Below are 57,671 nucleotides of genomic sequence, written 5' to 3' on the forward strand. Positions count from 1 at the left end.
TGCCAGGGAGGCACTGATATGTCGGGCGCGCAGGCAATCAAGGGATCTGGCGAGATGCGTCGGGATGATACCCGCACGTCGTCGAGCAGAAGCCCGGACAAGCTTCCCCCTCTCAGTTCACGGCCACTTCCCGGAACTGCGCTCTGCATGGCTCTCGTCGGCCTCGCCATGGTTCTCGGCGGCGGCGGCACGGTCAATCCGCAGACAGAAATGGTGCTTCAGGTGCTCACCGCCCTGATCCTCATTCCGCTTGTCGCCAGCTCAAGCTGGCAGCGCGGCCTCGGGCCCGTGCAGGTGCCAGCTATGCTCCTTGCCGGCCTTGTCCTGGTGATTCCGATCCTCCAGCTCGTTCCGCTGCCCCCGTCGACATGGCAGGCGCTTCCCGGCCGCGCGATCGAAGCCCAGTCGCTCGCGCTCATTCAGGCTGACAAGTCGTGGATGCCGCTGACGATGTCTCCGGCGCGCACATTTGCCTCGCTGCTCGCAACACTATGTCCGGTACTGCTGATGCTGCAGGTAAGCCGCCTTTCCCTGCGCGGTCGCAACTGGCTGTGCAGCGTGATTGTCGGGGTTGGCGTCCTTTCTCTCGCCATCGGCGTGCTGCAGCTGTCGCGAACTGCCGGGCTCGAGTGGTCGCTCTACAACCAGTTCAGCGAGGGCTTCCTTGTCGGTTTTCAGGCCAACCGGAACGCGCAGGCGGACATCCTGCTCGCCGCCATGCTGGCGACGGGCGTATTGGCGACTGCGCGGCTGGGCGACGGCCGCAATCACGGGTTGACCTGGACCGTGCTCGTGCTGGTCCTCATCGGCCTCCTCGTCGGCCAATTCATGACCGGCTCGCGCACGGGCATTGCGCTGTCGACGATTGCCCTTGCCTTCATCCTGCTCATGCTGTGGCCAATGCTGCGCAAACGCTCGACTATGCTCTACGGACTTGCCGGCTCACTTGGCGTCCTGGTTGTCAGCGGTGGGCTGCTGCTGCAATTGCAGTCCGTCCAGAAAGTGGTGGCAAGGTTTTCACTTGTCCGTGAGGCCCGCTGGGACCTTTGGGCCGATACCTGGTACGCGATTGGCCAGGTTTGGCCCTTTGGCAGCGGCATCGGCACCATTGTTCCGATGCTGGAAGCTGCCGAGCGGCTTGAAGTCGTCGATACCACCCGGCCAGTTCGCGCGCATAACGATTGGCTCGAATGGGTGCTTGAAGCCGGGCTTCCGGGGATGATCGTCCTTGGCGTGATCCTGCTGATTGTCGGCTATCTGATCGTGCGAGCCGTCATGTCGGCGCGCAAGTCGGATGCGTCTGCATCGCGGCGTGCTCAGGTGCTGTTTGCAATCGGGTTCCTGCTGATTGAAGCACTTCACGCGGTTGTGGACTATCCCATGCGCAGCATGTCGCTTGCTGCGCTTACCGCAGTTGCGGTAGCGATGCTGCTCGAACCTGCTGCAGCGCAGCGTAGTCGGCAATGATGCGCAGGATTCTCGCGCCCTCATCGGATGTTGCGCTGGGCCAAGTATGCTGGCATCGTTTCAAGTGTTCAGATCTCGTTCTCGCCAAGGGGCATAGGTAATTGTGAAGAAATCCGCGGCCATCTTCATGCTGCTGGCCAGTGCAAGCCTTTCAGCCTGCTCGTCGCAGCTCTATGACGCACTTCCCGCGAGGGATGCGGCCTATGCGCTTATCCCGGCGATCGACAAGGCAGTCGCTCCGACCCAATACCTGATCAACCCGGGCGACGTCGTGTCGCTCTCGGTGTTTGGTGAGCCTGATCTGACATTCCAGAGGCTGCCGGTCGACGATGCGGGGTTCATTCAGGTTCCGCTGGCGGGGCCGGTTCATGTTGCAACATTGACGCCGGCGCAGGCCTCGACCCTGATTGCAACAAAGCTCGGAACGCGGTTCCTGCGCGATCCCGAAGTGACCCTCAACGTCATCGAACAGCCGGGCCAGACCGTCACGGTCGAAGGTCAGGTGATGCGGGCAGGTAGCTATCCGGTTGACAATCAAACCACCCTGCTCGGCGCGATCGCACTGGCGCAGAGCCCGACGCGGATCGCGAAGCTCGATCAGGTCGTGGTCTTCCGGACGCTCAACAACCAACGCATGGCGGCCCGGTTCGACGTTGCCCGCATTCGTGCGGGTCAGGATCCGGATCCCCAGATTCTGGGCGGCGACGTGGTCGTCGTAGGCTTCTCGCAGGCAAAGTCGATCTATCGCGACTTCCTGCAGGCGGCCCCCATCTTCAACGTTTTCACTCGATTCTAACCTCGGCGGTATCGTGCAGCAGATCACCCCAGTTTCCGGCCAGACCGAAACAGTCCTCGCTCCCGAGCAGATCGCTGCCAATGGCGGCTATGGCGCTTACAGGGAGTCCGATGCCTACCTCGATGGCGAACCTTCCTTCAACATCCGCGAACTCATCGCCATCATCAGGGCAAACCTGCTCATCATCGGCATCATTGTCGCTGCGATGCTGGCGTTGGCTGTTGTCGTGACGATGCTGCAAACACCGCGCTATACTTCGGTAACGACGTTGCAGATCAATGATCAGTCTGCGCAGATCCTCGGGAAGCAGGACGACACGACGCAGGATCCGATCGTCAATTCAACCGATACCGACCGCTTCCTGCGCACCCAGGTCGATATTCTGAAGAGCAGGGCGCTTGCCGAGCGCGTGGCGCAGAAATTGCGCCTGGTCGGCAACGCCAAGTTCTATGATGCCATGGGTGTGCGCCAGCCGACCGGTGACCTGACACGCGCCGAGCTTGACGATCTCACGATCCGTACGATCGAGCAGGCTCGCGATGTGGATCTGCCGCGCAACACGCGTCTGGCCACGGTCAGCTTCATCAGCACCCAGCCCGAAATGGCAGCCCAGATCGCCAATGCGTTCGCCTCGGAATTCATCCAGACCAACCTGCAGCGGCGTTTCGACAGCTCGACTTATGCGCGCGAGTTCATTTCCGGGCAGCTTTCCGAAGCGCGCGCGAAGCTCGAGCGTTCGGAGCGTGATCTCAACGCCTACGCCCGTCAGGCCGGCCTCATTCGCGATCGCGATGCCAACAACGTGATGAGCCAGGGCGGCCGCGTCGGCAGCTCGGTAACCACCACCAGTCTGCTCGAACTCAATTCCGCCGCCAACCAGGCGCAGGCGGCCCGCATCGCTGCGGAAGGCCGCTGGCACCTCATGAACAGCGGAAGCGCGCTCAATTCGCCTGACGTGTTGGCCAACCCGGCAATTGCGTCCCTTCTGGCCGAACGTGCTCGGAACATGGCCGATCTCGAACGGCAGCGCGCAAACCACCTTGAAGATTATCCGGCTGTCCAGCAGCTCAAGGCGCAAGTCGGCGTGATCGATGCGCAGATCCAGAATGTTGCGCGCAGCATCCGCGCCTCGGTCAAGCAGCAGTTTGACGCCGCCGTGGAGGCAGAGCGGAGCCTCAAGCAGCAGGTCGCCGAGCTCAAGAGCTCCTCGCTCGCTGAACAGGACCAGCTGGTCCAGTACCGCCTGCTCGAACGCGAGGCAGACACGAACCGTACCGTCTATGAAGGTCTGCTGCAGCGTTACAAGGAACTCAACGCAGCGGCAGGCATCAGCGCGAGCAACATCACGATCATCGATCCGGCGATCGCGCCGATCCGCCCGAGCTCGCCGAACCTCCTGCGCAACCTGCTGATCTCGCTCGTTCTCGGGTTCGGTTTTGCGGCCGTCTTCATCTACCTGCGGACCCAACTTGATGACTCGGTCAAGGTGCCGGAAGACGTCGAAGGCAAGCTGCAGATGGCGCTCCTCGGCGTCATCCCGCTTGCTGCGGACAGTGACATCGATGTGGCCATGGAGGACCCCAAGTCCCCCATCAGCGAAGGGTACAACTCGCTTCGCAGCGCCCTGCTGTACTCCACAGCGACGGGCCTTCCGAAGACGATGCTGGTCACCAGCTCGCAGCCATCGGAAGGCAAGTCGACCACCAGCATCGCGATCGCGCGGGGCATGGCGCGGCTTGGGCGCAGCGTCGTGCTGCTTGACCTCGACTTGCGCCGTCCGCCTCTGCATCGCGCCATCCCGATGCTCAACGCAGAAAACAGCTGCGGTGTTTCGAGCATCCTGACCAGCCAGAGCACGGTCGATGAGGCCCTGCGCGATACCGATCTCGATACCCTCAAGGTGATCACCTCCGGCCCGATCCCGCCGAGCCCGACCGAACTGCTGAGTTCCAGCCGCATGACGCAGCTGCTCGAGGAACTCACCGCACGCTTCGATCTCGTCCTGCTCGACAGCCCGCCGGTGCTCGGTCTCGCCGACTCCCCGCTCATGGCCGCACTGGTGGACGGAGTGGTGATCGTCATTCAGTCCGATCGCAGCCGCCGCGGATCGCTCAAGGCCTCGCTGCGCCGCCTGCGCAACATGCGGACGAATGTCTTGGGTGCGGTGCTGACGAAGTTCGATCCGACCGACATGGGGAACCGTTACTCGGAGTACTACGGCTACAACTACTACCAGTACAGCAACACCTCGGCGAACTGATCGATGCCGGATGCGAGTGCCCTGAGCGTAGCCGGGCGGATCCGCAGGGCTGTCATGGTGCTGGGCCTCATGGGCCTGGCAATTGCAGCCCTGCTGAGCGGCACGGACCGCGAAAGCCGGGAGTTTCCCAACTCGCCCAGCTACGTCGGCTGGCCCTACGACACCGGTGCAGCCCGTGCGAAGGCCATTCTGGCGTTCGTCCAGCGCGGTCCGCAAAGGGCCATCGGCTATGCTCGCCGGGCCGTGATTTCCGATCCAATTTCCGCGCAGGCAATCTCGATCCTGGGGCAGGCGCAACTCTATTCGCAGCATCTTGCCGAAGCACACGCCGCCTTCCGGGTTTCGGGACAGCTCGGCTGGCGCGATTCGATGACCCAGATCTACTGGTTGGATCAGGCGCTGCAGGATGGGGACTACAAAGTAGCAGCCGAGCGGCTCGATGCTCTGCTGAGACAGGCACCAACCGACGAGAACCGCGATCGCTTCATCACAGCGGTCGCATCGACGCCTGAAGGGCGGGCCGCACTGGCCGACCGCCTGAAGTTGACGCCGATCTGGGCCCGCGAGATGGTCAGCGATGTGAACGGCCTGCCCGCCGATCAGATCCAGCAGCGGGTCGATATCATGCGGGTCGCAGGCAAGGGCGTTTGGGATTGCGGCGCGACGGAAAACATCACCCAGTCGCTCATAAAGTTGAACCAGCTTGATGTCGCGCAGGAAGTCTGGCGCCTCAATTGTGAAACCTCGAGCTCACTCGTCTATGACGGGAGCTTCGAGCAGTTCGATACGATGAAGCCCACGACGGGCTTTGACTGGCAGCTTTCCAACCGCGGCGACGCCGCCATTGCGCTGCTCGATGACGGCGCCGGCCGTCGCAGTCTTGCGCTTGAAGTGACGGCGGCCGTTACGCTTCCGATCATTCGCCAGCTGGTCGTGCTCAAGCCCGGCCGCTATCGTCTGACCTGGCAAACGCCGCAAACCGCTTCGGCGCAGGCTGCCGGGCTCAGCGTTTCGCTTGCCTGCAAGCCCGATCTGAGCACGGCGGTGTCGGGGAAACCCGTAGACGGCAAGCCGGGCATGTGGAGCGCGGACTTCATGGTCGATGCCGAATGTCCGGCAAGGCAACTTGTATTCTGGTTGGCCCCGAAGGCACCCATCCGTCTTGACGATGTGAGCCTTGTTGCCGCCAAGCCCTAAGCTAGCAACTAATTTTCATGAAAGGCGCAGTGCCATGTCCAATATTGTGGATCTATGCAAACGGGTCGCTCTAATTCCCCTTACAGCGGTGACTGAGAACCCGAACTACAAGTATCAGAAGATCGCGCTCGCCCTCAAGAATACGGATGATTTCCCAGCCATTGCTGCTGAGTTCCAGATTCCGGAAACCCTGCTGCGCGAGCAGTTCGATGCTGGATTTGATATCCCCTCGTACAGGTTCAAGCGCGATGGGGCGTTCTTCAAGTGGCTCGTGGACAACAAGGCGACGTTCAAGGGAATGTCGTGGCTCGATGTCGGTGCCGATTTCGGCTGCGTCAGCGCCTACATCTCCGCCATCATCGAATCCACTGACATGAAGCTGTGCGATATCGCCATCCGGCCCAAGCACAATTTCGAGATCCGGCAGTTTGACGGCAAAAGCCTCGATTACGAAGACAAGAGCTTCGACATCGTGCTGTTCTCGTTCGTCCTCCACCACGCGTCGTCGAGCACAATCCAGCTGCTGAAGGATGCCAGGCGCATCAGCCGCAAGCACATGTTTGTGCTTGAGGACCCCAAGGAGACCGCGCAGGACGATATTTGGGGCTATTACCACGACAAGAGCGGTGTTTTCCGCAGCTTGAAGGAATGGCGCTCCCTGTTTGACCTGCTGGGCTTTGATATCGCTGCGGAGCAGGCGCTCAGCCCGGAAGTTCACAGCCGCCACTTCTTCCACCTTGTCCGCAGAGACGACAGCTGAGGCTGCTCTAGGCTGTCTCGCTCGCAGTAGCGCGTCTGCTTGCGGCGAGGCGGCGATTGATCAACACAAAGTAGAACAACACAACCAGTGTATTGATATTATTTGAGAATACACCTGCGGCGATAACCCAGTCAAAACCATGCATCGTGCCAATCGGTACGAGGATGAGCGCACTGATCAACGCGCAGGTCTGACCGACAGTGAGTATGGAGGTGGTCCCGCGCGAGATCAGCACGACGTTGCAGCCGTAGCGGACCGCCTCCATCGTGAACCCCAAGGTCGCGAGCGCGATCGTGAGCTGATCGATGGAGTTTGCCGGTTCGCCGAACGCCAGGCGGGTCAGCGTCTCGCCGCCGAGGATCATCGCCAACGCATAACTCGCCGAGCAGGTTCCGATCAGCGCCATCGTTTGCAGGGCAATCGGCCACGCCCGATTCCGCAGTTCGGCATGCGACTTTGCCGCGGTGCGCGGAATAATGATCGACATTAGCACCATGGCCAGCTGCGAGGGCGGAACTGTCAGGGTCATGATGACCCGCAGCGTACCACTCGCGGCAACGCCCATGATGGCCCCGACAAGGACAACGGGTCCGAAGTTCCCGATCCACGACATGGCGTTCGATACCAGCAGCCAGCGCCCGGTTCGCCAAAGGCGCTTGCGCGCCCAGCGGACCAGCTGCCGGGTCGGTTGGGACAGCGGCACGGCGCGTTGCTGAGCAAACAGAACGAGCGCCGCCAGACTGTTTGCCATCGCCACAACCAGCATGGCGTGGGCCGGATTGCGGCTCTTGAAGACATAGATCAGCAACAGGACGCCGGTAGCGGTCGACAACGCGTTGACGATCGCGGCGGCTGCAGCTTCCTTGCGCAAGCCCGAGAGGTAGTAGAGCCGCCGCGCTGCGTTCTGTGCGCGCAGTCCGACGAACGCGAGCCCAGTCGCCGGGATCAGCATCGGCTCGGGCGCGCCGAGCCAGGCCGCAGCAGGCCATGCGAGCACCAGCGGCGTCAGGATCAGTAGCGAGTAGCCGAAGGACAGGCTCAGGAACGTCCCCCGGAACGCAGGCTGGGAACTGCTCGGAAGGCGCCGGGCCGAAGCTGGCACCGCATCGCCGAACAGGCCCATGCTCGATGTTTCAAGAAATTGCAGCAACACCCACGCGATGCTGAGCCAGCCGAACGCGCGTGCGCCCAGCCAGTGCCCCATGATGGCCGTAAACGTGAGATTGACGAGGGTAAGAACAATCTGTTCGATCACCCCGAAAACAACTGGCCCGAACCATCTGGACAGAACCTGCGCACCGCGCTGGCGAAGCTGGGCAATCACCTCAGGGCGTTTCCTCGTGCCTGCACTCGGCGATCGTTCGGTCGATTGCGACCGCCCGGCCGGCGGTCCACCTTCAACCCTGCGGGCTGCAAAGCATACTTCGCAGACAGGAACGAGAGAAGAAACAGCGTGGTTGTATTCGGCACCACGATCGGCACTTCGTTCAGCGAGGAAACAAGGCAGTAGGTAAAGACGCCCAGAGGAACGAGAGCATAGGAGACGCTGCCGTCGGTCACGGCCCGCACTGCATAGCGACCGGCGAAGTAGAACGCTGCAGCGTAGGTCGCACCGCCGATCAGGCCGAACTCGATGAGGGCCTGAAGGAACCCGCTCTCGAAGTTCTGATAGCGCGAGTACCACAGCCCGGTTCCGGCGTTCAGCGCCTCGCCCAGCGAGTTGTCGGTGCCGTTGAACGCCTCGCCATAGCCATAACCGAAGATCGGCTGCGCCCTGAAATAGCTGTACCAGGATTCGTATAGATAGGTGCGGCCGGTGAAGGTATCGTCGCGGTTGAACAGTTCCAGCCAGGTGTCGGGGAATACGACGAGTGCGACGATGACAGCGGCCACCACCACGCCGACCAGCCCGGCAATCGCCGGAGCGCGCTGATAGGTCACCCCGACGAACATGACCGCCACGCTCAGTGCTCCCGACAGGATCGGGCTGACCGCACCGCTGAGCAGCAGCGCCACCATGAAAATGCCGAGGCGAACGAACAGCCCAGCAGTCCACTTGCCGCCGGGCGACAGGGCCATGCCCACACCGATGACGATGGCCTGCACGAAGAATGTCGCCGCGAGGTTCTTGTGCGGGAAAATGCCCGCATACGGGGTTGTGCCCAGGAGGGTGTTGCGCTGCAGACGGTCGTACACGACAGCAAAGTCGGCGTTGGCGAGCAGCGGATAGAGCAGCAGGTGTACGACGGTGAGGACCACCGCGAGGCTGAAAAAGATACTGAGCACGCGGTCGCTGCTGAAGCGGTCGGCGGCCCAGCCGCCAAACAGAATGGTCAGAACGAGGCTCACCAGTTTCACGATGCTGGAAATCTCGACGCCGTTGGTGACGTAGGCAGCGACCGAGGTCAGGGTCAGGATTCCGCCAAAGATCCACGTTTTCGGGATGGCCAATGGTTTGATCAAAGCAATCGCGCCGATCAACACAACGTAGAGTGTCAGCCAGATCGCGACATAAGCCTGTGATTCCGATGCCTTGCCGACGTTGTTGACATCGGAAAGGTCGACGAAGACCAGATAGAAGGCATTGCTGACCATCGCCAGATAGACGGTGAAGAACGCCAGAGGGAACTGCGAAAGCAGACTTCGCCGCATCAGACCATTCCTCTCAACGCAGTCAGGATCTCGGCAGCCGACGACAGCGCACGGGCATTCGCCAGTTCTTTCACTCGGCCCGGATCGCGCGATTGGGCGATCACCATCCCGCCGGGAGCCTCGGACAGCGCGAGAGCCATCAGCAGGCTCACGGCGCCGCGTGGCTCGGTGCAGTGGATGGACGTCCGGTCGGTCACCTCTGCGGCAAAGGCCGGATGGGCCTCAAGAATCGATCGCAGTTGCGGCAGGTTGTGCACGACACCATGCCGGTTCGTCGCCATTTCAGGCGAAGCTGCGAGATGCTGGCCATCCAGTCGCCAGACGCCCTGTGCCATGGCCAGCGGTGCGGACAACGGCCAAGACATGGCCTGAAGGCTCTCGGTGCGCGATCCGACGCCGGCGACACCAATCTTTCCCTCCCGCTGAAATTCAGACAGCAGCTCGAGCAGTTCCGGAGACAGATCGCTGGCCAATGCCTCGTGCAGCAGGAGCACATCGATATGCTCCCGGCCCAGTGCGCGGAGGCTCTCCTCGACCGATGCACGGACAAAACCGGTGCCAAACTGCCCCCGAGGCGCGGCTGCGCGCATCTTGTTGCCAAGCTTGCGGCGCAATCCTGGAACCGCCGCCAGCCCGACACGCGCGGTGCTCCGCACAAGTTGCCCAAGGCGCCCGGGCCGACTGCCCCGACCGATGCCGACTTTCGTCGTGACGGTCGCAGCGCTGCCGAATTCCTTGATGGCACGGCCCAGAAACTGCTCAGCCTCACCAAACCCGTAGGAGGGCGCTACGTCGAAGTGGCGAATGCCGGCGTCCCATGCGGCTGTGAGCAGTTTGCGTGATGGGGTCCAGCCGGTCGAGCCGCCAAGGCCGCCACAGCCGAAGGCGATACGGGTCGTCCGCCGGCCATTGGCGAGCACGATCTCATCCATGCGCGGCTCGCAGCTTCTGGTTCAGGCGCAAGGCCAGCGCGATCGCGGTGAACGTGCAGTTCACGAAGCCGGAGGTCGGAAATACAGCGGCGCCGGCGACGTAGACATCATCCGTGCCAAAGACCTTCAGATCCGGATTAACCACCCCCGTAGCCGGGTCCGCACCGATTCGCGCGCCGCCCATCTGGTGGTTGGTGTCGTCGCCTTCCTCCAGCAGGGCCGCGTCACGGGCCGTGACCCGGGCATCGAGATCGACCGTTGCAATGCCTTCGCGGGCCAGCAGATCGCGGATGTTCTCGGCACAGGCGGCAACGGTCTCGATTTCCCGGCCATCAACCGCCCAATTCAGCGAAAGGACCGGCAGCCCCAGGGCATCGCGTTCGTCCCCGCGGGTGATCTCGGATTGCGTCACCGGCACCTGTTCGGTCGTCACGCGCAGCTGGATCGCCGCGTTGCGCGGATGAAACGCCCGGTTGGAGCGCAGATAGCGCACCACCATCGGCAAGGCGACACGCGCTACGCCAATGAAATGGCGCGGCAGCTCGCGCCAGTTTGCCGGCAGCTTCCCCCGCCGCAGACTGCGCATGAAGTGCCTGAGATTCTCGGCATTTTCCTTGTAGGAAGTCGAGAAGATGAACGCACCGCATGCCTGCAGCAGCCCATCCTTGCGCTGCACGGCCTCGCTGAGCTTCAGCTTGGGATTGTATTTGTATCCGCCGAGAAAGACGTTCTCGAACAGGCTGTCAAAGCGCTTGCGATCAGCAACCCTGACAGTGCCGACAATCACGTCGATATGGTCATAGTAGCCGCGCCCCAGCCAGGGGTTGGCGTTCCATGGCGCCGCTTCCCCGCCGACATAAGGCTGCTGCAGCATTCGAACGATCTCGAACGTGCCGCAAGCCAGAACGAATGCCCGCGCACGCACGCGCACTTCCTTGCCGCCGAGCGTCCGGACGACAGCCTCGTGCCGCCCATCCGGCAGCGGTGCAAATCCTACGAAGTTCGCATGGAGCAGCACGGTGGCGAGCGGTGAGGCGATGTCCTGCGCAAAATGGACGGCAAGGCTCGGTTCCTTGAGCCAGCGTGTGAAGAAGTAATCGAGCCCCGGGTCGTCCGCCAGTTGCGCCCCTGCCTTGGCACAGACCCCCGAATCGTCGGAAATCGCCGCATCCATGCCGAGCAGCGTGTTCGCGGCGTCGTACCACGGATCCACGTCTGCGCGGGTGAAAGGCCAGCCCAGCCCGTCGCACTGCGCACGCGGCTCGAACACGATGGGATCGAAGCGGCCGAGCTGGCCGCCCCAGAAATGCGTTGTGCCGCCAAGCAGGCGGAACCGGCCGATATGGACGCCCTCGTGCAGCTTCCCGGTGGACCGGGCGGAGCGCACGATATCCTGAGAGCGATTCTCGAGCCCCGCACCGCCCGCCTCGATCAGCAGCGTCCGTTCGCCGCGCCGGACGCGGTCGGCCAGCATCGACAGGCCGACCGCCCCGCCGCCGATGATCACGACATCTTCTTCCAGCGGTCCTTCGACCTGGGAATCTTCGAGATCAAGCAGCATAGGGGGGCGGTATCACAGGCATGGAAGGGGAGAAAGCCTCGTGCGGTGCCGTCAAAGGCAGGTTAAGGATGCTTGTGCGATGCACCATCGCCGGGACCACAAGCCAATCGAGGGAAGCGCTGTGATTTATCGCCATATGTTGCTTGTGACCGCCGTTCTGTTCCTGGCAAGCCCAGCCGTCGCTGAAGAATCCCATGTCTACGTCCGATCCGATGGCGATGCCTCGGGTGATGGGCGCAGCCCGCAAACTGCCGTTTCCTCGCTTGCCCGCGCGCGTGATATCGCGCGCCAGCTGCCCAGCCCCCGCACCGTTCACCTCGACGGGAGGTTCGTCATGAACGGTCCGCTCGAACTCGGGCCGGCAGACTCGGGTACGTCGTGGCTCGGCGGCCCGGACGCGGCTCTCACCGGGCAGGGCAAGGTTCCCTATGCGATCCATGGATCGAGCGTTCGGGACGCTTCCTTCACCGGTTTCGCGATCAGCGATTTCGCCAAGCAGGGGATCAACCTGGTCGATCCCGCGCGGGTCACCATTTCGGGTCTGGCAGTTTCGCGGATCACCTCTGATGCCTGGAGCCAGGGCGGCATCTTCGTATCCGGCAACATCAAGGACCTTGCGATCACCGGCAATACCGTGAGCGATACCGGCTACATCGGCATCGGCGTCTTCTCGAACTATGGACAATCCGGTGTGCGCATCAGGATTGCCGACAACCGGGTCGAGCACACCTGCAAGAAAGTTGCCGACTGCGGCGCGATCTACCTCGGTGGGCGCGGCACCAACAGCGGCTCGCAGATCACCGGGAACATCATCAACGACTTCGGCCCGCAAAGCTCGAAGGGACGCGGCATCTATCTCGACGATTGGGAGTCCAACGTCACGGTCACGAACAATTGCGTCGCTGGGCCGGGTCTCTTCGGCATGCACATTCACGGCGGGCGCAACAACAAGATCACCGGTAACTGGATCGACGCCCGCGGCCTGCGCGCGGCGCTCCTGAACCAGGCAAACTCGCACCAGCCCAAGCGCGACATGCTTGGCAATGTCTTTGCCGACAATACGATCCAACTCGACCCGGCGGTCCCCAATCTGCTCGAAGAACGTCAGTCGCGCGCCACGCAGATGGTCCGGATGTCCGGCAATCGCATTATCGATCAGGCTTCGCCGGGCAGGTGCCCGTTCTGAGCGACGATGCCGCAGGAGATCGCCAGGGATCGCGTGCGCCCCTCGCATCGGATCAGGTCCCGAGGGCCTTGAACACACCTGCGGCAAAACGCTGCGCCATCTGCTCGATGGAATAGCGATCGGCCATGGCACGAGCTTCGTCCGCCATGGCCGATCGTCTTGCCGGATCGAGCAGCAGATCGGCCACCGCATCACCATAGGCCTGAGAATTCTGCCAATCCGCAACCAGCAGTCCGTTCACGCCCGGCTCGAGATAGGCGATCTCCGGGCTATGCCACGGAAACGCGGTTGTCGCGATCGGCAGGCCGGTGACGCCGGCATCGAGGATGGCAAGGCCCATCAGGCCGGGCATGAGGAAGACATGCCCCACGCACATCAGATCGACCTTTTCCTGCCCGAAGCGCGGTCCCATCACGTGCATCCATGGCCGCGTCCGGGCGAGCTCTTCGGTCAACGGCAAATCGGAACCACCGCCGATAACCACGAACTCGAAGTCCGGCACGCGCGAGCGGATAAGGTCCGCCGCCTCGACCAGAAAGCCCATGCGCTTGTCAGGGTAGATGCTGCCGATGAACACACCGATCGGACCGGGACCGATGCCGAACTGCCGGCGCAAAGCTTCAAGCCGGCCCTCGTCCGCCGCCGCCACCTGCTGGCGCAGTTCCGTGGTATCGACCGCATTGTTGAAGACGGTAATCCGTTCGCTGGGATAGCCCAGTGATTCAACGTGGCGGCGTGTCTCATCAGTATAGGCGAACCACCAATCCGCCTTCGTTGCCCAGAACTGCTTGAAGCGCTCCCCGGCACCATCCGGATTGCGCGACTGGAAATTGCGGCCGTGCCCGAAATAGGCGACCTTGTTTCCGCGCAGGCGAGACAAGGCGAGCAGGCCGTAGTTCACCAGCAGCTTGTTCTCCTGCTGGACGATGGCGAGATCATAGCCGCTCGCCTCCAGAAGGACGTGCTGGTATTCCTGACCGGAAAACCGTGTGAGCGGCACGCACCGCCCCCACTCGATGTCCACAGTATCGTTCTTGAAGCGGTCACGCTTGCCGAGGTGCGAGTAGTAGACAACGTAGTCCACGCCCGCTTCACGCAGGATCTCCCGCAAGCGCTCATGAAACGGCCGCCGATAGTGGTACGACGGCGGATAGATGAAGCAGACGCGTTTCAAGTTTGCTGTCCCCTGAACCGATGCCTCAGGCACTCACCTGCGGTGATGCTGCGGCCGGTGCGTTACCGCGCCCGAACTGCGCATCGTACTTGTTGATCAGGTCAACCGTGTTTCTGATGTTGCCCGCCGAAGAAGCGCCGAAAAGCAGCGCTTCGATGTTCTTCTGCTCGCAGACATATTCGACCGCCTCCGCCGCCGGGATCGCGCCGGAAGCGAAGATCGACATCGCGATCGGGCGGAACTTGCGCTCGGCGATGGTCTTCTCGTAGTTGTCGAGGCCGCCCGCCGTCCGGAATGCGATCTTGTTGATGTTCGCGCAGATGATCGGGTTCTCGATCCCGATCCCTTCGAGCACATCGAGCAGTCGCGGCAGGTTCATCGTGATGAAGCCCGGCTCCGCGTTGTACTTCGCCTTCACGTGATCCGCGAACATGCGGAAAGCATCATAGGCGCCGAGGCCGAGAATGAGGTCGGTCACGACGTTCTGGATGAAAATGATCGGCGTGCTGAGGCCGTGGAACATCTGCATCTCGGCATCGATCAGCATGCCCGCGAGGCTTTCCATGTCCATGCGCGCGAGCGAGAGGCCGCCCTTGAGCAGCGAGCCGATCTTGCTTTCGCCGGGCAGCAGCTTGGAAAGCGCTCCGGTCATCCCGTATTCGGTCACCGCGTTGGCGTATTTGTGCGCGTAGGGCATGCAGGGGTAGAACTGGAAACCGGGGTAGCGGTCCGGATTGGCGCGGAAGTGATCGCACACCTCGCCAACACGCTCGTGCGTGGTACACATGAACACCCGGATGCCCGCGTCATAGGCATTGTCGAGCGTCTTGATGATCTCGCGAATGTCCTGAAAACGCATGGCCTGCGCACGCGCCTTTTCCTCGGACATGTGGTTCACGCCGAAGAACTGGTTATCGCCGAAGAGAATTCTTTCCATTGCTCGTCTTCCCCTGGACCGGCTTACTGCGACTTGCCGAAAAGGCGGGCGAGGCCGGTCCGTGGCCGCGCTCTGGTCTGCGTTGAAGCGGCGACCATCTCTCCATCGTCGATCCGGATTGCATCGCGCGTCGCAGCCGCACGGATCGCATCGACGGTCATGTCCGCCTCGACCGCCGTGGCGAACGTGCTGCGCGTGGCCTTGTCACCGGCAGCGACGTGCCGTGCGAAATGCTCGATCTGGGCGGAGTATTCTTCGCCGCGCAGATAGTAATCCACCGGCTCGGTCAACTCGGTCGTGTAGCGCACGTTCCAGCCCTGGTTGAGGCCGAGATCGGGCCGGGGTTCACGCATGTAGACCTGCACTTCCTGGCGGTCCGCGATGATCTTCCCCTTCGTGCCGTAGAGCGTGAGCTTGGTCGACATCTTGCGATACGATTCGTCGCTCCAGTTGACCTGCAGCGTCGCGGTCATGCCGTCATCATACCCCATCAGGGCATAGACTTCGTCGTCGACTTCCTCGGAGAAGACTGAGCCCAGCGATGCCGAAAGCACGGTGTCGGGCCGGCCGACGCAGTAGTTGAGCAGATCGAGCGCGTGTGTCGCGTAGTCATAAAGCGCGCCGCCGCCCGTCTGCTTGCTGCCGCGCCACGAGCCCGTCTTGGGGCGCAGCACGACGGGACCGTAAGCTTCGGCCGTCACGTGGTGGATGCGGCCGAGGATGCCCGCATCGACAAGCGACTTCACGTGCACGAACGAGCCCACAAACCGATAGTGATACCCCACCTGGTTCACGATACCCGCCGCTTCGGCTGCCTCGGCGAGCGCGATGCCGTCCGCGGTTTCCAGTACGAAGGGCTTCTCGCAGAAGATGGCGAGACCCTTGGCGATCGCCGCTTCCACCATGGGAACGTGCGCCTTGGGCGGCGTTGCGATCACGACCGCATCGAGCGGCTCCTTCGCGAGCATCTCGGCGTAGTCGGAATAGCTGCGCGCCTTGGTATAGCGCCCCATCACCGACGCCACGAGCGGCGTGGAATCACACGTTGCGACGAGCTCGATGCCCGACGTCGAATTCAGGATGGCCTGATGGGATATGCCCATCTTGCCCAATCCTATACCAGTGCAACGCGAACCATCCGGATTCCCCTTCTGCAATCTCGATTCCCGGCCCGCACGAAGGGGCCAAACCATCAGCCGCGGCGCTGCTTGCCGCCGCCGCCGGACACCCTGCCCGCAGTGCCGCGCACCATCGCACCGAGCATCCACACGCCTGACCACCAGTAACGCTTGGCGCGCAGCTTGGGCTGCACGATCAGGCGGAACAGCCACTCGAGCCCCAGCTTGCGCAGGATCAGCGGCGCCCACGGCACGCGGCCGGAGTGGTAATCGAACGACGCGCCGACACCCACCATCCACGGCACGCCGGCCTCATCCTTGATATCGGCGATCATCGCTTCCTGCTTGATCAGCCCCAGTCCGACCCAGACGATGTCCGCCTCGGATTCGCGGATCTGACGGATCATCTCGCTGCGCTCTTCGGCCGTCAGCGGCCGGAAGGGCGGCTCGTAGATCCCGCAGACGATGAGCCCGGGAAACTGTTCGCCAAGCCGCCGCCCCATTTCCTCTGCAGACCCATCGCGTCCGCCGAGATAGAAATGGCGCCATCCCCGCGTCGCACCGTATTCCGACGCGTCAAGCTGCAGGATCGGCCCGTTGTAGCGACTGATCGAATCGCCCGCAGCCTTGGCTGCGGCGATGACCCCGACCCCGTCGCACAGCGAGTAGTCCGAGCCGCGGATGAACTTCCCGTGGCTCGCCAATCTGCGCGCATGATAGAGGGATTCGGTATTGGTGATCGAAATGTAGTGGCCCGGTGAACGCTCGCGGATGGCCTTGTCCATCGCTGCGAGAATCTCCTCGTGAGGATCCACGTCGATCGGAAAGCCGTCAACGTCGACACGGTACTGGGGAGTGCTCGAACCCATGTTTAGTCCTCAGACCCGGATTTCGGCCGGGGCATCACCCTCGACATGCGCCAGATACCAGCGGTATGTCTCGGCCAGCCCCTGCTGCAACGATACGCGTGGCTTCCAGCCCATTGCGCTGAGGCGGCCGGAGTCCATCAGCTTGCGCATCGTGCCGTCCGGCTTGGTGGTATCGTAAGCGATCCGGCCACGAAAACCGGTCACTTCGGCGATCATTGCAGCGAGTTCGGCGATCGAAACGTCCTCGCCATAGCCGACATTGATGTGGCTCAGCATGGGCTGGGTATTGGCCGCATAGATGTCGTCCGGCAGATCCAGCACGAACAGCGAGGCTTCCGCCATATCGTCGACATGGAGGAACTCGCGCCGCGGCGTACCCGTGCCCCAGATCACCACTTCTTCCAGCCCCTGCCGGGCCGCTTCATGAAAGCGGCGGATCAGCGCCGGCATCACGTGCGAGTTTTCCGGATGGAAGTTGTCGCCGGGACCATAGAGGTTGGTCGGCATCACGCTGCGATAGTCGGTGCCGTGCTGGCGGTTGTAGCTTTCGCAGAGCTTGATCCCGGCAATCTTGGCGATCGCATAGGGCTCGTTGGTGGCTTCGAGCACGTCGGTCAGCAGCGCTTCCTCGCGCATCGGCTGGGCGACGGCGCGGGGGTAGATGCACGATGAGCCGAGGAACAGCAGCTTGCTGATCCCGGCCGCAAAAGCCTGATGGACCACGTTGCACTCGATCATCAGGTTTTCGTAGATGAAGTCGGCAGGATAGGTGTTGTTGGCATAGATGCCGCCCACCTTGGCCGCTGCCAGAACCACGGCATCGATCTTCTCGTCCTGGAAGAAGTCGCGCACATCGGCCTGACTCGTGAGATCGAGCTCGGCGTGGGTGCGTGTCACGACTTCGGCACCGCGCTCGGTCAGCTTGCGGCTGATTGCGCCGCCGACCATGCCGCGGTGTCCAGCAACATAGACCCGCATGTCAGGATTCCAGCGAAACGGGCAATTCAAACCCGTGCCGCTTGAGAAGCGAGTGGCGCTGCGCGGTCTTGAGGTCTTCGGCGATCATCTCGCGGCACATTTCCTGCACGCTGATTTCCGGCACCCAGCCCAGCTGCTGCTTGGCCTTGGAGGGGTCACCCAGCAGGGTTTCGACTTCGGCCGGACGGAAGTAGCGCGGATCGATGCGCACAACGACATCGCCGGGCGATACGGACGGTGCAAGATCACCGCTGACCGCCTCGACAATCCCGACCTCGTCGATCCCGCTGCCTTCGAAGCGCAGCGTGATGCCAAGGTGCCCGGCCGACCAGGTGATGAACTCGCGCACGGAGTACTGCACGCCGGTTGCAATAACGTAGTCCTGCGGATCGTCCTGCTGCAGCATGAGCCACTGCATACGAACATAGTCCTTGGCATGCCCCCAGTCGCGCAGCGCATCGATGTTGCCCATGAAGAGGCAGCTTTCGAGACCTTCGGCGATGTTGCACAGCCCGCGCGTGATCTTGCGGGTCACGAATGTCTCGCCGCGGCGCGGGCTCTCGTGATTGAACAGGATGCCGTTGCACGCATACATCCCATAGGCCTCGCGGTAATTCACCGTGATCCAGTAGGCGTACATCTTGGCCACCGCATAGGGGCTGCGCGGATGGAACGGCGTGGTCTCGCGCTGCGGGATCTCCTGCACCAGACCATAGAGCTCCGAGGTCGAAGCCTGATAGAAGCGCGTCTTCTTCTCGAGACCCAGGAAGCGCAGCGCCTCCAGCAGTCTCAGCGTACCGATCGCGTCGACGTCAGCGGTGTATTCCGGCGCTTCAAAGCTCACCGCCACGTGGCTCTGCGCGCCGAGATTGTAGATCTCGTCGGGCTGCACATCGTGGATGATGCGGGTGAGATTCGAGGTATCGGTGAGGTCACCGTAATGGAGCTTCATGTCCGGCGAAGGCGCATGAGGATCCTGATAGATGTGGTCGATGCGCTGCGTGTTGAACAGCGAAGCACGGCGCTTGATGCCGTGAACTTCATAGCCCTTCTCGAGTAGCAACTCGGCCAGATAGGAACCATCCTGCCCGGTTACGCCCGTGATCAACGCTACCTTCTTGCCAGTCAATTGCTGCTCCCCAAACAAGTCATCGCACATCAGGTCGGTGAGATTCCGCTTCGCGGCAGTTCATTCATGCTGCAACGCAGCTACCGCGTCCGGGTCAGCTGGCACACCTTGCGGGAAAGCCTGAGCGAACCGAGGCCGAAAACATCCATATCGTACGCTTCCCGCGCAAAAAGCAGTCGTCCCCGCTAACGAACGAGAACTGTCAGATCACTATGCATTGGAGTATATCTAAGCTTTCCCCGCTATAGTCAACCAGCGCATGCCGCGGTGCATCAAATTAATACAGCACCTGCACAATTGAACCAATCCGGTGCGAAGTCGGCTTCGGCCAGCCGCTGCCAACCGAAGCTCCGCCACCTAGGTTTGTTCGAATCGGCTCCCGGACCCGGCCCGTTTCGCGGATCCGGAAGCCCGGCTGGTTCAGGTGATCACGCCCTTGTTGGTAACGCGCCAGTTGGTGTTCAGCTGATCGAACGCCACCCTGCAGGAACCATTTTGCGCTAGGGTGACAAGGGTGTTCGAACCCTGCTTGACCAGCAGATTGAAGGCGCCGCCAGCGGGCCGGAAAATTTCGAACTCATCGCCATCATCGGCATCGATGGTTTCCAGCGTCAGCGTGCGGTCCGCCGTCAGGGCTGTCGAGAATCGCTGGAACATGCGGTCGCGGCCCGCGCGGATCGAAGCATCGGCATCACCGCGGGATGCCACGCCCTTGTATTGCCCCGGCACGGAGAGATCCTTGATCGTGACAGTGCCGCCCGATGAAAGGTTGGCGAAGGGCTTCACGCTGTGCTCGGGCCGGGCATCATCGACCCACACCCCGGCATAGCTGAACGCCACCGCACCGCTCGCGATGGAGGTAAAGGCATAGGCGCTGTTGGCGATCGCGCCGCCGCCGGTGATCTCGATCCCGTGATTGCGTGCCTTCACAACGGCCCCGTCGATCAGGTTGAAGCCATTCAGCGTCGCCATGGCGATCTTGCCGCCGTCGAAGACCAGCGACGTCGAAACGTTCATCGACGAAGGGCCGCGGACCGTCGTATTGATGTACTCGGTCATGCAGCCGGAATTGCCCGATGCGTTGCCGGGCCAGCCGGCACTGCTCGTGCTCATGTCCACTTCCGAGTTGTGCAACGATACGAAGTTCCAGCCGGCTCCGCTGTAGACCATGTTGTGCACCAGCGAATTGCGGATATTCACCTTGTGCGTGCCCGATCCGCTGAAGGCCGTGCCGGCGAACGAAATGAGCGAGTTGCCTGCATTGGGCGCACCGACAAGCGTGCTGCGATGGCGGAAATTGGTGATCTCGAGCCGGCTGTTGCGCGCGGCCACAACGCTGTAGCGCACCCCCACCTGCAGGTCGGTTTCCAGGCCGTCGATCGTGACATTGGTGCCGCGCACCTGCACGGCGCAGTTGAGTCCGCTGCTTGGCTGGCCCGGATCCTCATTGTGGGTGCCGTACGCCTTGATGTTCTCGAAGCGCACCTGGTCGCTGTGGGTATGGGTGTCCCAGGTGGCCGCGCTGCACGAGATGCCTTCGCCGGTCACCGCAATGCGCCTGACCACGCCGCCGCTGAAAGTCAGGGGCTGCGTCAATCCGGTCGCCGTCCCGACAATGATGTCCGAATAGGCATGGCGGACGTTGCGCGCATGCACCTCGATCTTGCAGTCCGTCGTCGCTGCAGCAGCGCACACGCCATAGCCGAACGAGTTGTTGGCCTCATCATCCCGCAGATCGCGAACTTTGGCGCGCACCCGCCCGCCCATGCAGGAAAGCAGCATCACGCCGCGCGAGGAATTGCTGTCGATCCGCACGTCGATATCCGGGCCCACATAGCCTTCCACGCGAACGAGGTCGCGCGTGGTGCTCTGCTCGCCCTTGATGTTGAGGTTGAGGACGCACAGGTTGTCGCCAAGCTTGGCCACGAACCCGGCGGCGCTGTAGAGGTTCCATTCGCCGAGAACCCGGTCGAGAAAGACCGTGTTTCCGCCCGACTTGGCCAGCACCATCGCGATTTCGGCAAGGTTGGTGTAGTTCGTCGTGCTCACGCCATTGAAATACGCGAACGTGTTGTTCACGCTGTCAGAGAGATAGACGTGATCCCCCGCCGCAAGGGCTGCGTATGTCGCCGCGTCCACCGTTAGCGCGGTCACGAAGCTGCCGGTCGACGCTGGCCATTGCGCCAGCGCAGGGGCCGCCGTCCACGATCCGACAGCGGTAAAGCTGTTGCGCGCGCGAAAGCCGTTTGCACTGCCCATGAAATTGATCAGCGCGTCGTCCGCGCACGAGATGGCGCAGTATCCGTTGATCGTCGACCAACCGGTGATGTTGATGCTGCGGTCGATCAGCAGCGGGCGGCGGAGGCTGTTCATCTGCGCGATCGCGTTCGCAAGACCGGCTGTCTCATTGGGAAGAATGGTGCCGCCCAGCATGCTGGTGAGCCGGATCGGATTGGGATCGCCCGTTCTGACGAAAGCGGCGGTAGCGATGGATCGGCTGATCATGTCCGTGGGCATTTGCGGCTCCTCTGGCGGGCGCTGGCGCGCAGCGCGCGCGGGTCGTTCCGGCATGACGCGGCCCGCCGGCGCGCGCAGCGGCGCGCCGGTCGGTTCAATGCCGGTTCGATGTTGGCTTGGTGGATCAAAAGATGCGCGGGGCCGGTGCCCCGGCAGGGATGCTACTGCGCGAGGCGGTACGTGACCGTTCCGGATTGCAGCGCGACATCGAGATAAAGGCCGGCTGCGGCCTCGGCCTCCTCCCAGACGGGTTCGCACACGTTGGCCGAGTATTGCCCCCAGGTGCGGCCACCCATCGTCACCGGCAGGCGCGTTGTTCCCCCGTCGACGGAGCGCAGCAGAGACACGGTCCCAGTCCAGGATCCGGACAGCGAGAGCACGACCGGTTGGCCGGCAGCCGGAGCGAATGGCCCGAAAGTGGCACTGGAGGAAGTTGTTCCGCCGAGCGGCGCGGGCTTGTTGGCCACCACCGGGGTTACCGGCAGCGGAGAGCCATTGGCGACAATCTGCGCGCCGCTTGCACCATCGGAGAAGCTCACCGCGAAGGTTGGGGTATATCCGGCGGGCGAAATGACATCGTTGGGCATCGGCGACTCCAGATTGTGCATTGGACAGATCGGGAGATAACCTATTTGGTACATTATTGCAAGTCTGTTAACCATTGCGTATTACTACCCCGCACCGTAGCCTGCCCCTGGCGCGTTTTTCCGCACCCGGATTCCGGTCCCGAACAAGGGTCGAACAAGGGTATGCAGCTGAGTGGCAAAGCCAGACGCCTTCACCACTTCAGAGAAAGCCTACCGCTGCAGAGCGCTCCTGGATTGCGGTCGCAAGCCAAACGGACGCGGTCCTGCCCGTTCGCCACAGTGGTTCGTGCTGGTGGGACAATCCAACGAGCTCTTCGCAATCGCAAAAGCGAATCCGGGCCCGATATGGCATGCTGCGTCAAGCCGAACGAACAGCAGCCAAGCTTTGGTCAGACCCGTTGCCGGCTTTACTTCGGAACGCTGAAGCTTCCGCTCACCCGGCCACCCGAACGCGCAGGCTCGCCCGACGCGGCAGCCGACATGCCGCCGGACGAGCGTCCGTCGATATTCGAGATACCCGTATTGAGGTCGATCACCAGCCGCCCGCCATTCAGCGTATCGGAACCGCGCCGCAGCGCGACGTTGCCGGCCATCGTGATGATCTTGGCGTTGAAATCGTAGACCGCGACATCGCCGCTTGCACGTTCATTGCCGCGCGTCACCACAACGCCGCCAGCCGCGTCGATCCGCTGGATCTGCAGGCTGCCCGCGTCGGTATAAGCCACCGTGGTGCGCGCCGCGCGCATTGTGAGACCCGCCTGCGTGATATCGACGTTGCCCGAAAGCACGACCCGGTTCTGCTTGTCCTGCAACTCGATCCGGTCGGCCGCATAGTTCACCGGCGCCTTGCTGTTGTGCGCGGCAATCGCCTGCGCGCCAAGGTGCTGGGCGCCAGCCGCCAACGCGGCGCTTGCCGCAAAACCGATCGCAAGTGATCGCAGGGGCCTTCCGGCCTTCAAGGCTTCGATCAGCGTAGTCATGGCATTTTCAGCTTGCCGGGCTCCATCGTCAGGCGGGCGTGGCCATCGAGCGTGATCGTCCGCGCTTCAAGGTCGGCGCTTATCCTGTCGGCAGAGAAAGTGCCAGCAGGAATGCGCCCCTCGGCGCGCCCCTGGCTGACGAGGCGGCGCTTGGCGATGTCGATATCGGCCCCGGCGGTCACCATGCGATACCCGTCGGAGGTCTCGAAATTGACCGGCGAGGGCACGTCGATCTTCTGCTTGGCAAAGTCATAGACGCCTTCGCCCGTCGTCAGGCTCGCCGGTCCATCGTTCAGCATGACCCGCGCGGTGATGTCGCGCATCTCGACTTCGTCGCGCTTCTCCGAATGCTGGACAGCGCTGCCCGCCGTGACCGAGAAGTTCCGCCCCGAATCGTCCTGCCCCCGGTACATCGCGCTCACCACGCGCAGGCGGTCGTTCACCATCGCCACCTTGTTGCGATCGAGGAGGAAGCTGATTTCCCCGCGCGGCGAGAATGGCGCGATCACCAGCACCGCAAGCAGCGCGCCAATCACCGCGGGCAAGCCTACCGCCAACGCCCGCACCATGCGGTCGTGAAAGCCGCCGGGCGCCGCAACCACCTGGCGGCGCCCTCGCAGGTTGTCCGCCCCTTGCGTCATCGTGCCGGGTGTCCGGTCAGCGTCACCTGCAAGCCCTCACTCGTGGCTGAAAATGTCGCGGTCGGCCCAGCCGGCGATGTCGAGCAAGGCCCGTGTCGGCAGGAACTCGAAGCAGGCCTGCGCCACGTCGGTACGACTTTCGCGGGCCAACCGGTCGACAAGGATGCCATGCATTGCATGAAGATAGCGCACGTCGGACGCAGCATAATCCTGCTGCGCATCACTCAGGCTGGGCGCGCCCCAGTCGCTCGACTGCTGCTGCTTGGAGATTTCCTTGCCCAGCAATTCGCGCACCAGTTCCTTCAGGCCATGCCGGTCGGTGTAGGTGCGCACCAGCTTGGAGGCGATCTTGGTGCAGAACACCGGCGTCGCCATCACCTTGAGGTAGTAGTGGATCGCGGCCAGATCGAAGCGGGCGAAGTGAAACAGCTTCAGCCGCGCCGGATCGGCGAGCACGGCGCGCAGATTGGGCGCAGCATAGTCGCTGCCCGCAGCAAACCGCACGAGATGTTCGTCGCCGTGCCCATCGGAAATCTGCAGCAGGCAGAGCCGATCGCGCGTGGTAATGAGCCCCATCGTTTCGGTATCGACAGCGACCGGTCCGGGCGCGAGCACACCCTCGGGCAGGTCTTCTTCATGAAAGTGAACAGCCATTCGCTCCGCTTAGGCTTTCGGGGCGGTGGCGGCAAGCGCGGGAATCGGCCCCAGGCCCGGTGCTACACTCGTCCGACGCTGCTGTAGTGCCATCCGGCGGCGCGCACCTCGCTCGGGTCATAGACGTTGCGCAGATCGACCAGCACGCGGCTGTTCACAAGCTGCCCCACGCGCTCGAGGTCGATGCCGCGGAACGCGTCCCACTCCGTAACGAGCACAACGGCATCTGCGCCGGTCACCGCCTCATAGGCATTCTTGGCCATGGTCACTTCGGGCATCAGCGGCGCTGCTGCGTCCATCCCTTCCGGATCGTGGGCAACGATTTCCGCACCGACATCGAGCAGCGCCTGCACGATCGCGATCGAGGGTGCATCGCGCATGTCATCCGTGTTGGGCTTGAAAGTCAGGCCCAGCAGCGCAATCCGCTTGCCGCGGGCTTCACCAACGCCAGCTTCGGTCATCGCCTCGATCACCTTGCGGCCCATCGCCCGCTTGCGGCTATCGTTGGTGCGCACCACCGCCTCGACGATCCGGACCGGGCTCGCATAGTCTTCCGCCGTCTTGAGCAGTGCCAGCGTGTCCTTGGGGAAGCAGCTGCCGCCATAGCCCGGCCCGGCATGGAGAAACTTGGAGCCGATGCGATTGTCGAGCCCGATCCCGCGCGCAACATCCTGCACGTCGGCGCCCACTTTCTCGCACAAGTCCGCCATCTCGTTGATGAAGGTGATCTTGGTCGCGAGAAACGCGTTGGCGGCGTACTTGATGAGCTCCGAACTCCGGCGACCGGTGAACAGCAGCGGCGCCTTGTTGAGGAACAACGGGCGATAAACCTCGCTCATCACGCCGCGCTCCCATTCTTCCTCGGCGCCGACCACGATGCGATCGGGGCGCTTGAAATCGCCGATCGCGGCGCCTTCACGCAGGAACTCGGGGTTGGAGACCACGGCGAACTTGGCATCCGGCGCGCGCTCGCGAATGATTCGCTCAACCTCGTCACCCGTGCCGACCGGGACGGTCGACTTGGTGACAATGACTGCCGGATTGGTCAGGCTATCGGCGATTTCCTGCGCCACCGCATAGACGTAGGAAAGATCGGCATGACCATCGCCGCGCCGCGAGGGCGTGCCCACTGCAATGAAGATCGCCTGCGCACCGGCGATCGAGGAAGGCAGATCGGTCGAGAACGACAGGCGTCCGGCCTGCACGTTGGTGCCGACGAGTTCGGCAAGTCCCGGCTCGTAGATCGGCATCACGCCGGCATCCAGCCGCGCGATCTTGCCGGCATCCTTGTCGATGCAGACCACGTCATGGCCGAAATCGGCGAAGCAGGCACCCGAAACCAGTCCGACGTAGCCGGAGCCCACCATTGCGATCTTCATAACGGAATCCCCACGCGCACAACCAAAGATACGTAGGGGCGGATAGCAAGGTGAGCGCCCCCCTTGCAAATGGTATTCCCGCACTGCAGCAAAACGGCTAGGCCGTGCCTGTCATGACAGCCGAAGCAATCCCGGAAACCTGGCGTCCTGCGCTTGCAGAAATCCTCGCCAGCCACCCCTTGCGGACCCTCGGCGGTTTTTTGCGTGCGGAAGAGGCTGCGGGAAAACTGATCTACCCGCCTGCCGGCACGCGCCTTGCTGCGCTTGCACTGACACCGCTGCCGCAGGTCCGTGTCGTGATTCTGGGGCAGGATCCATACCACGGCCCCGGTCAGGCACACGGCCTTGCCTTTTCGGTCAGGCCCGGTGTGCCCGTGCCGCCAAGCCTGCTCAACATCTTCAAGGAGCAACAAGCCGATCTCGGCCTGCCTCGCCCTGCCCACGGCTATCTCGAAAGCTGGGCAAAGGGAGGAGTCCTTCTCCTCAACACGGTGCTCACCGTCGAAGCCGGTCAGGCCGGTTCGCACCAGGGCAAGGGCTGGGAAGCGTTTACCGATGCGGCCATCCGCGCTGTCGCCCAGCGTCCGTCACCGTGCGTCTACCTCCTGTGGGGCAGCCACGCCCGCGCGAAGGCCGCGCTGATCCGCGAAACAAGCGGCGGCCCGCACCTCATTCTGGAAGCCCCGCACCCCAGCCCGCTCTCCGCGCATCGCGGCTTCCTCGGCTGCCGCCATTTCAGCCGGGCGAATGCCTTTCTCGAAGAGCAGGGTTGCGGGGCGATAGACTGGCGATTGCCGGGCTAGGGTCAGGACCTAGAGCCAGCCGATCCGCCGGAACCGCAACAGCAGGCCGCCGCAGATCGTGAGGATGAGCCCCCAGACCATCGGATAGCCCCAACGCCAGTGGAGTTCGGGCAGGTAGTCGAAGTTCATCCCATAGATGCCGGCAATGGCTGTCGGCACGGCAAGAATTGCAGCCCAGGCGGCAAGCTGGCGGGTGATCACGCCCTGGCGGTGCTGTTCGAGCAGCCCGGCCGTCTCCACCGCCGCCGCCAGCGTTTCCTTCAGGCTATCCATCCGCGCCATCGCCCGGCGCACATGATCGAGCACGTCGCGAAACCAGATCCGCGCCGAAGGGTCGATCACCGGCAGGTCCGCCTCGGCGAGGCGCTGGGTGAGCTCCTCCATCGGCCCGATGATCCGCTCGAACCGCCTCAGTTCGCGGCGCAGGCGGAAGATGCGGCGGATCGTGGTCGGATCGGGGAACTGGTCGATCGCCGCTTCCTCGATGCTGTGCGCCACGTCCTCGAACTGGTCGGCGATCGGCAGATACCCATCGACGATGAAATCAAGCACGGCGTGGAGAACATAATCCGCGCCTTCGGCAAGGTGTTCGGTATCGGCTTCCAGCGCGCGGCGCAGATCGGCATGCGCACGTGCAGACCCTATCCGCACGGTCACGATGAACTGCGCGCCCAGGAAAATCGCGGTCTGCCCGTAGGTGATCGTGTCCCCGCCCCGATCCATCATCGCGGTGCGCGCGACGACGAACAACTGCTGGCCATAGATATCGACCTTGGGCAGCTGGCGCGGGTTGAGCGCATCCTCGATCGCCAAGGGATGAAGCCCGAACTGGCGCGCAACGCGCTCCATCTCCTCGAGCGTCGGATCGCACAGCCCGATCCAGTCGAAGCACCCGCGCGGCAACACCGCTTCGGCCAGCGGCACGCCCGTCAGTGCAAGATCGGCGGGATCCGGCCTCCCCTCGGTATAGCGGCGCGCGGCGATGATCGGCATGGCTTCCCTTCTGTCGCGCTCGCCGCCGGAGTGCAATCGCTGCATTTAATCGCGCATTGAAACATGCTGGCAATCATTCCCCTGACTGCTATCATGTATGTCAATAACTGTGGAGGATAGCATGGGTTTCGAGGACACGCGGCGCTCCGGGCAGCCGGATATCGACGTCGCGATCATCGGTGCAGGGCTTTCCGGCATCGGCATGGCCGCACACATGCAGATGCTCTGCCCCGATCGCAGCTACGCCCTGTTCGAACGCCGCCCGCAGCTCGGCGGCACCTGGGACCTCTTCCGCTACCCCGGCGTCCGCTCTGACAGCGACATGCACACGCTGGGCTTCATCTTCGAGCCCTGGAAGCACGAGAAGTCGATCGCCGATGGCCCATCGATCCTCGACTATCTCAACCGCATCGTCGATGAGCGGGCGATCCGCCAGCATATCCGGTTCGAGACCAAGGTCGTCTCCGCCAACTGGGAAAGCAGCCACGCCTGCTGGGTGATCACCACCGAAGCCGCCGACGGCCAGCGCAGCCGCACCACCGCGCGGTTCCTCTACCTCGGCTCGGGCTATTACGACTACGACACGCCCTATGATCCCGCGATCCCGGGGCGCGAGGACTTTGCCGGCACGATCATCCACCCGCAGTTCTGGCCGGAAAACATCGACTATACCGGCAAGCGCGTCGTCGTGATCGGTTCGGGCGCAACCGCCGTCACCATCGTGCCCGCGATGGCCCAGAAGGCCGCGCACGTCACCATGCTCCAGCGCACGCCCACCTGGTATGCCATCCGCCCGGCGCGCGATGCCATCGCAAACACGCTGCGCAAGTTCCTGCCCGAAAAGCTCGCCTACAAGATCACGCGCTTCAAGAACGTCACGATGCAGAACATGGTGTTCAAGCGCGCCCGCAACGAACCGCAGAAGGTCAAGGACTTCCTGACGAAGAAGCTGCAGGAAGCGCTCGGGCCCAAGTACGATCCGGCCACCTTCACCCCGCCCTATAATCCGTGGGAGCAGCGCCTGTGCCTCGTGCCCGATGGCGATCTGTTCCATGCGATGAAGGCGGGCAAGGCCGAGATCGTCACCGACCATATCGAACGCATCGACGCTGGCGGCATCCAGCTCAAGTCCGGCAAGCGGCTTGATTGCGACGTGATCGTCACTGCCACCGGTCTCGCCCTCGCCATGGCCGGCAAGATCGCGCTCGGCATGGACGGCCAGCCGGTGCGGATGAACGAGCGCTGGTACTACAAGGGCTGCATGTATTCGAACCTGCCCAATCTCGCGCAAGTCTTCGGCTACCTCAACGCCTCCTGGACCCTGCGTGCGGACATCGACTCCGACTTCGTGTGCCGCCTGCTCAACCACATGAAGAAAGTGGGCGCAGACAGCGCGACCCCGGTGCTGACCGACGAAAGCGCGCTCGAAGCGGACACCCCGCTCGATCTCTCCTCGGGCTACATCCAGCGCGGCCTCGCGATCCAGCCGAAGAACGCAAAGGCGATGCCGTGGCGGCTCAATCAGGACTATCTGTTCGACCGCAAGTACCTGAAGGAAAACCCACTCGACGACGGCATCATGCGCTTCGGGAAGGCCACTGGCGCTGTGGCGGCGAAGGCTGGCGAGGTGGTCGAACCGGCGGAGTAACTTCGCCGCTACCCTTCGTCATTCCCGCGAAGGCGGGAATGACGAGTGTTTGGGGACATTGCGCGCCGTAGGCTACGCAATCCCCTCAAAGCCCCATTGCGCGCTCATTCGTTTGCGCTATCGCTCACCCCATGACCCAAACCTCCCGCATCTGGACCGCCGCGCTCATTGTCGTGGGCGATGAGATCCTTTCCGGCCGCACGCATGACAAGAACATCGCGCAAGTCGCGACGTGGCTGGGGGTGCAGGGCATCCGCCTGCGCGAAGTGCGCGTTGTCCCGGATGACATGGCGGCGATCATCGAGGCGGTGAATGCGCTCCGGGCGCGCAACGATTACCTCTTCACCACGGGCGGCATCGGGCCGACGCATGATGACATCACCGTCGATGCCGTGGCCGAGGCGCTGGGCGTACCGGTGGTGATCCACCCCGAGGCGGAGGCGATGCTCACCCGCTATTACGAGACGCGCGGCGGCATCAATCCGGCGCGGCTGCGCATGGCGCGGGTGCCGGAAGGCGCTGACCTCATCCCCAACCGGCTTTCGGGCGCGCCGGGGATTCAGGTTGGCAACGTGTTCCTGATGGCGGGTGTGCCGGGGATTACCGCACAGATGCTCGACGGGCTGACGGGCACGCTGGAAGGCGGTCTGCCGCTGCTTTCCGCGACGATCGGCTGCTGGGTGGCCGAGAGCGAAGTGGCGGACCTGCTGCGCGAGACCGAGAAGACGCACGAGGGCTGCCAGATCGGCAGCTACCCTTTCTTCCGCGAAGGCAAGGTCGGCGCCAACTTCGTGATCCGTTCGACCGATCAGGCTGAGCTCGATGCCTGCGCGCAGGTCTTGGTTGATGGACTGGCGGCGATTGGCCGCGCCTCGGTGCCGGGGGGCATCTGATCCTCCGGCGTGCAATGGCAGCGGGTCTCGCGTTCGTGCTTGCCGCCTGCTCGCCAACGCTCGCACGCTTCGAGCGCACACTGGCAGCCAATGACAGCGCGACGGCCGCCCTCCGCCAATGGTGCGAGGCGCAGCGGATTGCAGCGCCGGCCGAGATCGTGGCGGATACCGAGAAGGACGCCAAGGAAGCTGCCAATCCGGCGATCCGCGCGGCGCTGGGCGTCGGCGCCGACGAGCCGCTGGCATTTCGCCATGTGCGGCTGCGCTGCGGCGGAGCGGTGCTTTCGGACGCGAAGAATTGGTATGTCCCCGCGCGGCTCACCCCGGCGATGAACTCCGCGCTGGAAACGACGCGCACGCCCTTCGGCACGGTGGTGCGCCCGCTGGGGTTCCGGCGCGAACGGCTGGCCAGCCAGCACGGGCGCGCCAAGGAATGCCCGGCGGGGACAGTACTTTCACACAAGGCCGTGCTGCGGGTGGCAAACGGGCGCGCGATCAGCCTGGTGATCGAATGCTACACGCGGGCAAATCTGGCGAAGGAGGCTTTCTGATGCGGGTTCTGCTTACCGGCTCCTCCGGCTGGCTGGGCCGCTTCCTCGCTCCGGCACTGCGGGCTGCGGGGCACACGGTGACAGGCCTTGATGCTGTGCCCGGGCCGGAAACACATGTCGTCGGCACGATTGCCAGCCGCGCGGTGGTGGACCGGGCGATGAGGCTGGGGATCGACGCGGTGGTGCATGCGGCGGCGCTGCACAAGCCGGACATCGCGCGGTATCCGGCGCAGACCTTTGTCGATGTGAATGTGACTGGCACGCTCAACCTGCTCGAGGCGGCACGCGCGGCGGGCCATGACCGGTTCGTGATGACCTCGACCACCTCGCTGATGATCAGTGAGGCGATACGGCGCGAGGAAGCGCCCGAGGCGGTGTGGCTGGACGAGCAGACCGGGCCGCTGGCGCCGCGCAACATCTACGGCGTGACCAAGCTGGCGGCGGAGGGGCTGTGCCGGCTCCATGCCGCGGAACAGGGGCTGGCCTGCGTGGTCTTGCGCACCTCGCGGTTTTTCCCGGAGGATGACGATACGCACAAGCGGCCATCGGGCGAGAATCTGAAGTCGATCGAGTTCCTGCACCGCCGGCTGACGGTGGAGGATGCGGCGGCCGCGCATGTCATGGCGCTGGAGAAGGCACCCGATGTCGGCTTCGGGCTCTATCTGGTGAGCGCGCCGCCGCCATTTGCGCAGGCGGATGCGGCGGCCTTGAAGCAGGACGCGGCGGCGCTGATCCGGGAGCGCTTTTCCGATGCGGAGGCGCTGTTTGCGGCGCGGGGGTGGCAGCTGCCGCAGAGCCTTGGGCGGGTCTATGATCCCGGCCTCGCCGAGCGGGAGCTGGGCTGGCGCGCGCGCACCGATTTTGCGGCGGTGCTGGCGGCGCTGCGCGAAGGCGCGCCGCTGCCCTTCGCGCATGATCCGGCCTATACCTCGCCGCTGGCGAAGGGGCGCTAAGGCAGTCCCCTCTCCCAGCCATCTCCCCTGAGCCGAAGGCCACCGAAGGTAATGGGAGAGGGCTTTGGAAACGCAACGGGCCGGGAAGGTTTCCCCTCCCGGCCCTTTGTATTCAAGCCATGTGGCTGGATCAGCCGCCGTGGACTTCCGCGACGTCGACCTTGAGGCCGGGGCCCATCGACGAGGACAGACCGACCTTGCGCAGGTACTTGCCCTTGGCGCCCGAGGGCTTGGCCTTCACGATGGCATCGACGAACGCATCGAAGTTGGCGCGCAGCTGCTCGTTCGAGAAGCTCATCTTGCCGATGCCGCCATGGATGATGCCCGCCTTTTCGACGCGGAACTCGATCTGGCCAGCCTTCGCCGCCTTGACCGCGTCCGCAACGTTCGGGGTGACGGTGCCGAGCTTCGGGTTCGGCATCAGGCCCTTGGGGCCCAGCACCTTGCCGAGGCGGCCGACGATGCCCATCATGTCGGGCGTCGCGATCACGCGGCCGTAGTCGAGGTTGCCGTTCTGCATGTCCTCGAGCAGGTCTTCGGCGCCGACGCGGTCAGCACCGGCGGCGAGCGCCGCTTCGGCCTTGTCGCCGCGCGCGAACACGGCAACCTTGACGTCCTTGCCGGTGCCCGAGGGCAGCGTGACCATGCCGCGGACCATCTGGTCAGCGTGGCGCGGATCGACGCCGAGGTTGAGCGCGACTTCGATGCTCTCGTCGAACTTGGTGCGCTTGAGGTCCTTGAGGAGCTGGATCGCCTCATCAACCTTGTAGAGCTTCTGGTTGTCGCCCAGCTTTTCCGCGAGGGCCTTCTTGTTCTTGGTCACCTTCATCGGATCAGCCCTCCACAACCTGCAGGCCCATGGCGCGAGCCGAGCCTTCGATGATCTTGATCGCAGCGTCCACGTCGTTGGCGTTGAGATCCTTCATCTTGATTTCGGCGACTTCGCCGAGCTGCGCACGGGTGATCTTGCCCGCAGAGACCTTGCCGGGCTCCTTCGAGCCGGACTTGAGGCCCAGCACCTTCTTGATGAGGAAGGTGGCCGGCGGAGTCTTCGTCACGAAGGTGAACGACTTGTCCGAATAGACCGTGATGATCGTGGGCAGCGGGGTGCCCTTCTCGACCTCTTGAGTCGCTGCGTTGAATTCCTTGCAGAAACCCATGATGTTGACACCGCGCTGACCGAGCGCGGGCCCGATCGGCGGCGAGGGCTTGGCTTCGCCAGCCTTCACCTGCAGTTTGATATACCCGTCAATCTTCTTGGCCACGGAGGCCTCCTTTCGTCCTGTTGGGGCCAGCTGGCCCCGCAGAGTGAGCGGTCAGACGGGCGCAAGCGCGCCCTCCCGCACGGAATCAGGCGAAGGGCAAGCCTTCACCGCAAGAGCGCGCCATTAGCGGGCAAGGGCCGCTTTGGCAATGGGGGAGGAAGGGGCTGCGCAGTTCGCAGCCCCAACCCGCATCAGACAAACAGGAAGTCTGCCAACTGGATAGACGTCGGCGCGGTCAGAGTGCCGAGATCAGCGATTTGGAACACGTCAGAGCTGGTCGTGTAGCTCGCATCAAGTGCGTGGTAGAGCACGGTGTGGTTCGCGCTGTCCTTGCCCACGATGAACACCCCTTCGCCGACACTGCCGCCTGCCGCCGCGATCAGATAGTTCTGGACATCACCGACGCCGTCGAACACGCCGCCGGTGTAGATGATCAGGTCCTTGCCGGTGATATCGGTGGCAGTGGATCCGGTGGCGAGGCGCTGATCAAACAAGGCGCCGTTGAAGTCGAACGCGCTTGCCGCGAAGCGCAGATCGTCAGCGGAAGCGAGGAAGTCGGTGATGGTGTCAGTGTAACCGTCGCGCGTTTGCCATCCGAACACGTCCGAACCCGCACCACCAGTCAGCGTATCTGCCCCCTGGCTGCCGATGATCAGGTTGTTGCCGCTGCTGCCGGTCGCATTGAGGCCATAGAAACTAGCGCTCCAGTCAAGGTTCTCGAAGTTCTTGACCGTCGCCGTGTCCCCGATGCTCTGGTCTGCCACTTGGGACAGATCAATCTGGTCAACGACGCCTTCGCTGTAGGTATAGACCAGCGTGTCGCTGTCAGCCCCGCCGTCGAGTGTCGTGCTGTAAAGGCGGTAGCCATAGTCGATCCGGTCGTTGCCGGCATCGCCAAAGGCTTGCGTGGCATCGGACCAATAGCTCTCGTTGGCTGATTTCAGCGTGTCATTGCCGCCATTGCCGTGAATAACGCTGGCATAGTTGACACCGATGATCGTCTCGTTGCCACCAGCTCCGTTAACGGCAACGGTATCGAGAAGATCCATGTAACTCCAGCCGGCTGCCGACAGATTGACCGTCGTGCCTGACGCCACGTTGATGATGAATGCCTCGGCAGTCGTGCCGTAGTAGCCCCCGTTGGCATAGAAGGTGCCAATCCCGGCCGCCTGCGCACCGGTGAGGGTGATAGTCATGCCCTGTTCGAGATAGTTGCCCTGCGCATCCTGCGCATTGGCATTGAGGGTCTCGATGTTCTGCACCGTACCGACGCTGAAGTCCGTCGTCCCGCGGACGAAGAGCTGGTCGTAGTCGCCTTGCCCGTTGATCGTTTCGCCCGCGACGAAATCGCCGGAATTGATGTAGAAATTGTCCTGCCCGATGCCACCGATCAAGGTATCGGCCCCGCCGTTGCCGATGATCTCCGCACCGGCAGCCCCAGCGGTGAGCGTATCGGCAGCACTGCCGCCATAGATGTTGCTGCGAACATCGGCACGGCCGCTCACAGTCACTGCAGCAGTCGCACCGGATGCATCGACATGCTCGAACCCACTGACCGAGACCGTATCGCCGCTGGTCTGGTCGGCATTGTTGAGGAACATCGTCGCCGCACCGAACACCTTCAGCGTATCGGTATCCGCCCCGCCCTTGATGCTGCTCGCGGTGCTGCGATAAGTGATCAGGTCGTCGCCGGCCCGGCCGTCGATGACGTCGAGCCCGGCACCGCCGTCAATGATATCGCCGACCGAGCTGCCGAGGATGGTGTTCGCCGCGCTGCTGCCAGTGGCTGTGAGGCCATAGAAGCTGGTGCTCCAGTCAAGGTTCTCGAAGTTCCTGACCGTGACGGCATCGCCGATGGTCTGGTCCGTCGCCGAAGTGAGGTCGATCAGATCGGCGTTGCCGGCGGCGTAGCTGTAAACCAGTGTGTCGCTATCGGCTCCGCCGTCGAGCGTAGTGCTCAAATAGGGGTAGCCATAGTCGATGCGATCATTGCCGGAATCGCCGAACACTTGCGTGCCGTCATACCAGTAGCCGTAGGACGGCGCTGTCTTGATCGTGTCGTTGCCGCCGTTGCCGTGGATGACACTGACGAAGGTCGGCCCGGTAATCGTCTCGTTCCCACCTGCGCCGTTGATGGCGAGGGTATCGGTTGCGTCGAATTGGTAAAAGGTGATGGCTGACAGATCGACGGTCGTACCCGATGCCACGTTGACGATGAATGTTTCGGTCGTGCCGTTATAGAAGCCGTTCGCGTAGATGTACTGGAACCCGGCCGCCTGCGCGCCGGTGAGCGTCACTGTCACCCCCTGATTGAGCAGATTGCCGTTGGCGTCGGCCGCAATGGCAAGAAGCGTTTCGACGTTCGAGATCGTGCCGCCTGAAAGGTTCATCGTCGCGCGGACAAACAACTGGTCGTAATCGCCGCTGCCAGCCCCATTGATCGATTCGCCTGCGGCAAAATCACCGGCATTCAGGTAGAAGTAGTCGTTCCCAGCCCCACCGACCAGCGTGTCAGCCCCGCCATTGCCGGTGATATCCGCACCGAAAGCGCCTGCGGTCAGCGTGTCAGCCGCGCTGCCGCCAATCAGCACGCTGCGCAGATCGTTGCGCCCGATCGCCGTGAACGACACCGCCGATGCCGATCCATCGACGTTCTCGAACCCGCTGACCACAGCGGTATCACCGCTGGACTGATCACCGTTGTTGAGGTTGATCGTCGCCGCGCCAACAACCCGCAGGGTATCGGTATCGGCGCCGCCGTTGATGGTGCTGGCCGTACCGCGATAGGTTATGATGTCGTCCTGATTGCCACCCGTCACCACATCGAGGCCAGCCCCGCCGTCGATCCAGTCACTGCCATCGCCGCCCGCGATCACGTCGGCACCCGAGCCGCCGATGAGACGGTTGTCGTAAGAGTCACCCGTCAGGCTCACGCCGGCCACCAGCGCCGAGGCATTGACGTTCTGGAATCCCGAGACAAAGACGGCGTCGCCCGATGTCTGGTCGGCATTGCCCAGATTGACCGTTGCGGCAGCCGCCAGAACCAGCGTGTCGTTCTGCACCGCATCGTAGGTAAAGCCCTCGTAGTAGGCATTCACCTCGACCTCGGTGCCGCGATACGTGATCGTATCCGCGCCATCGTTGCCAAAGACACTGTCGGCACCGCCATTGCCATCGAGCACGTCGTCGGAATACGACCCGTTGATCACGTTGGCGCCGCTGCTGCCCTTCACGATGCCCCCGGTGAAGCCGGAGCTGCTGTAGCCGGTGTTCGGATCGTAGGCCTGCAACAGGTTGACGTTCTCGAAGCCGGTCGTGTTGGCGGTGTCACCAAGGCTCTGATCCACCTGGCTCAGATCGAAGCTGCCGCCGCTCACCGAAATCAGCGTATCGTTGTCGGCCCCGCCGGACACCACGGCATCACCTGCATGCCACACGATGCTGTCGTTGCCCGCGCCGCCGTTCGAGGTGTTGGAACCACCGAAGGCTTCGATGAAATCGTTGCCGCCGTTGCCGTTGATCGTATCGTTGCCGCTGCCGCCAAAGAGGCTGTCATCCTGCGCGTTGCCATTCGCGGTCTGCCCGCCAGCGCCGAGATTGAGATAGTAGCGGTTGGTCGCAGTCTGGCCGTTGATCGTCAGGCCCGCCGTATCGTTGGCCACGAAGTAGATCGTGTAGCCGCCACCCGTGATCGTATCGACAAAGTTGACGACCTCGAACCCGGTGACCGCCGCGCTCATCACGACCGAACTGCCGTAGTAGTTATCGATCTCGATCGTATCGGTGCCCGTGCCGCCCGAAAGCGATGCAGGCGCATTGAAGAAGCCGCTGAGCACCTTGAGCGTATCGTTGCCCGCGCCGAGCGTGCCGCTGAGCTTGCCTGCAGCCGGACCGGCGTAGACGCCGAAGCCGGAATCATAGGCGCTGAGGGTCATCGTATCGTTGCCATCGCCGAGATTGACCTGCACCGCACTGTCCGCGTTCGCAACGCGGGAAATATTGAGCGTATCGACGCCCGTGCCCGCAGTGATCGAAATGCTCGTTCCCTGCGCGGTGCTGATGATGTCGTCGTCGAGCAGGATCGTGTGGTCGGCGTTGTCGGTCGTCACCGCCTCGATCTGCTGAATGTTGATGCCCGCAAGATCGATCGTGCCCGCACCCGTGATTGCCAGCGTATCGATTGCTGCACCCGTGCCACCGTTCACCGTATCGCCTGCGTCGAGCGCGGAGGCGGCAAACCGGAAGGTATCCGCGCCCGAGCCGCCGAACAGGGTGTCGTTGCCGGTGCCGGCCGTCAGATCGAGCCGGTTGGTCGCGGTGACGACATCGCCGCCGTTGATGAGGTCGTCGCCGCTTCCGCCGATGACCGCCACTGTCGTTGCCGTGGCGGAGGAAACCATCGCATCGGTGAGGTTGAAGGTGTTGGTCCCGCCCGCCAGCTGGACCGTTTCGATCCCGGAGACATTCGTCAGCGCTGAGGCGGCGATCGTACCAGCCGAGGTCAGCAGCAGCGTATCGGTCCCGGTGCCGCCCTGGACAGTATCGCCCGCCAGATCGGCTGCGGCAAAGCGGAACGAATCCGCGCCGGTGCCGCCCTTGAGCACATCGAGGCCCGCACCCGAGCGCAAGTCGACCGCGTTCGCGCCGGTGACGGCCGAAGCGTCGATCGTGTCATTACCGTTGCCGCCGGTGACGGTGATCTTCGCGCCCGTCACCCCGGTGAAGTTGCCATTGACCAGCGTCAGGCCGTTAGTACCCGCCGCAAGATTGATCGTTTCAACGCCGCTAAGGTTTGCCAGGGCGTTTGACGCCAGCACGCCAGCAGTGGTGAAGATGAGGAAGTCGCCGCCAAGGCCGCCAATGATCGTATCGCCGGCAAGATCCGCCGAGGCAAACGTGAACAGATCCGCCCCTGCGCCGCCCTTCAGCACATCGACCCCAGCGCCTGAGCGGATATCCACCGCGTTCGTGCCGGTCAGGCCGGAGGCATCGATCGTATCGTTGCCGCTGTTGCCGAACACTGTGATCCTGGTGCCCGATGCCACCCCGGTGAAGTTGCCATCGACCATGGTCAGGCCATTGGTGCCTGCCACCAGCTGGATGATCTCGACCCCGGTCATGTTCGCGAGCGCGGTAGCGCCCAGCGCGCCGGCCGTGCTCAACGCAAGGAAATCGGTGCCAAGGCCGCCGCTGATCGTATCGCCTGCCAGCTCGTTCGCAGAAAAGCGGAACGTATCCGACCCCGCGCCGCCCTTCAGCACATCGACGCCGAGGCCGGCCTTGATATCGACGGCATTGGCGCCGGTGAGGGCCGAGCCGTCGATCGTGTCGTTGCCGGTACCGCCGTTGACGACGATCTTCGCGCCCGACACACCGGTGTAGTTGCTGTTGGCCAGCGTGATCGAATTGGTGCCGTTGGCGAGGGTGATGGTTTCGACCGAAGTCAGACCGGCTAGCGCGTTGGCGGCAAGCACGCCTGCGCTGGTCATCTGCAACAAGTCGGCACCGCCATTGCCGGTGATCGTGTCGAGCGAGTCGAGATTCGCCGCCGCAAACTGGAACGAGTCGGCCCCGGCGCCGCCCTTCAGCACATCCGTTCCCGCGCCTGCACGAAGATCGGCTGCATTGGTGCCGGTGAGGCCCGAGGCATCGAGCGTATCGTTGCCGCTGGTGCCGTTGATGATGATGCGCCCGGTCGCCACGCCAGTGTAGTTGGCATTGACCAGCGTGATGCTGTTGGTACCCGCAGCGAGGTTGATCGACTCGACGCCGTTCATGTTGGCCAGCGCGGTTGCCCCCAGCACACCGGCGGTGGACAGGATCAGGATATCGTTGCCAAGGCCGCCGGTGATCGTATCGCCAGCGAGATCGGCAGCGGCAAAGCCGAAGAGATCGTTGCCGCTGCTGCCCTTGAGCACGTCACTGCCAGCACCGGCGCGCAAGTCGGCCCCGGTCCCCAAGGTGAGACCCGAGGCATCGAGGGTGTCGTTGCCGCTGTTGCCGTTGACGGTGATGCGGCCGACGGTGAGCCCGGTGGCATTGGCGTTGACCAGCGTGATGCCATTGGTGCCTGCGGCGAGATTGATCGCCTCCACGCCGCTCATGCCAGACAGCGCGTTGGCTGCCAGCACGCCTGCTGTTGTCAGGACGAGAAAATCGGTGCCGAGGCCGCCGGTGATCGTATCGCCTGCGAGGTCCGCCGCGGCGAAATTGAACAGATCGCTGCCTGCACCGCCCTTGAGCACATCCGAACCCGCGCCTGCGCGGAAATCAACGCCGTTCGCGCCGGTCAGCCCTGCGGCGTCGATCGTGTCGTTGCCGCTGGTGCCGAAGACGGTGATCTTGCCGCTGACGCCGGTGTAGTTGCCGTCGGCGAGCGTCAGGCCGTTGGTGCCGGCGGTGAGTTGGACGATCTCGACACCGCTCATGTTGGCGAGCGCGGTTGCACCGAGCGCACCTGCGGTGGTCAGGACAAGGAAGTCGGTGCCAAGACCGCCGATGATGGTGTCACCCGCGAGGTCTGCTGCGGCGAAGCGGAACGAGTCTCCGCCCGCGCCGCCCTTCAGCGTGTCCAGCCCGGCTCCCGAGCGGATATCGACCGCATTGACGCCGGTCAGTCCCGAAGCGTCGACCGTGTCGTCGCCCGCGCCGCCGGTAACGATGATCTTTGACCCGGCAACCCCGGTCAGATTACTGTTGAGCAAGGTGATGCTGTTGCCGCCCGCAGCGAACAGGATCGAAGGAATTCCAGTAACGCCGGCTAATGCGTCAATTGCCAGGGCGCCCGCAGTGGTCAATTGCAGGACGTCAGCTCCGCCGCCGCCTGTCAACGTATCGAGCGAATTGAGATCCGCCACTGCGAATTGAAAAGTATCGGCTACCGCGGTTCCGGAGAACACATTATTGGTCGCCGCCTGGCCAATGAAAATTGCCATGCCCCAGATCACCTTTTTTGAAAATGTAATTGGGCCTTCTTGGCCGAATCCCCTACGCGTTAGGATGCATATACGTAGTCTTACGGTCAACCATGATTATGCAAGCCCGTTACAATTTCGGGAATCCCTCCATTCTGGGTTGACATCGATGTAAGTGAGGCGGACGGCGACTTGCATGTCGTTGTGATAAATCCGCTCAGCTTTCACTGAAATCGGAGCGCATTGGTCTGCCAGCCTTGGCATCGATATTGTCTGCAGCGCGCTGAATGCATAACTTTGCCACCAGTGGTTTCGAACAGATCTGCATAAATGACCGGGCAGGCACCGGTGACCGACCTCGATAACACCGCTTTCGGCGAGACTGTTAACCAATCAGGTTATCCATCCGATCGCGCAGAAATCATGGTCAAAGCGGCCCTACCGGGGCTTAGGAAGGGAGCCGGCTGCGGCTGGCATGGGCACCAGACCGTAAACTCCTGAATTTTGCCGTCCGGTTGCCGCGAAGGCGTGGTTTATGCGTTTGCGGCCTGATCGGCACGAAGGACGATTGGCCTGCCACACGGCGAGGCGCGATTTCCCGGCCCTGCCGATATGGTCGGACGAACCGTTGCGCTTTGTCGCCACATGGTTATCCCTTGGCCCTCCAGTCGTTCGTCGGGGCTTCACTTGCACAGAAACCTAATTGCCGCCGTCGTTGTTTCGGCGCTTGCCTCCACGTCTGCACGCGCGGCTGACAAGGTCCTGATCGCCCCTGTACCCGCCTGGGTGACGCAGGCCCCGCCCGTGCTAAAGGCCGACAGCGCCGTGCGCTTCGATGAGCAGGTGCAGGTCGATGGTGACACCACCACCGTCTATATCGACACCATGCGCCAGGCCTCGAGCCCGGAAGCCCTGTTGCAAATGGGCACGCTGACCTTGCCTTGGCAACCGGACCACGGCGACCTCACGCTGCACAAGCTGGAAATCATCCGCGGCGATTCTGTGATCGATGCACTCGGCAAGGGCGAAGGCATCACCGTGATCCGGCGCGAGGCGGGGCTGGAGCGGCTGATGGTCGATGGCCAGCTCACGGCGGTCAAGCACATCGAAGGCCTGCGCGTGGGCGACGTGCTGCGCATGGTGTTCAGCATTTCAGAGCGCGACACCGCGCTGGCGGGCCACGTGCAGGATGGCCTCGTGCTGCTGCCCGCGCCGCTCAAGGTCGGCTTTGGCCGGGCGCGGCTGGTGTGGCGGACGGCCAGCCCGCTGACGGTGAAGTCGCTGGCGCCGGGGGTCACGCCCACGCCGAAACCCGTCGATGCGACCTGGACTGAAATCGTGGTGCCGCTGCCGGTGGCAAAGCTGCCCGATGTCCCCAAAAATGCACCGAGCCGGTTCACGCCGGTGCCCTTGCTGCAGTTCACCAGCTTCCCTGACTGGGCCGCGGTCGCCAAAGTCATGGCGCCGCTTTATGCGGTGAAGGGCACGATCCCGGCAGACTCTGACCTTGCCGCACGAGTCGATGCGATTGCCAAGCGATCCGCCGATCCGGTCACCCGCATGGCCGATGCGCTGCGGCTGGTGCAGGACGAGGTGCGCTATGAACTGATCGCGATGGGCAACGGCAACTATGTGCCGCAGGCCCCCGCCGATACCTGGGCAAAGCGCTATGGCGATTGCAAGGCCAAGACGCTGCTGCTCCTCGCAGTGCTCGATCGGCTGGGGATCAAGGCCGAGCCGGTGATGGCGAACAGCAAGCGCGGTGATGCGGTGCCGGACATGGTGCCCGCCGCGCTCGCGTTCGACCATGTCTTCGTCCACGCCAAGGTGGGTGAGGAGGACTTCTGGCTCGACGGCACGATGCTGGGTTCGCGCCTCGCCGATATTCGCGATGTGCCCCGCTATGGCACGGTGCTGCCGATGGGTGGCACGATCGAAGGCAGCAAGCCCGCGCTGTTCGCGCTGCCGCTGCGCGCGCATACCCGGCCCGATATCGAAGCGGACCTTGCCTACGACATGGCCGCCGGGCCGCACCTTGCCACGCCCTATCACCTGACACTGCGCTACAACGGCACGTACGCCGCTGCCTACAAGGTCGATCCGGGCCCGAATTACGACGAGAAACTCACGAGCTTTGCCGAAAAGGCGGCCACCAACTGGATCGGCGACACGTTCGTCGGCAAGCCGCGCTCGACCTGGGATGCCGAGGCGGGCGTGTGGACGCTGGACTTCGACGGTATTGCCTATCCGGACTGGAAGTACCGCGACGGGCACTATGCGCTCGCGGTGCCGCCGAGCCTCAAGGTCACCTACGACGCCCCGCGCGACCGGGCGGCATGGCGCGCGATCCCGGCGCTGATTAGCGAGCCATGGCATGCACGGCTGCGCACAACGTGGAACCTGCCCGATGCGGGCAAGGGCGTGACGCTGAGCGGCGGCGATCCCGGCAGCCTCGAACTGCCCGCCGCCACCTGGCAGCGCCGCCTTGCACTCGCCGGAGGCACGCTTTCTGAGGAAATCGTCTCGCGCGAAAGCGGAGCCGAAATCGCGCCCGAAAAGGCGAGCAGCACCGCCAAGGCGATTTCCGATGCGATGGAGCGCACCGCGCGCCTCTCGCTCGATCCCTCCTACCCGAAGTGGTGGGATGATGTGGCGCGGCGCAAGGGCAGCCCCGCCCTCGCCAAAGTGCGTGCCATCCTCGATGCGCGCATTGCCGACAAGCCCGACGACGCGACGCGCCTGACCGACCGTGCCTGGTTCGAACGGACGCTGTTCAACTGGGCCGCAGCCGAAGCCGACTATACCCGCGCCATCGCGCTCGATGCCTCGGCAGACCGCTATCTCAAGCGTTCGGGCCTGCGCAGCAAGATCGGCAATCGTGCCGGTTCGCTCGCTGATACGCAGGCCGCCTATGATCTCGAGCAGGGCAATGCCGATGCCCGCAGCAGCCTTGCCTACGATCTGATCGAGGCTGGCAAGGTGGACGACGGGCTCGACCTGCTGCCCACCGACCTCGACATCGCCACCGACGACGGCCTCTCGAACTTCCTCGAAAAGGTCGACCGGCTCGAACAGGCCGACCGGCATGACGAGGCACTCGCCATGCTCGACGAAGCACTGGAAAAGCGCGGCTCGTCAGCCAAGCTGCGCAATGCGCGCTGCTGGTATCTGGGCCTCAGGAACACCGCGCTCGATACCGCGCTCACCGATTGCAACAAGGCGATCGAGCTCGATTCCGACCCGGCGATGTACATGGACAGCCGCGCGCTGGTGCACTTCCGCGCGGGCCGCCTGAAGGAAGCCATGGCGGACTACGAAGCGGCGCTGGCAGCAGAACCGGAGCAGACCGCCTCGCTCTTCATGGCCGGAATCGTGGCGGACCGCATGGGCGACAAGGCCAAGGCGGCGGCGCTAAGCAAGGCGGCGAAGACGGTGTTCCCGGATGTGGGGCACTTCTACGCCCACTTCGGGATCAAGCCTTAAGGGGGTCCGGAAAGCACGGTCCTTGCCCGGAAGCGCTGTTTTGGCTGCATGGTATGCTAGGGAGAAGCCATGGTCCGGATCTCGGTTCACGATGCCAAGGCGCAGCTATCCCGCCTGATCGCCGACGTGCTCGCGGGCCGAGAGGTGGTAACCACACGGCGCAATGTGGCGGTGGTGCGGCTGGTACCAATAGCCTCACGCGGGCGTCGGCAGTTCGGCGCGCTCAAGGGCCGGATCGCGATGGATGCCCGGTTTGACGAGCCGCTGCCCGAGGACGAACTGAGCGATTGGCAGCCCGGTTAAAGATACCAATAGACTGATCTGCCAATAGACTGATCTGGCAGCCGGGGCAGCATACGCTGCCCCCCCGCCGCTTACTTGACCAGTTCGACTTCCTCGAAGCTCAGTTCCACCGGCGTCGCGCGGCCGAAGATCGAGACGGCGACCTTGACGCGCTGCTTCTCGAAATCGAGCTCTTCCACGGTGCCGTTGAACGAGGCGAACGGGCCGGCGTTGACCTTGACCGAATCGCCGATCTCGTAATCGACCAGCACCTGCTTGCGCGGCTCGGCAGCGGCGGCTTCGCGCGCGCCGAAGTAGCGGGCGGCTTCCTTGTCGGAAATCGGCTGCGGCTTGTTGTTGTTGCCGAGGAACCCGGTGACCTTGGGGGTGTTCTTCACAAGGTGATAGATGTCGTCGTTCATCGCCAGCTTGGCGAGGACGTAGCCGGGCATGAACTTGCGTTCGACCTGGACCTTCTTGCCACGCTTCACCTCGGTGACGGTTTCGGTGGGCACTTCGACCGCTTCGACCAGCTGCGAGAGCCCGATGCGCTCGGCTTCGGAGAGGATCGCATCCTTCACCTTGCTCTCGAAACCGGAATAGGCGTGGATGATGTACCAGCGGGCCATGTGCAGTCCTTGCGTGAATCTACTGAGAGTAAAGCTGATCAGGCGAGCGTCAGCAGCGAGCGCACGATCAGGCTGAAGATCGAATCGATGCCGAGGAAGAACACCGCGAGGATGAGCATCATGATGCCGACGAAGATCGCGGTCGTGGTCGTCTCGGCGCGGGTCGGCCAGATCACCTTGCGCGCTTCGGCGCGGACCTGGTTGATGAATTCGCCGGGGCTGAGCTTTGCCATCACGTGTTCCTGCCAATCACTTCAACTTGGGGCCGCACGTCCATCGCACGGGCTTCCACGGCTTCCGGCTAGGCCTCATCGCCGCCCCGGACAGGTCCGGGAGGGGCAGGCGAAGTTTCCGATGTCGGAAGAAGCCGGCATTTAGGCGCTGGGGCGGCACTTGGCAAGAGGCCGGGGGCGCGGCGACGCGCTGGCAAACCTCCGGCTCCGGCAGGGGAGCGGCCTGCCAGCGCAGCCGGTCAGATCGTCTTCGTGTCGATCACGAAGCGATAGCGCACATCGCTCTTCAGCATGCGCGCATAGGCCGCCTCGATTTCTTCCATGCGAATCAGCTCGATGTCGGAAACCACGCCATGTTCGGCGCAGAAATCGAGCATTTCCTGCGTTTCAGCGATACCGCCGATCAGCGAGCCGGCGATGCTGCGGCGGCGGGTCAGCAGGTGGAACAGCGTGGGCATCGGATGCGGCTTTTCCGGTCCGCCCACCATCACCATCGTCCCGTCGCGCGTCAGCGTCAGGAGGTAGGGATCGAGATCGTGGCTGTGCGAGACAGTATTGATGATGAGATCAAGGCTTTCGCGCGCGGCCTTCATTTCCGCCTTGTCGGTCGAGACCACGACATGGTGCGCGCCGAGATCGAGAATCGCCTGCCGCTTGGCGGGATTGGTGGTGAAGCCGGTCACTTCGGCGCCGAGCGCGCGGCCAAGCTTGATGCCCATATGGCCAAGGCCGCCGATACCGACCACGCCGACGCGCTTGCCCGGTCCGGCATTCCAGTGGCGCAGCGGCGACCAGGTGGTGATTCCGGCACAGAGCAGCGGTGCAACGGCCGCGAGCTGCTCCTTCGGATGCCGGATCGCTAGCACATAGGCCTGATCGACCACGATCGCTTGCGAGTATCCGCCGAGCGTGTGGCCCGGCGCATCGGGCGTTGGCGAATTGTAGGTGCCGGTCATCCCGCTCGCGCAGAACTGCTCCAGCCCCTCGCCGCAGGCCGCGCAAGTGCGGCAGCTATCGACGATGCAACCGACGCCGACGGTATCGCCGGGCGCGAATCGCGTCACTGCACTGCCGGTGGCGCTGACCGTGCCAACGATCTCGTGGCCCGGCACGCAGGGAAACATCGTGCCGCCCCATTCGCCGCGCACGGTGTGCAGATCGGAATGGCACACACCGCAATAGGCGATCTCGATCACCACATCGTTCGGGCCGGCCTCCCGGCGTTCGATCGCGAAGGGCCCGAGCGGCTGGTCGGCGGCCGCTGCGGCATAGGCTTTGACGGTCATGGCTGGGTGCTTTCGGCAGGAGTGGTGATTTGTCGGCGCACCATGGCAGGCGGCGGCACAAGGGACAAACTCACGAAAGTGGGAACCGGCGCCGAGCCCTTACTGCGGAATCTATCCGCAGGACTTGGCAGGAGTGGAGGGACTCGAACCCACGGCCCTCGGTTTTGGAGACCGATGCTCTACCAACTGAGCTACACTCCTGTGCCGGAGAAGCGCCCTTAGTGGGTTGACGCGGCCAGCGCAACCAAAGAAGATTCGACCAAAGATGTCCCGTCACGACACCTCGATCATTCCGCCCGAACTTTTGCTTCAGGCTTATCGCGCCGGCATTTTTCCGATGTCGGACAGCCGCGATGACCCTGAAGTCTATTGGGTCGAGCCGCGGATGCGCGCGATCCTGCCGCTGGACGGGTTTCACGTGTCGCACAGTCTTGCGCGCACCTTGCGCCGTGGCCGGTTCCGCGTGACCTGCAACGAGGCCTTCGACGCCGTGATCGATGCCTGCGCTGCGCCGCGTGTCGATGCAGAGGACAGCTGGATCAGCCTGCGCATCGCAACAAGCTACCGCGAGCTGCACCGCCACGGGCATGCCCATTCGATCGAAACCTGGCAAGAAGGTCCGGGCGGCACCGAAGTGCTCGTCGGCGGGCTCTACGGAGTCGGGTTTGGCCGGGTGTTCTGCGGCGAAAGCATGTTCAGCCGCACCAGCGATGCTTCAAAGGTGGCGCTGGCGTGGCTCGTCGCGGCGCTGCGCCGGGCGGGGGCACAATTGCTCGATTGCCAGTTCACCACGCCGCACCTTGCTTCACTGGGTGCGGTGGAGATCACGCAGGCGCGCTACCTCGAAATGCTGCAGGCTGCGCTGGCACCGGGCCCGGGCGCTCAGGCCGGCGGCGAATCGTTTGCCGGGGCATCGTCCGGTACGGCGGGCGCAGCCGGCGTGGCGGTGGTGGCGGGCTGCTTGCCGACCGGCTTTGCCGCGCTGCTCGTCGATGCGGCGGCGGCGGGGCTTTCCTCCTCGCCGGGGAACTTCATCGCGCAGTCCTTGACCCAAACATCATAGACCGGGTGTTCGACCACGTTGAGCGCGGGCGAATTCTTGAACAGCCAGCCCGAGAAAACCTTGTGCCAGGCGAGCTTGTCCTTCGTGGTGGCCCGCTCCTCGACGAAGAGCTGGACGAAAGCGCCGGTTTCGGGGGGATCCTCCCAGGGCGCTGTGCGTTCACAAGTGGCAAGCTTGATGATCGCATTGCCGATGCGTCGCGATTCGCCGGTCTTCAGCTCGATGATCTGGGTGATGTTGTTGCGTTTGTTGAGGAAGCCGAGTGTTGCCACGCGGTCCTTGACCGGTGTGCCGAATTCGCTTTCGACGACGCCGGATGCATCGGCTGCAGGGCCAGCCCCTTGCGTCGCCTCGCTCGGCGGTGGGGCCTCGGCGTTCTTGTTGCCGCTGCATGCCGCCAATCCGGATAGAACCACCGCCAGCAGAGCAGGCGTCAGCCGCAGCGGTGCGAAGCGGCGCATCAGCCCTCGGGCGACCAGGCTTCGTAGTCGCCCGTGGCGCGCGCGCGCTTGCCGCCGCGCTCAAGCGCACCCTGCGGGCGGTAGGCGGCAGAGGTGCCGGTGGCGTTGGGGGTGAACGGGACTTCCCAGATCCGGGGCGGCGGGAGGTTGCTTTCGGGCGTGCCGTCAAAATTGCCGTGCAGCCAGCCGTGCCATTCGGCGGGCACCCGGCTCGCGTCGTTCGCGCCGTTGTAGATCACCCAGCGGCGCTCGCTCCCGGCGAAGGGGTGGCCCTTGGGATAGGGCTTGCGCGCGCGGTAGTAGGTGTTGCCCTGCACGTCGGTGCCGACTTTCACGCCATTGCGCGCGCTGTCGAGCATGGTGCCGAAGGTGGCGCCGTCCCACCAGGTGAAGATCTTGCCGAGGATGCTCATGGGATGCGCGCTTAGCGTCTGACAGGGGGGCCATGCAAGCGCATCATCGCATAAGGGATTGCATTGCTGCCCTGTGTTCATAGTCTGCACGGCAAAGCCCCTTGCAACAGGATGGTCGCGTGGCGTGGGAGCATATCGAGATTGCCCGGTTCGGCGGGCCAGATGTCCTTGAACTTGTGCGCGAGGATGCGCTGCCTGTACCCGGTCCGGGCGAAGTGCGCATCAAGGTGCTGGCGGCGGGAACCGGCTTTACCGACGCGTTCATCCGCATGGGCCGCTATCCGGATTTCAAGGGACCGCTGCCCTTCACGCCGGGCTATGATCTGGTCGGTACGGTCGATGCGCTGGGCGAAGGCGTCACCCGCCCGGCGCTGGGCGAGATGGTGGCCGATCTCACCGTGGTTGGCGGTTACACGCAATATGCTGTGCGGCCGGCGGCCTCGTTGGTGCCGGTGCCGGAGGGTATCGATCCGGCGGAAGCGGTCTGCCTCCCGCTGGCCTACATGACTGCGTATCAGATGCTGGCGCGCGCTGCGGCGATCCAGTCGGGCGCGACCATCCTCGTCGTCGGCGCGTCAGGGTCGGTCGGCACGGCGCTGCTCGATCTGGCGCGGGCGATGCGGCTGCGCGCGATCGGCACATGCTCCGCTGCGAACCTGGGCGTGGTTGAAAGCTACGGCGCGCAGGCGATCGATTACCGCGCCGGGGACTTCGCCGAGGCCGTGAAGCGTGCGACCGGCGGGCGGGGGGTCGATGCGGTGTTCGATGCGATCGGCGGCGCACATTTCAAGCGCTCGTTCAGCACGTTGGCGAAGGGCGGCGTGCTGGTCGGCTATGGTTCGCAGACCATGGCGACAGGCGGGGAGAGCCTGATCGCCGCCGGGCTCGGCCTCGCCCGCCTCAAGCTTTGGTCGGTGCTCAGCCCGCTGCTCGGCGGCCGCCGCGCGGTGTGGTATTCGATCACCGACAGGCGCAAGGCGCATCCCGGGCAATTCGCCGACGATCTGACCAAGCTGCTGGGCTGTCTGAAGGAAGGCCGCATCCGTCCAGTCGTCGCAGACCGGTTGCCGCTATCCGCCGCCGCCGATGTGCACCGGAGGATCGAAAAGGGCGGGCTTGGCGGAAAGGTCGTGCTGCTGCCCTGGGGCTAGGGTCCAAACTCAATCAGGGCGCGTTCGAGGTTTGCGGCAAAACGGCTCAGTGCAAGGAGGAACGGCGCAGGGATATGTCGATATCTCAAGCCTTTCCGACGCAGCAATGGGCCGTTTTGCCGCAAACCCCTCCGGGGCGCCCAAATGGCTTCCATCTCGGCCAAAGCGGCCCTTGCAAGGGCAGCCAGCCTTCGCGGCGGGCCGCTTCGGCCGATATGTTCGCCATTTGGGCGCCTCGAACGCGCCCTGATTGAGTTTGGACCCTAGGACCTACCAGTTGACGGTATCGCCCGCCTTCAACCCGATCTGCGCGGCCCGCCCGCCGTTAAGCTCCAGCACGCCCGCCGCAGCGCCAACCGAAGGAAGCGGCGAGAGATCATAGGGCACCGCGTTGGCAGCGATGTTGAGCACCTTGTGGTCCGCGCCGATGAAGATGATGTCGAGCGGGATCACCGTGTTCTTCATCCAGAACGCGCTGGGCCGGGGCGGATTCATCGGGAAGATCATCCCCTCGTCCGCGCCCATCACGGTGCGGAACATCAGGCCGCGCTCCTGCTCGCCCGGCGTGGCGGCCACTTCAACCTTGAACACGTGCGCGCCGCTGGCGGTCGACACGGTCAGCGGCACCACGGTGAGGCCGGAGACAGGGTGGACCGAAAGCTGTGCGGCTGGCGCATTGGTGGCCGTCCCCTGCGCACTCGTCGATCCCGCGCCGAGCGGCGAGCAACCGACTGCCGCAATCAGCAGCGCAAGGCTCGCGGCCCTATTCCAGAGCGTCTTCGGCCAGATCGCCTTATTCATGTTCTTCGGCCCATTCTTCGAGGTCACTGAGGTCCCGCGCATCCATCACCCGGCGCACATGGTCAAGCCCGTGCCCGGCGCGAAGGTAGGCCGCGAGGTGCTTGCGGCGCATGGCAGGATCAAGGCAGGGTTCACCTGAATAAGGCCAGAACCGCTTGCGCCGGGCAAAGGCGAGCACGGCATGGCGTCGCTCGGTCTCGTTGCCGCGCGCGGCGGCGCGCAAGGGCTCGGCAATGCCATCGTGGTTCAGCGTATCGTCGATCCGCCGCGCGCCATAGCCGCGCCGGCGCAGGCTCTCGCCCTTCGCGGCCGAGAAAGCGGCATCATCGACATAGCGGCGTTCCGTCATCCGCGTCACGAGCGCTGCAATATCGGGCGGGCTTTCTTCCGCCCAGCCGCGCTCGCGCAGTTTGCGGCGCAGATAGTCCGCAAGCCGCCCCGAACTCGTCGCGAAGCGCGCCACATACGTCAGCGCAAGCGCATCGAGGGCAGCCTGATCGAGCGGCGGAGGCGGGGTTTTCTGCCGTCTCCCCCCGGCTCGGCCCGACGCGCGCACGGAACTAGTAAACGCCATGCCACATTCGTGCCACAGTCCCGCGTAAATGGGAACGTCCCGCAATCGTCTGCGGAGGCAGAACAGCCCGGTTGGGCCCCTATCGCATTCAACCCAGAACCATAACGGGGTAACGCATGACTGTCCTGGACGCCGCCGCCAAGGCCGCGCTGGTTCCGACGCCCAACGACGATGGGCGTCCGCGTCGGTTCGCCGATTTCACCACTTTCTGCGAGGCGCTGGACTTCGCCGCCGAGGGGCCTTGCGGCCTCAATTTCCACGATGCGCGTGGAACGCTGGTGCGCGTCTATCCCTATGCCGAGCTGCGCGCCGATGCGCTCGTCGCCGCGCGTCGCCTCATCGCGATGGGCGTGCAGCCGGGCGACCGGATTGCCCTGATCGCCGAGACCGGCGCAGACTTCGCCGCGCTGTTCTGCGGCGCGATGTATGCGGGTGCCTGGCCGGTGCCGCTGCCGCTACCCACCAGCTTCGGCGGCAAGGAAAACTACATCGACCAGCTCGCGGTGCAGATCACCAGTTCCGATCCCGCGATGCTGCTCTACCCCGACGAGATCGCAGCGATCTGCGCCGCTGCGGCAGAGCGCTGCGGCTGCAAGGGCCTGACCTGGCAGGAATTCGCCGCCGCGGCAGCGCCGGCCGAGACCGAACTGCCGACGCCCGATCCGGACGCGATTTCCTACCTCCAGTATTCGAGCGGCTCGACCCGCTTCCCCCACGGCGTTGCCGTTACCCACCGCGCGCTGCTGGCGAACCTTGCGGGCCATTCGCATGGCATGGAGTTCCAACCGGGCGACCGCGCGATCAGCTGGCTGCCGTGGTATCATGACATGGGTCTGGTCGGCTGCTTCCTTTCGCTGATCGCCAACCAGGTTTCCGCCGATTACCTCAAGACCGAGGATTTCGCGCGCCGTCCGCTGGCGTGGCTCGATCTGATCAGCCGCAACAAGGGCACCTCGATGTCCTACTCGCCCACCTTCGGGTATGACATCTGCGCGCGCCGCATCTCCAGCCAGAGCAACGTGGCCGAACGCTTCGACCTTTCGCGCTGGCGGATTGCAGGCAACGGCGCGGACATGATCCGGCCCGACGTGATGCAGAGCTTCGTCAACGCCTTTGCCGATGCCGGTTTCAAGGCGAGCGCCTTCCTGCCCAGCTACGGCCTTGCCGAGGCAACGCTGGCCGTCACGCTCATGCCACCGGGCGAAGGGATCCGGGTCGAGCTGGTCGAGGAAGAGCGGCTGTCGGGTACCCCGCGCGACCTTTCGCGGCCCGCGCGCTACCGCGCGATCGTCAACTGCGGCAAGCCCGTGCGCGGCATGGACGTGGAAGTGCGCGGCGAGCATGGCGAGGCCCTTGCCCATCACCACATCGGCAAGGTGTGGTGCCGGGGCAGCTCGGTCATGCACTCCTATTTCCGCGATCCCGAAGCGACCGAAGCCTGCATGGTGGGCGGCTGGCTCGATACCGGCGACATGGGCTACCTCAACGAAGAGGGCTACCTGTTCATCGTCGGCCGGGCGAAGGACATGATCATCATCAACGGCAAGAACCACTGGCCGCAGGATATCGAATGGGCGGTGGAGCAATTGCCCGGCTTCCATCAGGGCGATATCGCCGCCTTCTCGGTCGAGACCGAAAACGGGGAGGAAACCCCGGCGGTACTCGTTCACTGCCGTGTGTCCGATCCGGAAGAGCGCGTGAAGCTGCGCGACGCGATCCGCGAGAAGGTGCGTTCGATCACCGGCATGAACTGCGTGATCGAACTCGTGCCGCCGCGCACGCTGCCGCGCACCAGTTCGGGCAAGCTGAGCCGCGCCAAGGCGAAGAAGCTTTACCTCACCGGTGAGATCGAGCCGTACAGCCTGGCGGCTTGAGCGCGCCCGCCTCGCCCGCAGCGGACCGTCTGATCTTCATCTACAACGCCAATGGCGGGCTGGTGCAGATGGCGCTGGATTCGCTGCACAAGACCCTCTCGCCATCGACGTACCCGTGCAGCCTCTGTGCGGTGACCTACGGTTCGCTGCGGATGGACCCGAAGTGGCGGAAGTGGCTCGCGGGGCTGCCGATGCCGGCGGTGTTCCAGCACAAGGATGACACGCCGCACAAGGGCATCCCGCTTCCGGCAGTCCTGCGCGAACGCGGCGGCAAGGTCGAAGTCCTGATCGACGCACCGACGCTCGACGGCCTCGGCACGCTCGATGCTCTGATTGCGGAGATGGAAGCGCGCCTCGCCTGAAACGTGCGCCGGTCAACCGACCAGCTTTTCGCCCTTTTCGCGCACCGCGCTTTCGATCATCCGCCGCGCGAAACCGGCGCCTGCGGGAATCTCGACCTCGAAATCCAGCGAGGCTTCGGCAATCGCCGCACTGCAGGGGATCGTGTAGCCCATCGCGCTGACGACCACGTCCAGCGTGTCTTCATCCACCCAGCTGGTTTCGACCGTGGCGAGGCCGCCGAGCATGCCCTGCGCCTTGTCCTCCGCATCACCCAGCCGGGCGGCCATGCGGCGGCGCAGTTCATCCTTGCCGAGGGTGTGGGGGATCGAGACGCGCATCAGACGTCAGCCTTGGGCGCAGCAAGCTGCAGGGCGGCCTGATCGAGCTCGCCCCCGTACTTGTAATCGAGGAAGCGCCCGCGCACGGCGAGGGCATCGAGATCGCCCGCTGCCAGCTGGCGCGTGACCGCATCGATCTCCTGGCTGATCTTGCCGAGCCCGTCGGTGAGCTGCTGATCGGCGTTGCGCCCGTCGCGCTGTTCGCGGCGCAGGCCCGCCGGAATGCGGCGATAGCTTTCGACCATGCCGGGCAGATGTTCGCCCACCAGCTTGCGCACTTCAGTGACGGCGGGTTCAGCCGGATCGACACCTTCGAGCTGCAGACCGAGGCCATCGAGCTGCACGCCGATCTGGTCGATCAGGTTCACCGCAGGCGCAGGCAGCGCCGGGCGCTGGGCTTCGAGCCAGAGTTCGGTACGCGCGACCATGGTGCGGACGTCGCCCTTGTTCAGCGCCGTGAGATCCGGCACCTTGAGCTTGGGAAACGTGCCGAGCACCGCCAGCGCGGCGACGATGGCCAGGAAGGTCACCACGATCCCGGTGAAACCGATGCCGTTGATCACCAGCCCCGTCACAAACGCGCCGAGCAGGATTGCCATGACCGCAAACGCCATGCGCGCGGCCTTGCGCGCCAGGTGAAGCCGCTTCAGTTCTGCCGAACGCCGCCCGATCGAACGACCACCGACCCGGCGCCCGCCCGCCTGCTGGCGTTGCAGGCTGGCGCGCGCTTCGGATAGGATCCGGCTGCTCTCGCTCGCGCTTTCCGCCATGAGTGGGTCAGCCCTCCAGGCTCAGCAGCGGTGAGGTGGCGTCTCCTGCGAGCTTCGCTTGCGCCTGCCCCTCGGCGCGCGCGATATAGCCCTTGGACTTCTCGACCTCGCCCGAAAGCGTATCGACCGTCTGCTTCATCGCATCGAGCGCCTTGAGCTTGAACGTGTCGATGGTGTCCATCGTCTCGTAGATATTCTGGAACGCGCGCTGCAACGTCTCCAGCGGGATCGTGCTGGAGGCCGCCATCTCGTGGATCTTGCCGGTCTGTTCGCGCAGCAGCTTGCCAGTGGAATCGATGATGTTCGCCGTCGTCGTGTTGAGCGCGGTGATCTGCGAGAGAACGAGGCGCTGGTTGGTCATCGCCTGCGCAACGGTGACGGCGGTGCGCAGCGCGGCGACCGTGGTCGTGCCCGCGCGGTCCACGCCCTTCACCAGCTCGACATTGTTCTTCTTCACCAGATCGAGTGCGAGATAGCCCTGCACCGTGACCGCCATCTGGGTGAGCAGGTCCTGCGTGCGCTGGCGGGTATAGAACAGCGCGCTTTCGCGGATCGCCTTGGCCTTGGCGGGATCGGTGTGATCAAGATCGGCAGCAGCATCTTCCAGCTTCTGATCGAGCACCTTGGAGATGTGGATCATCTGCTCGAGATTGCCCATCGCTTCCCACAGCTTGCCGCGCTCCACGTCGATCGCGGCGTTGTCCATGAGGAGCTCGTCCTTGCCCGAGGCGAGCCGATCGAGGATCGCCTTGATGTGGCCTTGCGAGGACTGGTAGCTATCGAAATAGGTCTTCAGCTTGTTGCCGAAGGGGATGATGCCGAGGATCTTGCGCGGGCCTGAAAGCTTGCCCTGCCGGCCGGGATCAAGCTCCTCCACCGTGCGGCGCAGCGCGGCGAGATCGGCGCCCACGCCGCCATCCTTGTCCATCGCGCGCACTGGGCGATCCAGAAACCGGTTCGACATGCCCGCCGCCTGCGCAATTTCCTTGCGGCCCATGTTGGAGAGCTGATCGACGCGCTTGCCGAATTCGGGGCTCGCCGCATCCTGCGCGACGAGATCGGCGACGAACGCCTCCGCGCGCGCTTCGAGCTTGGACCTGGTATCGTCGCTCACCGGCACGAGTCCTGCCGCCTGCGTTGGCGCGACCACCGGCACGGGATCGGGCGGAGTCAGCGTGATCGGGGAAACGGTATCGGTCGAGTTGCTGGCCATGGCGTCGTGTCTCACTCCCGCCCCCGGGATAGTCGGCGGGCGCTTGTGCTGGCAATGTGGCGTGCCGATCGCCGGTTCGCAAGCTGTATTGGCAAGATAATACAGCAACTGCCCTTCGGACCTGCTCGACAGCAGGGCGCCAAGCGCCCAATTCCGGGGTATGAACGGTCCTTCCCCTGTCCTGCGCTGCGCAGTGTTCGGCGCTTCCGGCGGCATCGGCGGTGCGCTCGCGGCGGCATTGGCCGCGCGGGCCGATGTTGCCGAAGTCCACGCCGGATCGCGGCGGGGCGATGCACCATGTGGGGGCAAGCTGAAGCCGTTTGCGTTCGACTTGCAGGACGAGGCGAGCATTGCCGCCGCCTGCACTGGTATCGGCGGGCCGCTCGACATGGTGCTCATCGCCACCGGCCGGCTCACCCGCGCGGATGGGACGGGGCCGGAGAAATCGTACCGCGCGCTGAGCGCCGAGGGCATGGCGGAACTCTTTGCGGTGAACACCATCGGCCCGGCACTGATCGCGAAGCATGCGCTGCCACTGCTGCGGCGCGACGGACGCGCGGTGTTTGCCGCGCTTTCGGCGCGCGTCGGTTCGATCGCGGATAACCGGCTGGGCGGCTGGCATGCTTACCGCGCCAGCAAGGCGGCGCTGAACATGCTGGTGAAGAACCTCGCGCTGGAACTGGCGCGAACCCACCCGCAGGCCATTGCGGTGACGCTGCATCCGGGCACCGTCGATACCGGGCTTTCCGCCCCCTTCCAGCGCGGGGTGGCGGCGGAGAAGCTGTTCACGCCAGCGCTTTCGGCCGGGGCGCTGCTGGGGGTGCTGGAGAGGCTGACGCCGGGGGATAGCGGCGGACTGTTTGCGTGGGACGGGGCCGCGATTCCGTTCTGATCTGCCTCAAAACCCCCGGATCACCTCTAGGAACCGGTCGCCGTAGGCTTCCAGCTTGCGTGCGCCAACACCGCCAATGGCGCCGAGGTCCTGCTGGGTGGTGGGCCGCCGCGCCGCCATGTCGCGCAGGACGGAATCGTGGAAGATCACGTAAGGCGGGACGCCGGCTTCTTGCGCAAGCTCGCGGCGGAGGTTGCGCAAGGCTTCGAACAGGGGTTCGCCCACCGGGTTGGGCACGGCTTCGCCGCTCCGGCGGCGGCGGCTGGTGCGATCAGTCTTGGGCGCGACGACGAGATCGAGCCGACCTTCGCCCTTGAGCAGCGCGCGGGCATCGCCGCCAAGCACGAAGCCGCCGTGTTCGTTGGTGACGAGCGTGCCGCGCGCCTGCAGCGCGCGCGCGACAGGGCGCAGGAGCGGCGCCTCATCGCCGGGGACAATGCCGAATACCGAAAGCTGATCGTGGCCGCGATCGGTAACGCGTTCGTCGGCTGCGCCGGTGAGCACCTTCTCGAGGTAGCCAAGGCCGAACATCTGCCCCGTGCGATAGACCGCGGAGAGCAGCTTGCGCGCCAGCTGCGTCGCGTCTGTCACCCCGGGCGCGTGGAGGCAATTGTCGCAATTGCCGCAGCGTTCGGGCGGGTTCTCCCCGAAATGGCGCAGGAGAACAGCGCGGCGACACGTGTGGGTTTCGACAAGACCGGCGAGCGCATCGAGGCGCACCCGTTCGCTGGCGCGGCGGTGCTCCTCGACTTCGCCGATGCGCATGCGGGCGCGGGCGAAATCGTCTGCGCCCCAGAGCATCAGGGCGACGGCATCATCCCCGTCGCGCCCGGCGCGGCCGGTTTCCTGATAGTATCCCTCGATCGATTTGGGCAGGCCCGCATGGGCAACGAAGCGGACGTCGGGCTTGTCGATCCCCATGCCGAAAGCGACCGTGGCGACCATGACCATGTCTTCGGAGGCGACGAACGCGGCCTGATTGGCGGCGCGCACGTCTGCCGGCAGGCCCGCGTGATAGGGCAGCACGCGCCGACCCTGCTTTCCGGGCCCGCCTGCCGAGAGCTGATCGGCCAGTTTCTCCACGCCATTGCGCGTGGGCGCATAGACGATCCCCGGCCCTGGCTGTTCGGCCAGAAGGGCCTTCAGCTGGCGCAGCGCGTTGTCACGCGGGGTGATGTGATAGCGGATATTGGGCCGGTCGAACCCGGCGATGATCAGGCCTGCATCGGGGATGCCAAGCTGGGCGAGGATATCGGCGCGGGTGTGTCGGTCTGCCGTGGCGGTGAGCGCGAGGCGCGGGACATCCGGAAAGGAATCGAGCAGTGGGCGCAGCAGGCGGTAGTCTGGCCGGAAATCGTGGCCCCATTCGGAGACGCAATGCGCCTCGTCGATCGCGAAGAGCGCGATGGGGGCGCGGGCGAGAAGATCGCGGAAATGCGGCTGGCTGGCGCGTTCCGGAGCGATGTAGAGCAAGTCGAGCTGGCCGCTGCGGAAACGCTCAATCGTCTGCTCGCGGTCCATATCGACGCTGGTCAGCGCGGCTGCGGCAAGGCCATTGGCATTGGCTGAGCGCAGCTGATCGTGCATCAGCGCGATGAGCGGGGAGATGACCACGCAGGTGCCCGGCAGCATCGCGGCGGGGAGCTGATATGTAAGTGACTTGCCCGCGCCGGTGGGCATCACCGCGAGCGTGGATTGCCCCGCCAGCACCCGGCTGACCACTTGGTCTTGCACGCCCCGGAAGCTCGAAAAGCCGAAGATGCGGGCAAGGGCGGCCAGTGACGCAGATCGCGCGTCGTCCAGGGTTTCGGGGCTGATCGTCGACACGAAACTGCCATGGCAGATCGCATGGACTAAGGAAAAGCCCTATTGGCTCCGTGGCGGATTATCCCCGGCTTATCGGCCGCGCACTCGCGCGATCACCGCTTCCTCGGCGGCGGTGAAGGCGCTTGCACCCTTGGCTGCGTCATCGGGCACCGCCGTGGTGAAGAAGGCGACCCCGCGGCCGGTTTTCGGATCGAGCCAGAGGCCGGAGCGCAGGGCATAAGCCTCGCCGGGATGGCCGAGCCGGG

The 57,671-nt window shown here is 64.1% G+C and carries 49 protein-coding genes, 1 tRNA gene and 1 pseudogene (1 of these 51 cut by a window edge); 18 read left to right on the plus strand and 33 right to left on the minus strand.

Annotated elements, in window-relative coordinates:
* Positions 1 to 147: 147 nt before the first annotated feature.
* The 5 genes from ACO06X_RS10140 (at position 148) to ACO06X_RS10160 (ending at position 6,480) form a co-directional block, all read left to right on the plus strand.
* Complete coding sequence (locus ACO06X_RS10140) at positions 148 to 1,467, plus strand: O-antigen ligase family protein (RefSeq protein ID WP_421839789.1); 1,320 nt, start codon at positions 148 to 150, stop codon at positions 1,465 to 1,467.
* 103 nt (positions 1,468 to 1,570) lie between these two features.
* Positions 1,571 to 2,263: a polysaccharide biosynthesis/export family protein gene (locus tag ACO06X_RS10145; RefSeq protein ID WP_421839790.1), complete on the plus strand. Its 693-nt coding sequence runs from the start codon at positions 1,571 to 1,573 to the stop codon at positions 2,261 to 2,263.
* 13 nt (positions 2,264 to 2,276) lie between these two features.
* On the plus strand, positions 2,277 to 4,523 hold the full coding sequence (locus ACO06X_RS10150) for a GumC family protein (protein WP_421839791.1): 2,247 nt from the start codon (positions 2,277 to 2,279) through the stop codon (positions 4,521 to 4,523).
* A 3-nt stretch (positions 4,524 to 4,526) separates the two neighbouring features.
* Positions 4,527 to 5,720, plus strand: coding sequence for a tetratricopeptide repeat protein (locus ACO06X_RS10155; RefSeq protein WP_421839792.1), 1,194 nt, complete (start codon positions 4,527 to 4,529; stop codon positions 5,718 to 5,720).
* A gap of 34 nt (positions 5,721 to 5,754) precedes the next feature.
* Positions 5,755 to 6,480, plus strand: a complete 726-nt coding sequence (locus ACO06X_RS10160; protein WP_421839793.1) for a class I SAM-dependent methyltransferase — start codon at positions 5,755 to 5,757, stop codon at positions 6,478 to 6,480.
* A gap of 7 nt (positions 6,481 to 6,487) precedes the next feature.
* On the opposite strand, the gene ACO06X_RS10165 is transcribed toward ACO06X_RS10160, so the two are convergent.
* Genes ACO06X_RS10165 through ACO06X_RS10180 form a run of 4 tightly spaced genes read right to left on the minus strand, consistent with a single transcriptional unit; the run spans position 6,488 to position 11,625 of the window.
* Complete coding sequence (locus ACO06X_RS10165; protein WP_421839794.1) at positions 6,488 to 7,804, minus strand: lipopolysaccharide biosynthesis protein; 1,317 nt, start codon at positions 7,802 to 7,804, stop codon at positions 6,488 to 6,490.
* Positions 7,801 to 9,132 (minus strand): O-antigen ligase family protein, encoded by a 1,332-nt coding sequence (locus ACO06X_RS10170; RefSeq protein ID WP_421839795.1) that lies wholly within the window; start codon positions 9,130 to 9,132, stop codon positions 7,801 to 7,803. The genes ACO06X_RS10165 and ACO06X_RS10170 overlap by 4 nt, the downstream gene beginning before the upstream one ends.
* Positions 9,132 to 10,064, minus strand: a complete 933-nt coding sequence (locus ACO06X_RS10175; RefSeq protein ID WP_421839796.1) for an aldo/keto reductase — start codon at positions 10,062 to 10,064, stop codon at positions 9,132 to 9,134. Before ACO06X_RS10175 ends, ACO06X_RS10170 begins: the two co-directional genes overlap by 1 nt.
* Positions 10,057 to 11,625 carry an FAD-dependent oxidoreductase gene (locus ACO06X_RS10180; protein ID WP_421839797.1) on the minus strand — a complete coding sequence of 523 codons (1,569 nt, stop codon included), beginning with the start codon at positions 11,623 to 11,625 and terminating at the stop codon, positions 10,057 to 10,059. The genes ACO06X_RS10175 and ACO06X_RS10180 overlap by 8 nt, the downstream gene beginning before the upstream one ends.
* A 145-nt stretch (positions 11,626 to 11,770) precedes the next feature.
* Here ACO06X_RS10180 and ACO06X_RS10185 point away from each other — a divergent pair, with 145 nt between their 5' ends.
* Positions 11,771 to 12,811: a right-handed parallel beta-helix repeat-containing protein gene (locus ACO06X_RS10185; protein WP_421839798.1), complete on the plus strand. Its 1,041-nt coding sequence runs from the start codon at positions 11,771 to 11,773 to the stop codon at positions 12,809 to 12,811.
* A gap of 52 nt (positions 12,812 to 12,863) precedes the next feature.
* Here the strand turns inward: ACO06X_RS10185 and ACO06X_RS10190 are convergent, their stop codons facing one another.
* The 12 genes from ACO06X_RS10190 to ACO06X_RS10245 all read right to left on the minus strand — a co-directional run bounded on the left by ACO06X_RS10190 (position 12,864) and on the right by ACO06X_RS10245 (position 25,774).
* On the minus strand, positions 12,864 to 13,985 hold the full coding sequence (locus tag ACO06X_RS10190) for a glycosyltransferase family 4 protein (RefSeq protein ID WP_421839799.1): 1,122 nt from the start codon (positions 13,983 to 13,985) through the stop codon (positions 12,864 to 12,866).
* A 25-nt stretch (positions 13,986 to 14,010) separates the two neighbouring features.
* On the minus strand, positions 14,011 to 14,922 hold the full coding sequence (locus tag ACO06X_RS10195) for a hypothetical protein (RefSeq protein WP_421839800.1): 912 nt from the start codon (positions 14,920 to 14,922) through the stop codon (positions 14,011 to 14,013).
* 23 nt (positions 14,923 to 14,945) lie between these two features.
* Positions 14,946 to 16,115, minus strand: a complete 1,170-nt coding sequence (locus tag ACO06X_RS10200; RefSeq protein WP_421839801.1) for a Gfo/Idh/MocA family protein — start codon at positions 16,113 to 16,115, stop codon at positions 14,946 to 14,948.
* Positions 16,115 to 16,909, minus strand: a complete 795-nt coding sequence (locus ACO06X_RS10205) for a WecB/TagA/CpsF family glycosyltransferase (protein ID WP_421839802.1) — start codon at positions 16,907 to 16,909, stop codon at positions 16,115 to 16,117. Before ACO06X_RS10205 ends, ACO06X_RS10200 begins: the two co-directional genes overlap by 1 nt.
* A gap of 9 nt (positions 16,910 to 16,918) precedes the next feature.
* A complete protein-coding gene (gene fcl, locus ACO06X_RS10210) occupies positions 16,919 to 17,887 on the minus strand; it encodes a GDP-L-fucose synthase (RefSeq protein ID WP_421839803.1) in 969 nt (322 codons plus the stop codon).
* Position 17,888: 1 nt separating this feature from the next.
* Positions 17,889 to 19,016, minus strand: a complete 1,128-nt coding sequence (gene gmd, locus ACO06X_RS10215) for a GDP-mannose 4,6-dehydratase (protein WP_421839804.1) — start codon at positions 19,014 to 19,016, stop codon at positions 17,889 to 17,891.
* Between the two features lie 420 nt (positions 19,017 to 19,436).
* Entirely contained in the window at positions 19,437 to 21,533 is a 2,097-nt protein-coding gene (locus tag ACO06X_RS10220) for a hypothetical protein (protein ID WP_421839805.1), read from the minus strand.
* A 161-nt stretch (positions 21,534 to 21,694) separates the two neighbouring features.
* Positions 21,695 to 22,120 carry a hypothetical protein gene (locus ACO06X_RS10225; protein WP_421839806.1) on the minus strand — a complete coding sequence of 142 codons (426 nt, stop codon included), beginning with the start codon at positions 22,118 to 22,120 and terminating at the stop codon, positions 21,695 to 21,697.
* 407 nt (positions 22,121 to 22,527) lie between these two features.
* On the minus strand, positions 22,528 to 23,100 hold the full coding sequence (locus tag ACO06X_RS10230; protein ID WP_421839807.1) for an LptA/OstA family protein: 573 nt from the start codon (positions 23,098 to 23,100) through the stop codon (positions 22,528 to 22,530).
* Positions 23,097 to 23,741: an LPS export ABC transporter periplasmic protein LptC gene (locus ACO06X_RS10235; protein ID WP_421839808.1), complete on the minus strand. Its 645-nt coding sequence runs from the start codon at positions 23,739 to 23,741 to the stop codon at positions 23,097 to 23,099. Before ACO06X_RS10235 ends, ACO06X_RS10230 begins: the two co-directional genes overlap by 4 nt.
* 36 nt (positions 23,742 to 23,777) lie before the next feature.
* Positions 23,778 to 24,395: a ribonuclease D gene (locus tag ACO06X_RS10240; RefSeq protein WP_421839809.1), complete on the minus strand. Its 618-nt coding sequence runs from the start codon at positions 24,393 to 24,395 to the stop codon at positions 23,778 to 23,780.
* Positions 24,396 to 24,457: 62 nt separating this feature from the next.
* On the minus strand, positions 24,458 to 25,774 hold the full coding sequence (locus tag ACO06X_RS10245; protein ID WP_298168659.1) for a UDP-glucose dehydrogenase family protein: 1,317 nt from the start codon (positions 25,772 to 25,774) through the stop codon (positions 24,458 to 24,460).
* 113 nt (positions 25,775 to 25,887) lie between these two features.
* Between ACO06X_RS10245 and ung the strand changes: the two genes are divergently transcribed.
* Positions 25,888 to 26,577, plus strand: a complete 690-nt coding sequence (ung, locus tag ACO06X_RS10250) for a uracil-DNA glycosylase (RefSeq protein WP_421839810.1) — start codon at positions 25,888 to 25,890, stop codon at positions 26,575 to 26,577.
* Positions 26,578 to 26,586: 9 nt separating this feature from the next.
* Here the strand turns inward: ung and ACO06X_RS10255 are convergent, their stop codons facing one another.
* Positions 26,587 to 27,570, minus strand: a complete 984-nt coding sequence (locus tag ACO06X_RS10255; protein WP_421839811.1) for a magnesium and cobalt transport protein CorA — start codon at positions 27,568 to 27,570, stop codon at positions 26,587 to 26,589.
* 121 nt (positions 27,571 to 27,691) lie between these two features.
* Between ACO06X_RS10255 and ACO06X_RS10260 the strand changes: the two genes are divergently transcribed.
* From ACO06X_RS10260 to ACO06X_RS10275, 4 genes are all read left to right on the plus strand, one after another.
* Positions 27,692 to 29,218: a flavin-containing monooxygenase gene (locus tag ACO06X_RS10260; protein ID WP_421839812.1), complete on the plus strand. Its 1,527-nt coding sequence runs from the start codon at positions 27,692 to 27,694 to the stop codon at positions 29,216 to 29,218.
* A 131-nt stretch (positions 29,219 to 29,349) separates the two neighbouring features.
* Positions 29,350 to 30,111: a competence/damage-inducible protein A gene (locus ACO06X_RS10265; RefSeq protein ID WP_421839813.1), complete on the plus strand. Its 762-nt coding sequence runs from the start codon at positions 29,350 to 29,352 to the stop codon at positions 30,109 to 30,111.
* Between the two features lie 14 nt (positions 30,112 to 30,125).
* Positions 30,126 to 30,662, plus strand: a complete 537-nt coding sequence (locus tag ACO06X_RS10270) for a hypothetical protein (protein WP_421839814.1) — start codon at positions 30,126 to 30,128, stop codon at positions 30,660 to 30,662.
* Complete coding sequence (locus ACO06X_RS10275; RefSeq protein ID WP_421839815.1) at positions 30,662 to 31,615, plus strand: NAD-dependent epimerase/dehydratase family protein; 954 nt, start codon at positions 30,662 to 30,664, stop codon at positions 31,613 to 31,615. Before ACO06X_RS10270 ends, ACO06X_RS10275 begins: the two co-directional genes overlap by 1 nt.
* Before the next feature lie 130 nt (positions 31,616 to 31,745).
* On the opposite strand, the gene rplA is transcribed toward ACO06X_RS10275, so the two are convergent.
* The 3 genes from rplA to ACO06X_RS10290 form a co-directional block, all read right to left on the minus strand.
* Positions 31,746 to 32,444, minus strand: a complete 699-nt coding sequence (gene rplA / locus ACO06X_RS10280) for a 50S ribosomal protein L1 (RefSeq protein ID WP_298168682.1) — start codon at positions 32,442 to 32,444, stop codon at positions 31,746 to 31,748.
* Positions 32,445 to 32,448: 4 nt separating this feature from the next.
* Positions 32,449 to 32,880 (minus strand): 50S ribosomal protein L11, encoded by a 432-nt coding sequence (gene rplK / locus ACO06X_RS10285; RefSeq protein WP_421839816.1) that lies wholly within the window; start codon positions 32,878 to 32,880, stop codon positions 32,449 to 32,451.
* 191 nt (positions 32,881 to 33,071) lie between these two features.
* A complete protein-coding gene (locus ACO06X_RS10290) occupies positions 33,072 to 39,815 on the minus strand; it encodes a hypothetical protein (protein WP_421839817.1) in 6,744 nt (2,247 codons plus the stop codon).
* Positions 39,816 to 40,481: 666 nt separating this feature from the next.
* Between ACO06X_RS10290 and ACO06X_RS10295 the strand changes: the two genes are divergently transcribed.
* Positions 40,482 to 43,277 (plus strand): DUF3857 domain-containing protein, encoded by a 2,796-nt coding sequence (locus ACO06X_RS10295; protein ID WP_421839818.1) that lies wholly within the window; start codon positions 40,482 to 40,484, stop codon positions 43,275 to 43,277.
* Positions 43,278 to 43,346: 69 nt separating this feature from the next.
* Positions 43,347 to 43,580: a type II toxin-antitoxin system Phd/YefM family antitoxin gene (locus tag ACO06X_RS10300; RefSeq protein WP_421839819.1), complete on the plus strand. Its 234-nt coding sequence runs from the start codon at positions 43,347 to 43,349 to the stop codon at positions 43,578 to 43,580.
* A 71-nt stretch (positions 43,581 to 43,651) separates the two neighbouring features.
* On the opposite strand, the gene nusG is transcribed toward ACO06X_RS10300, so the two are convergent.
* The 4 genes from nusG to ACO06X_RS10320 form a co-directional block, all read right to left on the minus strand.
* On the minus strand, positions 43,652 to 44,188 hold the full coding sequence (gene nusG / locus ACO06X_RS10305; protein WP_298168695.1) for a transcription termination/antitermination protein NusG: 537 nt from the start codon (positions 44,186 to 44,188) through the stop codon (positions 43,652 to 43,654).
* Positions 44,189 to 44,226: 38 nt separating this feature from the next.
* Entirely contained in the window at positions 44,227 to 44,421 is a 195-nt protein-coding gene (gene secE / locus ACO06X_RS10310; protein ID WP_298168698.1) for a preprotein translocase subunit SecE, read from the minus strand.
* Positions 44,422 to 44,660: 239 nt separating this feature from the next.
* Positions 44,661 to 45,707, minus strand: coding sequence for an NAD(P)-dependent alcohol dehydrogenase (locus ACO06X_RS10315; RefSeq protein WP_421839820.1), 1,047 nt, complete (start codon positions 45,705 to 45,707; stop codon positions 44,661 to 44,663).
* Between the two features lie 125 nt (positions 45,708 to 45,832).
* A tRNA-Trp gene (locus tag ACO06X_RS10320) sits at positions 45,833 to 45,908 on the minus strand.
* A gap of 64 nt (positions 45,909 to 45,972) precedes the next feature.
* Between ACO06X_RS10320 and aat the strand changes: the two genes are divergently transcribed.
* The gene (gene aat / locus ACO06X_RS10325) at positions 45,973 to 46,770 is read left to right on the plus strand and encodes a leucyl/phenylalanyl-tRNA--protein transferase (RefSeq protein WP_421839821.1); all 798 of its coding nucleotides are present in this window, start codon (positions 45,973 to 45,975) and stop codon (positions 46,768 to 46,770) included.
* A gap of 35 nt (positions 46,771 to 46,805) precedes the next feature.
* Here aat and ACO06X_RS10330 read toward each other — a convergent pair.
* Positions 46,806 to 47,231, minus strand: a pseudogene (locus tag ACO06X_RS10330) (DUF2155 domain-containing protein); the annotation flags it as partial.
* Positions 47,231 to 47,644, minus strand: a complete 414-nt coding sequence (locus ACO06X_RS10335; RefSeq protein ID WP_421839822.1) for an NADH:ubiquinone oxidoreductase subunit NDUFA12 — start codon at positions 47,642 to 47,644, stop codon at positions 47,231 to 47,233. The gene ACO06X_RS10335 and the pseudogene ACO06X_RS10330, both read right to left, overlap by 1 nt.
* Positions 47,645 to 47,745: 101 nt before the next feature.
* Here ACO06X_RS10335 and ACO06X_RS10340 point away from each other — a divergent pair, with 101 nt between their 5' ends.
* A complete protein-coding gene (locus ACO06X_RS10340; protein ID WP_421839823.1) occupies positions 47,746 to 48,795 on the plus strand; it encodes a medium chain dehydrogenase/reductase family protein in 1,050 nt (349 codons plus the stop codon).
* 270 nt (positions 48,796 to 49,065) lie between these two features.
* On the opposite strand, the gene ACO06X_RS10345 is transcribed toward ACO06X_RS10340, so the two are convergent.
* Both ACO06X_RS10345 and ACO06X_RS10350 read right to left on the minus strand, forming a co-directional pair.
* A complete protein-coding gene (locus ACO06X_RS10345) occupies positions 49,066 to 49,596 on the minus strand; it encodes a DUF192 domain-containing protein (protein WP_421839824.1) in 531 nt (176 codons plus the stop codon).
* On the minus strand, positions 49,589 to 50,170 hold the full coding sequence (locus tag ACO06X_RS10350) for a regulatory protein RecX (protein ID WP_421839825.1): 582 nt from the start codon (positions 50,168 to 50,170) through the stop codon (positions 49,589 to 49,591). Before ACO06X_RS10350 ends, ACO06X_RS10345 begins: the two co-directional genes overlap by 8 nt.
* A 116-nt stretch (positions 50,171 to 50,286) precedes the next feature.
* On the opposite strand from ACO06X_RS10350, the gene ACO06X_RS10355 reads away from it, so the two are divergent.
* Both ACO06X_RS10355 and ACO06X_RS10360 read left to right on the plus strand, forming a co-directional pair.
* Positions 50,287 to 52,044, plus strand: a complete 1,758-nt coding sequence (locus ACO06X_RS10355; RefSeq protein ID WP_421839826.1) for a fatty acyl-AMP ligase — start codon at positions 50,287 to 50,289, stop codon at positions 52,042 to 52,044.
* A complete protein-coding gene (locus tag ACO06X_RS10360) occupies positions 52,041 to 52,406 on the plus strand; it encodes a hypothetical protein (RefSeq protein ID WP_421839827.1) in 366 nt (121 codons plus the stop codon). Before ACO06X_RS10355 ends, ACO06X_RS10360 begins: the two co-directional genes overlap by 4 nt.
* A gap of 12 nt (positions 52,407 to 52,418) precedes the next feature.
* Here ACO06X_RS10360 and ACO06X_RS10365 read toward each other — a convergent pair whose 3' ends face one another.
* Genes ACO06X_RS10365 through ACO06X_RS10375 form a run of 3 tightly spaced genes read right to left on the minus strand, consistent with a single transcriptional unit; the run spans position 52,419 to position 54,707 of the window.
* Positions 52,419 to 52,724, minus strand: a complete 306-nt coding sequence (locus tag ACO06X_RS10365) for a hypothetical protein (protein ID WP_421836228.1) — start codon at positions 52,722 to 52,724, stop codon at positions 52,419 to 52,421.
* The gene (locus ACO06X_RS10370) at positions 52,724 to 53,494 is read right to left on the minus strand and encodes a hypothetical protein (protein WP_421836229.1); all 771 of its coding nucleotides are present in this window, start codon (positions 53,492 to 53,494) and stop codon (positions 52,724 to 52,726) included. The genes ACO06X_RS10365 and ACO06X_RS10370 overlap by 1 nt, the downstream gene beginning before the upstream one ends.
* 7 nt (positions 53,495 to 53,501) lie before the next feature.
* Complete coding sequence (locus ACO06X_RS10375; RefSeq protein WP_421836230.1) at positions 53,502 to 54,707, minus strand: toxic anion resistance protein; 1,206 nt, start codon at positions 54,705 to 54,707, stop codon at positions 53,502 to 53,504.
* Positions 54,708 to 54,867: 160 nt separating this feature from the next.
* Between ACO06X_RS10375 and ACO06X_RS10380 the strand changes: the two genes are divergently transcribed.
* Positions 54,868 to 55,599: an SDR family NAD(P)-dependent oxidoreductase gene (locus ACO06X_RS10380; protein WP_421836231.1), complete on the plus strand. Its 732-nt coding sequence runs from the start codon at positions 54,868 to 54,870 to the stop codon at positions 55,597 to 55,599.
* A 6-nt stretch (positions 55,600 to 55,605) separates the two neighbouring features.
* Here the strand turns inward: ACO06X_RS10380 and recQ are convergent, their stop codons facing one another.
* A complete protein-coding gene (gene recQ / locus ACO06X_RS10385) occupies positions 55,606 to 57,426 on the minus strand; it encodes a DNA helicase RecQ (RefSeq protein WP_421836232.1) in 1,821 nt (606 codons plus the stop codon).
* A gap of 69 nt (positions 57,427 to 57,495) precedes the next feature.
* Positions 57,496 to 57,671 carry the end of a serine hydrolase domain-containing protein gene (locus ACO06X_RS10390; RefSeq protein ID WP_421836233.1) on the minus strand. It continues 1,006 nt past the right edge of the window, so only the last 176 of its 1,182 coding nucleotides appear in the window; its start codon lies off the right edge, out of view; it ends in the stop codon at positions 57,496 to 57,498.

This window comes from Novosphingobium sp. (assembly GCF_965229225.1).
GTDB lineage: Bacteria > Pseudomonadota > Alphaproteobacteria > Sphingomonadales > Sphingomonadaceae > Novosphingobium.

Bases quoted from the DNA above. Each gene is read 5' to 3' on its own strand.
- ACO06X_RS10230 (WP_421839807.1), bottom strand. From the start codon at position 23,100: ATGACTACGCTGATCGAAGCCTTGAAGGCCGGAAGGCCCCTGCGATCA.
- ACO06X_RS10290 (WP_421839817.1), bottom strand. From the start codon at position 39,815: ATGGCAATTTTCATTGGCCAGGCGGCGACCAATAATGTGTTCTCCGGA.
- ACO06X_RS10315 (WP_421839820.1), bottom strand. From the start codon at position 45,707: ATGACCGTCAAAGCCTATGCCGCAGCGGCCGCCGACCAGCCGCTCGGG.
- ACO06X_RS10140 (WP_421839789.1), top strand. From the start codon at position 148: ATGGCTCTCGTCGGCCTCGCCATGGTTCTCGGCGGCGGCGGCACGGTC.
- ACO06X_RS10255 (WP_421839811.1), bottom strand. From the start codon at position 27,570: ATGCCGATCATCGCCGCGCGCCGCTATACCGAGGGGAGGCCGGATCCC.
- ACO06X_RS10270 (WP_421839814.1), top strand. From the start codon at position 30,126: ATGGCAGCGGGTCTCGCGTTCGTGCTTGCCGCCTGCTCGCCAACGCTC.
- secE (WP_298168698.1), bottom strand. From the start codon at position 44,421: ATGGCAAAGCTCAGCCCCGGCGAATTCATCAACCAGGTCCGCGCCGAA.
- ung (WP_421839810.1), top strand. From the start codon at position 25,888: ATGACAGCCGAAGCAATCCCGGAAACCTGGCGTCCTGCGCTTGCAGAA.
- ACO06X_RS10355 (WP_421839826.1), top strand. From the start codon at position 50,287: ATGACTGTCCTGGACGCCGCCGCCAAGGCCGCGCTGGTTCCGACGCCC.
- ACO06X_RS10155 (WP_421839792.1), top strand. From the start codon at position 4,527: ATGCCGGATGCGAGTGCCCTGAGCGTAGCCGGGCGGATCCGCAGGGCT.
- ACO06X_RS10175 (WP_421839796.1), bottom strand. From the start codon at position 10,064: ATGGATGAGATCGTGCTCGCCAATGGCCGGCGGACGACCCGTATCGCC.
- fcl (WP_421839803.1), bottom strand. From the start codon at position 17,887: ATGCGGGTCTATGTTGCTGGACACCGCGGCATGGTCGGCGGCGCAATC.
- ACO06X_RS10205 (WP_421839802.1), bottom strand. From the start codon at position 16,909: ATGGGTTCGAGCACTCCCCAGTACCGTGTCGACGTTGACGGCTTTCCG.
- ACO06X_RS10365 (WP_421836228.1), bottom strand. From the start codon at position 52,724: ATGCGCGTCTCGATCCCCCACACCCTCGGCAAGGATGAACTGCGCCGC.
- ACO06X_RS10260 (WP_421839812.1), top strand. From the start codon at position 27,692: ATGGGTTTCGAGGACACGCGGCGCTCCGGGCAGCCGGATATCGACGTC.
- ACO06X_RS10380 (WP_421836231.1), top strand. From the start codon at position 54,868: ATGAACGGTCCTTCCCCTGTCCTGCGCTGCGCAGTGTTCGGCGCTTCC.
- ACO06X_RS10225 (WP_421839806.1), bottom strand. From the start codon at position 22,120: ATGCCCAACGATGTCATTTCGCCCGCCGGATATACCCCAACCTTCGCG.
- rplA (WP_298168682.1), bottom strand. From the start codon at position 32,444: ATGAAGGTGACCAAGAACAAGAAGGCCCTCGCGGAAAAGCTGGGCGAC.
- ACO06X_RS10235 (WP_421839808.1), bottom strand. From the start codon at position 23,741: ATGACGCAAGGGGCGGACAACCTGCGAGGGCGCCGCCAGGTGGTTGCG.
- ACO06X_RS10300 (WP_421839819.1), top strand. From the start codon at position 43,347: ATGGTCCGGATCTCGGTTCACGATGCCAAGGCGCAGCTATCCCGCCTG.
- ACO06X_RS10195 (WP_421839800.1), bottom strand. From the start codon at position 14,922: ATGGAAAGAATTCTCTTCGGCGATAACCAGTTCTTCGGCGTGAACCAC.
- aat (WP_421839821.1), top strand. From the start codon at position 45,973: ATGTCCCGTCACGACACCTCGATCATTCCGCCCGAACTTTTGCTTCAG.
- ACO06X_RS10170 (WP_421839795.1), bottom strand. From the start codon at position 9,132: ATGCGGCGAAGTCTGCTTTCGCAGTTCCCTCTGGCGTTCTTCACCGTC.
- ACO06X_RS10370 (WP_421836229.1), bottom strand. From the start codon at position 53,494: ATGGCGGAAAGCGCGAGCGAGAGCAGCCGGATCCTATCCGAAGCGCGC.
- ACO06X_RS10160 (WP_421839793.1), top strand. From the start codon at position 5,755: ATGTCCAATATTGTGGATCTATGCAAACGGGTCGCTCTAATTCCCCTT.
- ACO06X_RS10245 (WP_298168659.1), bottom strand. From the start codon at position 25,774: ATGAAGATCGCAATGGTGGGCTCCGGCTACGTCGGACTGGTTTCGGGT.
- ACO06X_RS10375 (WP_421836230.1), bottom strand. From the start codon at position 54,707: ATGGCCAGCAACTCGACCGATACCGTTTCCCCGATCACGCTGACTCCG.
- ACO06X_RS10275 (WP_421839815.1), top strand. From the start codon at position 30,662: ATGCGGGTTCTGCTTACCGGCTCCTCCGGCTGGCTGGGCCGCTTCCTC.
- ACO06X_RS10220 (WP_421839805.1), bottom strand. From the start codon at position 21,533: ATGCCCACGGACATGATCAGCCGATCCATCGCTACCGCCGCTTTCGTC.
- ACO06X_RS10200 (WP_421839801.1), bottom strand. From the start codon at position 16,115: ATGGTTTGGCCCCTTCGTGCGGGCCGGGAATCGAGATTGCAGAAGGGG.
- ACO06X_RS10350 (WP_421839825.1), bottom strand. From the start codon at position 50,170: ATGGCGTTTACTAGTTCCGTGCGCGCGTCGGGCCGAGCCGGGGGGAGA.
- ACO06X_RS10335 (WP_421839822.1), bottom strand. From the start codon at position 47,644: ATGAGCATCCTCGGCAAGATCTTCACCTGGTGGGACGGCGCCACCTTC.
- ACO06X_RS10240 (WP_421839809.1), bottom strand. From the start codon at position 24,395: ATGGCTGTTCACTTTCATGAAGAAGACCTGCCCGAGGGTGTGCTCGCG.
- ACO06X_RS10345 (WP_421839824.1), bottom strand. From the start codon at position 49,596: ATGAATAAGGCGATCTGGCCGAAGACGCTCTGGAATAGGGCCGCGAGC.
- ACO06X_RS10265 (WP_421839813.1), top strand. From the start codon at position 29,350: ATGACCCAAACCTCCCGCATCTGGACCGCCGCGCTCATTGTCGTGGGC.
- ACO06X_RS10180 (WP_421839797.1), bottom strand. From the start codon at position 11,625: ATGCTGCTTGATCTCGAAGATTCCCAGGTCGAAGGACCGCTGGAAGAA.
- nusG (WP_298168695.1), bottom strand. From the start codon at position 44,188: ATGGCCCGCTGGTACATCATCCACGCCTATTCCGGTTTCGAGAGCAAG.